A 40,861-nucleotide genomic window follows, 5' to 3' on the forward strand; every position below is an offset into this window, starting at 1 on the left:
ACCGCAGCCGCAGGTGGGACGGCCTCGAACGACCCGTCCGTAGCACGCCCCGTTCGCTGTGGCGAGCGGGGCGTCGGCCTGTCAAGCGCCGGTTCGGCCAAGAACCCGGTGTCATCCGCCCGGTCGTTCGTTGCCCGTGGCCCGGCGGATCCGCAGACTGTGCGGACCGCACCGCAAACCGTGACGCATCGCACAGGACTGTCAACCCCACCCCACCTGCAGTTCCCCCGTAAGGATGGTGGATACTGATGCTTGTGAACGTGTTCACGTTCACAAGCGGACAAGCCTGCGTGGTCCGGCAACGGTCCACGGCTGGAGAAGAAGTCTGTCCGGAATGCGCCCGTCATCACACGGGCAGGTTGGGAGAGAGGGCGACGTGGAACTGGCAATCGCTCACGAGACCATCGCGCGATGGCAATTCGGCATCACCACCGTCTACCACTTCCTCTTCGTTCCGCTCACGATCAGCCTGGCCGCGGTCGTGGCCGGCCTGGAGACCGCCTGGGTGCGGACGAAGAAGGAGAAGTACTTCCACGCGACGAAGTTCTGGGGAAAGCTCTTCCTCATCAACATCGCGATGGGCGTGGTCACCGGAATCGTCCAGGAATTCCAGTTCGGGATGAACTGGTCCGACTACTCCCGCTTCGTCGGAGACGTCTTCGGCGCCCCGCTCGCGATGGAGGCGCTGATCGCCTTCTTCTTCGAGTCCACCTTCATCGGCCTGTGGATCTTCGGCTGGGACAAGCTGCCGAGGAAGATCCACTGCGCCTGCATGTGGATGGTCGCGCTGGGCACCGTGCTCTCCTCCTACTTCATCCTGGCCGCCAACTCCTGGATGCAGCACCCGGTCGGCTACGCGATCGACCCGGCCACCGGCAAGGCCCAGCTGACCGACATCACCAAGGTGCTGTTCCAGAACACCACCCTCACGGTCGTCGCCCACACCCTGACCGCCGCCTTCCTCACCGGCGCCGCCTTCATGGTCGGCATCTCCTCCTTCCACCTCTGGAAGGCCAAGCGCAGGCCGGAGACCGCCGACGCCAAGAAGACCGCCACGATGCGCACCTCGCTGCGGCTCGGCCTGGTGCTCGCGGTCGTCTTCGGCGCCGGCACCGCGCTCAGTGGCGACGAGCTGGGCAAGGTCATGTTCGAGCAGCAGCCGATGAAGATGGCTGCCGCCGAGGCGCTGTGGGACACCCAGTCGCCCGCGCCGTTCTCGATCTTCGCGGTCGGCGACGTCAGCAAGGGCCACAACTCGGTGGCGCTCGAAGTCCCCGGGGTGCTGTCCTTCCTCGCCCACAGCGACTTCAGCTCCTCCGTCCCCGGCATCAACGACACCGCCGCCGCCGAGGCCGCCCAGCACGGCGGCAACCCCAAGGACTACATCCCGAGCATCTTCGTCACCTACTGGGGCTTCCGCCTCATGATCGGCTTCGGGATGACCTCCTTCCTGGCCGGCCTGATCGGCCTCTGGACCACCCGGAAGAAGCTGTTCCTGCGCCCCGAGTTCCGCACCGGCGAGACCGAGGTGCCCCGGCTGATGCTCACCCCCAAGCGCGAGCTCAGCCCGCAGCTGACCAAGTGGAGCTGGCGGATCGGCATCCTGACCATGGGCTTCCCGCTGATCGCCAACAGCTTCGGCTGGGTCTTCACCGAGATGGGCCGTCAGCCCTGGGCCGTCTTCGGCCTGATGACCACCTCCAGCGCGGTCTCCCCCAACGTCGGCCTCGGCACCCAGATCGGCGCGCTGGCCACCTTCACCACGCTGTACGCGATCCTCGCGGTCGTCGAGGTCCGGCTGCTGGTCAAGTACGCCAAGGCCGGCCCGGTGGTGACCGAGCAGCCGCCCACCAAGGACCCCTCGCTGCGCGGACCGTCCTCGGACGAGGACGCCGACAAGCCGCTCGCCTTCGCGTACTGAGGCACCGGACGACCGAGGACCACTGCGGAACTGAGGATCTGACATGCAACTCCACGACGTCTGGTTCGTGCTGATCGCGGTCCTGTGGATCGGCTACTTCTTCCTGGAGGGCTTCGACTTCGGGATCGGCATCCTGACCAAGCCGCTGGCCCGCGACACCGCCGAGCGGCGGGTGCTGATCAACACCATCGGCCCGGTCTGGGACGGCAACGAGGTCTGGCTGCTCACCGCCGCCGGCGCCACCTTCGCCGCCTTCCCGGACTGGTACGCGACGCTCTTCAGCGGCTTCTACATCCCGCTGCTGGTGATCCTGGTCTGCCTGATCATCCGCGGCGTGGCCTTCGAGTACCGGGCCAAGCGCGACGGCGCCCGCTGGCAGCGGAACTGGGAGGAGGCCATCTTCTGGACCTCGCTCCTCCCGGCCTTCCTCTGGGGCGTGGTCTTCGCCGACATCGTGCGCGGCGTGGACATCGACGCGCAGAAGAACTACGTCGGCGGCCTCGCGGACCTGCTGAACCCGTACGCGCTGCTCGGCGGGCTGGTGACGCTCGCCCTGTTCACCTTCCACGGCTCGGTGTTCGCCGCGCTCAAGACCGTCGGCGAGATCCGCGAGCGGGCCCGCAGGGCCGCCCTGCGGGCCGGACTGGCCACCGCCGTCCTGGCCCTGGTCTTCCTGGTCTGGACCCAGCAGGACAGCGGCAACGGCCGCAGCCTCGCCGCCCTGGTGATCGCCGTGGCCACCCTGGCCGCCGCCCTGGTCGCCAACCAGCTCGGCCGCGAGGGATGGGCGTTCGTCTTCTCCGGGGCGACCGTCGTGGCCGCCGTCGCGATGCTCTTCCTGGCGCTCTTCCCGAACGTCATGCCGTCCACCCTGAACGACGGCTGGAGCCTGACCGTCAGCAACGCGGCCTCCTCGCCGTACACGCTGAAGCTGATGACCATCGTGGCGGCGGTGTTCACCCCGCTGGTGCTGCTCTACCAGGGCTGGACGTACTGGGTGTTCCGCAAGCGGATCGGCGTCCAGCACATCCCCGGGCACGCCCCCGCCGCCCCGGCCGCCCCGCTCGACCGGGCCTGACGCGATGAAGCCGGTCGACCCCCGCCTCCTCGGGTACGCCCGCACCACCCGGGTCTTCCTCGCCGGATCCGTGCTCCTCGGCGCGGCCGGCGCGGCCCTGGTGGTCGCCCAGGCGAGTCTGATCGCCGAGATCGTCGTCCGCGCCTTCCAGCGCGGGGCGACGCTCGGCGAGCTGACCACGCCGCTGCTGCTGCTCGCCCTGACCGCCGTCGGGCGGGGGCTGGTCGGCTGGCTCACCGAACTCACCGCGCACCGGTCCGTCGCCCGGGTGAAGTCCACCCTGCGGCGCCGGCTGCTCGACCACGCCACCGCGCTCGGCCCGACCTACCTGGCGGGCCGGCGCACCGGCGAACTCACCACCCTCGCCACCCGCGGCGTCGACGCGCTGGACGACTACTTCGCCCGGTACCTGCCGCAGCTGGCGCTGGCCGTGGTCGTCCCGGTGATCGTGCTGCTGCGGATCGTCGGCACGGACTTCACCTCGGCCGCGATCATCGCCGGGACGCTGCCGCTGATCCCGCTGTTCATGGCGCTGGTCGGGATGGCCACCCAGACCCGGATGGACCGGCAGTGGGACACCCTGGCCCGGCTCTCGCACCACTTCCTCGACGTGGTCGCCGGCCTGCCCACCCTCAAGGTGTTCAACCGGGCGCGCGCCCAGGCCGCCACCATCGCCCGGATCACCGCCGACTACCGCCGGGCCACCCTGCGCACCCTGCGGATCGCCTTCGTCTCCTCCTTCACCCTGGAACTGCTCTCCACCCTCTCCGTCGCGCTGGTCGCGGTCACCGTCGGCTTCCGGCTGGTGGACGGCACCCTCGACCTGGAGACCGGGCTGCTGATCCTGGTCCTCGCCCCCGAGGTGTACGCCCCGATCCGCCAGGTCGGCGCGCTCTACCACTCCAGCGTCGAGGGACTGACCGCCGCCGACGAACTCTTCCGGGTACTGGAGACCCCGCTGCCCGCCGCCGGGACCGTCCCCGCCCCTGCCCTGACCGGCGCCGTGATCTCCGTCGAGGGCCTGACCGTACGGCACCCCGGGCGCGCCGTACCCGCGCTGGACGACGCCGCGCTGACCCTGCGCCCGGGCACCACCACCGCCCTCACCGGCCCGAGCGGCGCCGGGAAGTCCACCCTGCTGGCCGTCCTGCTCGGCCTCACCACCCCCGAGACCGGCACCGTCCGGATCACCGCCGCCGACGGCCGGTCGTACGACCCGGCCGAGCTGGAGCCGGCGAGCCTGCGGCGGCAGATCGCCTGGGTGCCGCAGCACCCGCACCTGTTCGCCGGGACGGTCGCCGACAACCTGCGGCTCTACCGGCCCGACGCCACCGACGAGCAGCTGTGGACGGCCCTGCGGGCCGCGCACGCGCTCGACTTCGTCACCGACCTGGCCGTGCTGCTCGGCGAGGACGGTGCCGGGCTCTCCGCCGGACAGCGCCAGCGCCTCGCGCTCGCCCGGGTGCTGCTCACCGACGACCGGCCGCTGGTGCTGTTGGACGAGCCGACCGCGAACCTGGACGGCGCCTCCGAGGCCGCCGTCGTGGACGCCGTGCGGACGCTCGCCGAGGACCCGGCGCGCACCGTGCTGATCGTCGCGCACCGGCCCGCGCTGCTCGCCGTCGCGGACCAGCGGGTCCGGCTCGCCCCGCCCCTTTCCGTCGTGGCCACCGGCCCGGTGGCTCCGCTCGCCCACAGCGGCAAGCCGACGCCCGCCCCCGCCCCGGCCGTGTCCCAGGAGGCCGAGGAGCCCGGGGCCGAGACCGGCAGCACGCCCCGGCTGGCCCTGTCCATCCTGCTCGGCGCCCTCGCCCTGGGCTGCGCCGTCGCGCTGATGGCCACCTCCGGCTACCTCATCTCCCGGGCCTCCCAGATGCCGCCGGTGCTCTACCTGATGATGGCCGTCACCTCGGTGCGGGCCTTCGGCATCGGCCGCAGCGTCTTCCGCTACGCCGAACGGCTGGTCTCGCACGACGCGGTGCTGCGCACCCTCGGCACCCTGCGGGCCGCCGTCTACCGGCGGCTGAGCGTGCTCGCCCCGGCCGGACTGCCCGCCTTCCGGCGCGGCGACCTGCTCTCCCGGCTGGTCGCCGACGTGGACGCGATCCAGGACCACTACCTGCGCTGGCGGCTGCCCGCCGCCGTCGCGGGCGTGGTCGCGCTGGCCTCGACGGTGGCACTGGGCGCCTTCCTGCCCGCCGCCGGCGTGGTGCTCGGCCTCGGGCTGCTGCTCGCGGGCGCGGTGGTGCCCGCGCTGGCCGCCCGCTGGTCGGCCGGGGCCGAGCGGCGGCAGGCCCCGGCGCGCGGACGCCTGGCCACCGCCGTGGTGGACGCCTTCACCGGCACCGCCGAACTCACCGTGGCCGGCGCGCTGCCCGGCCGGCTGGCCGCCGTCCGCGCCGCCGACGCCGCGCTGACCCGCCTGGCCGCCCGTTCGGCGGCCACCACGGCGCTCGGCACCGGGCTGATCGCGCTGCTCACCGGGCTGACCGTGACAGCGGCGGCGGCCGTCGGCGTCCAGGGGGTGCGCGCCGGGGTGCTGGCGCCGGTCTGCCTGGCCGTCGTGGTGCTGACCCCGCTGGCCGCCTTCGAGGCCGTCACCGGGATGCCGCTCGCCGTCCAGGCCCGCCAGCGCAGCCGCGCCGCGCAGGCCCGGCTGGACGAGGTGCTGAACGCCCCGGCGCCCGTCGCCGAGCCCGCGGAACCGGTGGAGCTGCCCGAGCAGCCGCTGCCCGTCGCCGTGCGCGGGCTGACCGTACGGCACCCCGGGCAGGCGGTGGACGCGCTCGCCGGGGTGGACCTCGACCTCGCCCCCGGGCGCCGGATCGCGGTGGTCGGCCCGTCCGGTTCCGGCAAGACCACCCTCGCCCAGGCGCTGCTGCGCTTCCTGGAGCCGAGCGCCGGCACCGTCACCTTCGCCGACGGCCGTCCACAGGCTGTGGACAGCCGCGCGCTCGCGGGCGAGGACGTCCGCCGGGTGATCGGGCTCTGCGCGCAGGACGCGCACGTCTTCGACAGCTCGCTGCGGGAGAACCTGCGCCTCGCCCGGCCCGGCGCGGCGGAGGACGAACTGCGCGCCGCACTGGCCGCCGCCCGGCTGCTGGACTGGACCGAGGGCCTGCCGGACGGCCTGGACACCATGGTCGGCGAGCACGGCGCCCGGCTCTCCGGCGGCCAGCGCCGGCGGCTCGCGCTCGCCCGGGCGCTGCTCGCGGACTTCCCCGTCCTGGTCCTGGACGAGCCCGCCGAACACCTCGACCTGCCCACCGCCGACGCCCTCACCGCCGACCTGCTGGCCGCCACCGAGGGCCGCACCACCGTGCTGATCACCCACCGGCTGGCCGGGCTGGACGACGCCACGGTGGACGAGGTGCTGGTGCTGGACGGCGGCCGGGTGGCCGAGCGGGGCCGCTGGTCGGAGCTGGTCGCCGACCCGGACGGGCGGCTGCACGCGATGTGGCGGCGGGAGCGGGAGGCGGACGGGCTGCTGGAGCCGGTGGGGCGCTGAGCGGCGTGCCGGTGCCCGTCGTACTGGCACCCGACGTACTGGCACCCGACGTGCCGGTGCCCGACGTGCTGGTGCCCGTGGTGCCGGTGCCCGACGTGCCGGTCCCGTCACGTCGCCGGTCGTGCCGCCCTTCGTCCGAAAACCGTACAAACTAGGCTTTCTTCATGGACCCCACGCCGGACTTCCCCGAGGCCGCCTCCGAGCCGACACCCCATCGGGTGCCCGAGATCGCCTCGCTCGGCCTGGACACCCTGGTCACCGAGGTCGCCGAGCGCCTGCAGTCGGCCGCCGCCGTCACCGACCGGATGCAGCGGCTGCTGGAGGCGGTGGTCTCCATCGGCGCCGGACTGGACCTGCACGCCACCCTGCACCGGATCGCCACCGGCGCCGCCGAACTGGTCGACGCCCGCTACGCGGCGCTCGGCGTGATCGCCCCCGGCGGCACCGGCCTGGCCGACTTCATCCACGTCGGCGTCGACGACGGGACCGCCGCCGCGATCGGCGAACTGCCCGCCGGGCGCGGCATCCTCGGCGCACTCATCGACCGGCCCGAACCACTGCGGCTCGCCGACCTCGGCGCGGACCCGCGCTCCTCCGGCTTCCCGTCGCACCACCCGCAGATGAAGACCTTCCTGGGCGTGCCGATCCGGGTCCGCGAAGAGGTGTTCGGCAACCTCTACCTCACCGAGAAGAAGGGCGGCGGCGCCTTCACCCCCGAGGACGAACAGGTCGTGCACGCGCTCGCCGCGGCGGCCGGCGTGGCGATCGAGAACTCCCGGCTGTACGAGGAGGGCCGCCGCCGCGAACGCTGGATCGCCGGCGCCGCCGCCGTCACCACCGCGCTGCTCTCCGCCGAGCAGGCCGAGACGGCGCTGACCGTCGCGGCCGAGCAGGTAAGGGAGTTGGCGAACGCCGCGCTCGGCATGATCCTGCTGCCGACCGGTCCGGAGGGCGAGGGGGACGGGCAGATGCGGGTCGCCCACGCCTCCGGCGAGGTGGCCGAGTTCGTCCGCGGCGAGCTGCTGCCCAAGGAGAGCTTCGCGGCCCGGCTGCTGGCGGGGGAGAGCGTCTACCTGGACGACATGTCCAGCGACCCGACCGTGGTGATGCGCCTCGCCCGCCGCTTCGGCCCGTCCATGGCCGTGCCGATGGTCGCCGCCGGGCGGGTGCTCGGCGGGCTCTGCGTCTGGCGGCCGTGCGGCGCGCTGCCGTTCACCGACAGCGAGAAGCAGCTTGCCGAGACCTTCGCCTCGCAGGCCGCCCTCGCCCTGCGGCTCGCCGAGGGCCAGCGCGACCAGCAGCGGCTGGCCGTCTTCCAGGACCGCGACCGGATCGCCCGCGACCTCCACGACCTGGTGATCCAACGGCTGTTCGCCACCGGGATGATGCTGGAGAGCGCGGCCCGCCGGGCGGTCGTCCCCGAGGTGAGGACCGGCATCGGCAAGGCGGTCGACGAACTGGACGCCACCATCCAGGAGGTCCGCACCACCATCTACGCCCTGCAGCACGACAACCACGGCGACGCGCCCGACACCCTGCGCACCCGGGTGCTGCGGGAGGCCAGCCAGGCCGCGGCGGCACTCGGCTTCAAGCCCTCGGTGAGCTTCGTCGGGCCGGTGGAGAGCCTGGTCGGCGAGCAGACCGGCCGTCAACTGCTGGCGGCACTGCGAGAGATGCTCTCCAACACGGCGCGGCACGCCCGGGCCTCCCGGGTCGGCGTCGAGGTCGAGGCGACCGTCCACCTGGGCGACGACGGCCGGCCGGTCGGCGGCGACCCGGAGTCGCTGGACCGGACCGGACGGCCCGGCGTGCTGCTCACCGTGACCGACGACGGCGTGGGCATCCCCAGGGGCGGCCGGCGCAGCGGACTGCTCAACCTCACCCGGCGCGCCGAGGCGCTCGGCGGCGACGCCTGGCACGAGAGCGGGCCCCACCGGAAGGGCGCCAGGGTGCGCTGGACGGCCCGGCTCTGAACGCGCCCTCCGGGCCGTTCGGCAAAGACAAGTGAAAGTTAAACGAGAGAGAACTTCCCGACCAACAGCGCAAGTTGTGAACGTTCTGGGCTTTCGGCGGCTCTGTGTGCACACATAGCTTTGCTCCGTCTCGGAGGGGAAACCGGAAGGTAACCGGACGGAGGGGCAGTGGACGCTTCCGGCCGCGGTCACACCGCAGCAGGGGCAATTCGAGGGGGGTTCCGCGCCGAACGGGCCGCGGACGGGCGCTACCGCTGGCAACTGAAGGCGCCCAACGGCCGGGTGGTCGCGATCACCCCTGCCGCGTTCGAGACGGCCGGCGAGGCCGAGCGCGGGTTCGACGGCCTGCGGGTCGGGGCGGCCGAACTGACCGCCCGCATCACCCACGTCCGGGACGGCATCGGCTGGGTCTGGGTCATCCCCGGGTCGCGCAACCTCCCCGAGGTGCGTTCCAGCCGCGCGTACGAACGGTACGCGACCTGCCAGAACGCCTTCCGGCGGTTCGTGGTGCTGCTCGCCAAGCAGCCACCGCGCGACCTTCCCGAGCGCGCAGTGCCGCCGAGACGCACCGATGGCCGCTGAGCGGCGCGGTCCGCGGCTGCTGATCGTGCCGGCGGCCGACCGCTGCGTCGGCTGGGTGCTGCGCGCCGCCAACGGCAGACCGCTCGGCGTCGGCGTGCGGACGGCGTTACCGCGTGGGGCTGCTCGGCCGGCCGAGTCCGAGCAGCTCCTCCAGCACCGCCGCGACGCCGTCCTGCTCGTTGCTCACCGTGTGCAGCGGCACCGCCGCCAGCACCTGCGGGTGGGCGTTGGCGACGGCGTACGCGGTGCCGGCCCAGGCCAGCATCTCCAGGTCGTTCGGCATGTCGCCGAAGGCCACCACCTCGCTCCGGTCGATCCCGTGTCCGGCGCACCAACGGGCCAGCGTGCTGGCCTTGGTGACGCCGGGTGCGCTGATCTCCAGCAGCGGGATCGGCGCCGAGCGGGTGATCTCGGCCAGGTGCCCGGCCGCCGACCGGGCCTGGGTGAGGAAGGTGTCCGGGTCGAGTTCCGGGTGCTTGGCGAGCAGCTTGAACAGGCCCCGGACCGGCCCGTCGGCCCCCAGCAGCTCCTCCGCCGAGCCGACCGCCTGCCCCAGGTCGTCGCCCCACATCGGCACCGCGTAGTCGGCCTCGCGGGCCCAGCCGCCCGGGTACTCGAAGGCGAACGCGGTGCCGGGCAGCTTGGCCCGCAGCACCTCGACCACCGCCAGCGTGGTCTCCACCGGCAGCGGGAAGGACTCCAGCAGCTCGCCGCGCCGCACGTCCACCACCGCGCCGCCGTTCGAGCAGATCGCCACCCCGTGGCCGCCGATGTGCGGGCTCACCTGCTGCATCCAGCGCGGCGGCCGCCCGGTCACGAACACCACCTGCACCCCGGCCGCCTCGGCCGCCGCCAGCGCCGCGGCGGTGCGGTCGGTGACGGTGCCGCCGGAGCAGAGCAGCGTGCCGTCCAGGTCGGTGGCGATGAGGCGCGGAGCGCTACGGGGTTCGGTCACCGGTCCATCTTCGCCCATCGGCGCCGCCCGGTCACCGCCGCGGTCGGGGCCGGGGCCCGAGGTGCCCAGGGGGCCGGGCGCGGCCCGATCCGGCCCTTCGTACGCCGTTTCCGGCCGATCCGCCCCCGCCCGGGGTGTCCCGGCACCGTACGGCGGGCAGGCACTGCCCACGGCCACCCCGTCGGCAGGAAGAGCCATGCCCACTCGCCAGCTCCGTGACCAGCCGCCCCCGACCGTCCGTCCCGGCCCCTGCGGCCCGGACGCGCCCGACACCTCGCGCGACCCGGTCCTGCTCGGTGACGTCCTCTTCCACACCCTCGCGGACCTCGCCCGCCGCACCGAGGCCCCCAGCCTCCCGGCGCAGCGCACCCGCCCGCACCCGTAGGGCCCCTTCGTCTTCGTCGGGGCGCGCCGGTGCCCGGAAACGCCGGAGGCCTCCCGGCCGCTCGCGGTGCGAGCGGCCGGGAGGCCCCTTTCACGGGTTCCTGAGCGCGTCGTCCTAGTGGAGCGCCAGCGACAGGGCCGTCACGTTAGTGCTGTTGACCGGCAGCAGGCCGTCGAACCAGTTGCCGTCGGCGCTGTGCACCTCGTGCAGCTTGCCGTCCTCGATGGCCTGGATCACGCGGTCACCGCCCGGGGCGATCTTGCCCGAGAGGGCGGTGATGTTGCCGCCGACACCGGGGATCACGCCGTCGTGCCAGCCGTCGGAGGCGCTGTACACCTCGTGCAGCTGGTTGTTCTTGATGGCCTCGATCACGCGGACACCGGCGGAGTTGTAGTTGAAGCTCAGCGTGGTGATGCCGGACAGGCCCGGGATCACGCCGTCGTGCCAGCCGTCGGAGGCGCTGTAGATCTCGTGCAGCTCGCCGCCCTTGATGGCCTCGATGACGCGGTCGCCCGAGGGGCTGTAGCTGAAGCTCATCGCGGTGATGCCGGACAGGCCCGGGATCACGCCGTCGTGCCAGCCGTCGGAGGCGCTGTAGATCTCGTGCAGCTCGCCGCCCTTGATGGCCTCGATCACGCGGTCGCCCGAGGGGCTGAAGCCGAAGCTCATCGCGGTGATGCCGGACAGGCCCGGGATCACGCCGTCGTGCCAGCCGGTGGCGTCGGTGTAGATCTCGTGCAGCTCACCGTTCTCGATGGCCTCGATCACCCGGTTGCCGTTGGCGTTATAGGTGAAGCTCAGCGCGGAGAGGCCGGTGACGCCGGGGACGGCGCCGTCGTGCCAGCCGGTCACGTCGGTGTAGACCTCGTGCAGCTGGCCGTTCTCCACGACCTCGATCGTCCGGTCGTAGCCGGCGTTCGGGTTGCAGACCAGCTTCATCACCTTGTCGGCGTCAGGGGTGCCCAGGCCGGTGGCCATGTCGTAGCCCTGCCCGGCCCAGTACAGGCCGCCCTGGATGCCGATGTCGTTGTTGCCGGAGGTGACGTCCCGCAGCGCGTTGATGCCGTTCTTCGCGGCCCAGTAGAACGCCGGGGCGATGAAGCCCACCCGGCCGCTGCAGCCCGGGTTGTTCTGGTGCGCCGTGATGGCGGCCCAGAGCGGAGCGGAGCCGCTGGTGCCGCCGATGATCATCCAGGAGCCGGCGCCGGTGGCGACCACGTAGCCGGTCGACGGGTCGGCGTTGGCGGCCACGTCGGGGACCTGGCGGCAGGTCGTGCCGGCCGCGCCCTGGCACCGGTTGGTGTAGCCCGGGCCGTAGTAGCCGGCCTGGTAGGAGGTGCTGAGGGCCCAGCGGGAGACGCCGCCGCCGCTCGCGCCGCCGTTGTGGTTCCACACCGACTCGGAGACGGCGCCGCCGTTGCTGCTCAGGGTGGTGCCGCCGACACCGGTGACGAGCGGCTGGCTCGCCGGGTCGGAGGTGCTCAGCAGGTTGGTGACGGAAGCCGGCGCGCCGGCGTTCGCCAGGTAGTTGCAGCCGCTGGAGCCGTCGTCACCCGAGGCCGCCACCACGGTCTGGCCCTGCAGCGCGGCCTGGAGGAAGATGTCGCGCTCGGCCGACAGGTCGCTGCCCGACATCACCTGGTCGCAGACGCCCCAGCTGGTGGTGACCACCTGGGCGTGGTTGTCCGAGACGATCTGGCGGTAGGTGTTCTGGATGTCCACCTGGGTGGCGCGCGAGGCGTCCGGACCCTGGTAGACCAGCACGTTCGCGCGGGGCGCGAGACCGATGACGGTGTCGATGTCCAGCGCGGTCTCGACGCCGACGCCGTTGTTGGTCGGCGGGGCCTGGTAACCCGAGTTGACCTTGACCCGCTGCACCGAGGCGTTGGTGCCGTAGCAGGACTGGAAGGTGCTCAGACCGGCGTCCGAGTAGTCCTCCAGCGCGAAGACGGCGACGGTCGTGCCGAAGCCGCCGTCGGTCATGCCGTTCAGGCCGTAGGCCGAGGCGAGCGCGGACGGGCTGAAGTAGTCCTTGCCGTCCGTCTTGCCCGGGAACTGCGAGGCCGCGCCGGTGCACATCGCCGGGTAGCCGCCGGTCGCGGCGGGCGTCGCGGCCGGGTGCGCGAGCCCCGCGCCGCCCTGGCCGGTGGCCCCGATCACGTGGCTGCTGTGCGCCTGGGCCAGCGTGTTCAGGCCGACGACGCCGGTGATCGCCCCGGCCACGTCGGAACGCACGGCGGGGGCGGCGGTGTTGAGGAAGCCGGTCCGGCCGTCGGGCGTCGTGTAGCCGGCCAGGTCCACGTCGAAGGACTTCTTGGCCTCGGCGACGGTGGTGGCGACCGGGATGGTCAGGCCGTCGGCCGCGAGCGCGCCGGGCTTCAGGCCCTGGGCCTTGAGGGCCTGGCTGACCTTGGCGACGGTGGCCGGGTCGGCGCCGAAGCGCTGCGCGAACTCACCGGTCTGCAGGAAGTGGTGGTACTGCGGCGATGCCTGGTCGCTCACCGCCGCGGCGAGCGCGTTGGCGCCGGCCTCGTTGCGGGACTTCAGGTGCACGCTGAGCTGCACCGGCGTGTCGTCCGCAGGTGCGGCGGTCTTGGTGGCGTTCCCCGGGGCGGTCGGCACGGTGCCGACGCGCTGCGTCGTCGGAGCGTCGGCGTGGGCGGCCGGCAGGCCCGCGTAGGTGACCAGGGCCGCGGTGGCTATGGCCAGGACGGCCGTGCGGGACAGTGGTCTCGCGGTCCACACCGGCCGGGCGTGTGGCGTCGGATGGGACATCCGCGCTCCCCCCATTTTGATGATTCGATGGACTCTCGAACGAAGGTCCGACCGGAGTTCTATCAGGCCGTGCGGACACCTCCGCAACCGAATACCCCCCTCGCCGCGCGCGGAGGCCCCCGGCTCGCCTCCCGTGGGGTCGTCGGCATGCGACTGAGCACGGTGGTCCTCCCCGACCACCGGTGGAGCGAGGGGCAGAAGATCCGGCGTCGGGCCGAAGAACTCGGCTTCCACGCTGCGTACACCTACGACCACATGTCCTGACGGACCTTCCGGGACGCGCCCTGGTGCGGCTCGGTCCCGACCCTGACCGCCGCCGCCACGGCGACCGAGTTCGGGGCCCGCTCCGCCCGGCGGCGCGGGCGGAGCGGCCCTGCCGTTCAGGAGGAGAGGCGGTTCAGTGCTGCGGTGGCGATGCCTTCGACGTGGGCCGGGGCGTCGGTGGGCCGGCCGGTGAGCTCGACGACGGCGACCTTGGTGCCGCTGCGCAGGACCGCGACCCCGCCGCTGACGGTGCCGTCGCCGTTGTAGGCCGGGTACCAGTGGGCGGTGCCGCCGGTGACGGTCAGGGTGTGGGCCGCGCCGTAGTGCCAGTGGCCGGCGGGCTCGTCCTGGCAGTCCTGAACGAGCGCGACGAGCTGCTTCTCCCAGGTGGCGGCCGCGGTCTCGGTGGGGGCGCTCGCGGCCGACTCGAACAGCCGGCCATCGGTGTCGAAGGTCCAGGTCACGGACGCGTACGCGGTGGCCTTGTCCTTGGTCAGGTCGCGCATCGTCTCCTCGCCGGAGCACGCGGACAGCGCCTGGCGTCCGGTCAGCGCAACGGTCGCGCCAACCGGGTTCAGGCCCTGCTGGAAGTCCTCGCTCTGGACGAGGTCGGCGGAGCCGAGTCCGGGCGCGGCGACCGCAGCCGGGTGGGCGGCGACCGCGGTGCGGTGCGGTGCGTTGTGCGCGGCCCCGTCGGCGGCGGCCGACTGGGTGCCGACGACGCTGGCCGTGATCAGTGCGGCGGCGAAGCAGGCCGCGGCGGCGATCCGGTTGCGGCGAACGGACTTCTGCTGGACGGTCTGGTTCTCGGTCATCTGGTCCCCCTGCTGGTCGGGACGCCTGCTGCGTCCTCGTACAACCGGGGAGATGCCGCCGGGGGAGGGAAAGTTGGAGCCCTGACCGGCTGTTTCACAGCTGTGACAGAGCGGTCCTGACGACGCGATCCATCGCGGCCGTGCCCAGGCAGGCATCGACCTCCAGCACCCCGTAGTGGTTGCCGCTGCGCAGCACGGCGATGCCGCCGCAGGGCTCCTTGCCCTCGGGCGCTCTGCCGGTGGTGTTGAGCGATCCCTGGTAGGTGCCCATCCAGCTCGCGGTGACGTCCGGGGCGAGTTGCACCGTCGTGGTCCTTCCGTAGATCCAGTGCCCTGGCTGTTCCTCCTGGCAGGGCACCTCCTCCAGCAGCAGGCGCTCGGTGAAGTTCTGCGCCCGGGAAGGGCTCGGGGCATCGGCGGCGACCTCGCGGGCGACCTGGTCGACGCCGGCGGCGGCCAGCGTGGGGTCGTCCGGGTTGGTGCGGGGGCTGGTCATCAGCCCGCGGAAGTGGGCGCCGGGCCCGCCCAGGGTCTGAGTGAGGGTCTTCTCGCCGGAGCAGGCCGCGTTGGCGTAAGACCCGTCGCCGTACCGGTCGGTGACGTGGATCTGCCCGATGCCGAGGTCCGGGCCGAACGCCGCGGGTCCCAGAAGGTTCGCGGTCGTCACCGGCCCGGTCGCACCGGTCGCACCGGTCGCACCGGTCGGCGAGGCGGAGCCGGAGCCGGAGCCGGAGGCCGAGGACTCGGGCGTCGGGACGGACCCGCCGGGCGTCGCGAGAGCGGACGCGCCCTGGGATGCCCCGCCGACCGCGGCACCCGACCGTGCTGCCGGGTGCGCGGTGGCGCCGGGGGGCGGTGGCAGGACGAATCGGCCGGCCGCCAGCCCGAGCGCGGCGGCTGCCGCCAGGGCGGCGACGGCGGACCGGAGCCGGACGACGGCGTGGCCGCCGCCCGCCGCGGGACCGCCGTTCACAGACCCGGGACCAGGCGCTCGCGCATGAAGCGGCGGGCCTGGTGGATACGGTCCTTGACCGTGCCCAACGGGGCGTCCAGCGCCTCGGCCACCTGGACGTAGGTCAGGTCGCCCAGGTCGCGCAGCACCAAGGCCTCCACCAGGGCGGGGTGTTGCTGCTCCAGCGCGGCCAGCGCCTCCATCAGGTCGAGCCGGGTCCCGGCGATGACGCTGGTGGTGCGCGGGTCGACGGACTCGGGGAGGTCGGCGTGGCTGTCCTCGGCGCGCCGGCGCATCGAGCGGTAGGTGGACCGGGCGGCGTTCGAGGCGATCACCGTCACCCAGCCCAGGAAGGAGCCGCGGCCGCCGTACTCGCCCAGGTGCGTGCTGATGGACAGCAGCGCGTCCTGCGCGGCCTCCTCCGCGTCGGCGTGGTGGGGCAGGAAGCGCGAGCAGCGGCGCAGCAGCACCGGCCGCAGCTTGGCCAGCAGGTGCTCCATCGACCCCGGGTCCCCTGCCTGAGCAGCCGCCACGAGCCGTTCCAGCTCGCCGTCCTCGAACATCCGGATCCCCCCGTTTCGTCCCGCCTGGCATGCCACCCGACGAACGGGAGTTCCGCGCTCCCCCCGACTCCGGCAGAATGCTGCCACATGCGCAAGCTCGGCCGTTACCTCCTCCTGGACCGGCTCGGAGCCGGCTCCTTCGCGACGGTCTGGAAGGCCTACGATCCGGAGCTCGACACCGAGGTCGCGGTGAAGGTGCTGGCCGAGAACTGGGCCGCCAACGCCGATGTGCGCGAGCGGTTCCTGGCGGAGGCGAGGCTGCTGCGCCGGATCGCCAGCCCGCGGGTGGTCCGGGTGCACGACGTCGGGGTGCAGGAGGACCGGCCCTACTTCGTCATGGACTACGTACGCGGCGGCACCCTGGCGGACCGGGTCGGGCAGTGCGACCCGCAGGAGGCGCTGCGGCTGGCCGCGGAGGCGAGCTACGCGGTCCAGGTCCTGCACGAGGCGGGCGTGGTGCACCGCGACGTCAAGCCGTCCAACCTGCTGCTCGCCGCCGGCCCTGCGCCCGCCGCGGTGCTGGTGGCGGATCTGGGCAGCGCCAAGCAACTGGCCGACGCATCCGGGCTTACGGTGACCACGGGCACGCCCGCGTACATGGCACCGGAACAGGCCTTCCAGACCGGCGGGTTCGACGGGAGGGCCGACGTGTACGCGTTGGCCGTCGTGGCCTACGAGCTGCTGACCGGGCAGAAGCCGTTCGGCCCGGGCGGACGCGCCACAGCCCTGATGACCGACCGGCAGTCCGCCTCGACGCTGCCGGCGCTCCCAGCCGGAGCGGAGCTCCCACCGAACGTCGCCGTGCTGCTACGGGCCGCGACGTCCGTCGAGCCGGCGGACCGACCGCAGACCGCCCAGGCCTTCGCAGACGCGCTGCTGGCGCCGGTCCCGCAGTCCCAGCCCCTGGAAGGCCCCGGGTGGCTGACCCCGCGCGCGGTCTGGCTGGCGTCGGGCACGGTGTTCACGGCGACGACCCTGCTGAGCTGGCTGCAGCGTTGAATCCGCGTCGCCCTGACTGTTGCGAATCCCGCAGGCCAGGGCTCCGTACCGGCTTCATCACGGGGCAAAGAGGTCGTCCGGTCAGAGGGCGTCGGCCGCTGACGGCTGCCGTAGGGTCGTTGCCATGCGACTGAGCACGGTGATCCTCCCCATCCACCGGTGGAGCGAGGGGCAGAAGATCTGGCGTCGGGCCGAGGACCTCGGCTTCCATGCCGCGTACACCTACGACCATCTGTCCTGGCGGTCCTTCCGCGACGAGCCGTGGTTCGGGTCGGTCCCGACCCTGACGGCAGCGGCCACCGCCACCGAGCGGCTGCGGCTCGGGACCCTCGTCACCTCGCCGAACTTCCGGCACCCGGTGACGCTGGCGAAGGAACTGGTCACGCTGGACGACGTGTCCGGCGGACGGCTCACCCTGGGGATCGGGGCCGGCGGCACGGGATTCGACGCGACGGCGATGGGCCAGGAGGCGTGGTCGCCGAAGGAGCGGGCGGCCCGGTTCGGCGAGTTCCTGCCGCTGCTGGACGAGTTGCTGCGCGAGGACGCCACCACCCGCGAGGGCACCTACTACTCGGCGGTCGAGGCGCGGAACATCCCCGGCTGCGTGCAGACGCCGCGGGTGCCGTTCTACGTCGCCGCGACCGGCCCGCGCGGCCTGAAGCTGGCCGCCGAGTACGGGCAGGGCTGGGTCACGTACGGCGACCCGAAGGGCCCGGCGGACGTGCCGGTCGAGCAGGCGCCCGGGGTGATCGCGCAGCAGATCGGGAAGCTCACGGCGGCCTGCGAGGAGACCGGCCGGGACGTGGCCACGCTGGAGAAGGTGCTGCTCCAGGGCTCGACGGCGGAGAAGCCGCTGGCGTCCGTGGACGCCTTCGTCGACTGGGCGGGCACCTACCGGGAGTTGGGCATCACCGAGCTGGTGGTCCACTGGCCGGTCCCCGACTCGATCTTCGAGAACGACCTCGCCGTCTTCGAGCGGATCGCCACCGAGGGTCTGGCGCAGCTGGGTTGACCCCTCCCGCCGGAGCGCCCGACGCCCCGGGCGCTCCGGCGGGACGGACGGGGCCCTTCGGCGGGCCGGGTGGGGCGCTTCGGCGGGCGGGACGGGGAGGGAGGGCCCCGGAGGGCGGCGGGGCGAGGCGCTAGTCTGTCCGCCGCACCTTCAATCTGATCATGCGTTACAACGGGGGTTCCTTCTTCATGTCTGCATCCAGGAGACTGCTCGCCACCGCTCTGGTCGCCACCGCCGCGTTCGGCCTGGCCGCCTGCGGACCGGACAACTCGTCGGACCAGGGCGCGGGAAGCGGGTCGAACACCGCGTCCGCCGCCCCGACCGCCGCGGCTCCCGCCTCGCCCACCGCCGCCCCGGCCGGCACCGGGAAGCCCGCGCCGTCCGGCACCCCGGGCAGTGAGGAGGGCTTCTGCACCCACGACCCGCTGCCGGCCGGCCAGAAGTGGATCTACCCGGTGAAGGGCACCACCGCGACCAACCTGGTCTACAAGGAGACCAAGGACGTCTGCGGCGTCGACGACGTCGGCTTCGACCCGGTGGGCGCCGACAAGACCGCCGCGTTCGCGCCCGCCGCCAAGGGCCACCTCCGGTCGGTGATCGCCGCGCCGAAGGACGTCAACGTGGCCGACCTGGTCAAGCACATCACCGAGTGCCTCGCGACCCCGCACAACGAGAAGGGCTCGTACCCCTGCTCGGCCGGCGACTACAAGCTGGCGCTCGACGCCTCCGGCAAGGTCACCGAGCTGTGGGAGCGCCCGCACTCCTGATCCGGCACTCCTGATCCGGCGGTCCTGACCCCGCACGCCTGACCCCGCCCGCCTGACCTGCACCCCTGACGGCGGGCTGCTGACCCCGGGCCGATCCCCCCTACCCCTAGGGGAGATCGGCCCCCGCGTCATACCGCAGCAGCAGACGGGCTCGTCATTCCAGCTCATGACCCCTGCCGCGCAGGGCCATTACGTTGAAGGCGTGTCCACAGCTGTCATCAAGACGGACGGCCTCACCAAGAGGTTCCCCCGGGTCACCGCCCTCGACCAGCTCACCGTCGAGGTGCAGCCGGGGGTGGTCGGGCTGGTCGGGTCCAACGGGGCGGGCAAGTCCACACTGATCAAGATCCTGCTCGGGCTCGCCCCGGCGACCTCCGGCCGCGGCGAGGTCCTCGGCCTGGACATCGCCACCCGGGGCTCCGAGATCCGCGAGCGGGTCGGCTACATGCCCGAGAACGACTGCCTGCCACCGGACGTCTCCGCCACCGAGTTCGTCGTGCACATGGCCCGGATGGCGGGCCTGCCCGCCACCGCCGCCCGTGAGCGCACCGCGGACACCCTGCGGCACGTCGGCCTCCACGAGGAGCGGTACCGGCCGATGGGCGGGTACTCGACCGGCATGAAGCAGCGGGTCAAGCTCGCCCAGGCCCTGGTCCACGACCCCAAGCTGGTGCTGCTGGACGAGCCGACCAACGGCCTCGACCCGGCCGGCCGGGACGAGATGCTGGCGCTGATCCGCCGCGTGCACACCGACTTCGGCATCTCGGTGCTGGTCACCACCCACCTGCTCGGCGAGCTGGAACGCACCTGCGACCACCTGGTCGTCATCGACGGCGGCAAGCTGCTGCGCTCCTCCTCCACCGCCTCCTTCACCGAGGCGACGGCGGTCCTCGCGGTCGAGGTCACCGACCACCCGCAGGACCACGCCCTCGAACCCGGCACGGCGCTCCGCGAACGCCTCGCCGCCGCCGGCATCGACGTCCAACCGGAGGGCTCGCACCTGGTGCTGGTCCGGCTGGCCGACGAGTCGACGTACGACACCATCCGCGACACCGTCGCCGACCTGGGCCTCGGCCTGGTCCGGCTGGAACAGCGCCGGCACCGGGTCGCCGAACTCTTCACCTCCCCGGCCGACGGCACCCGGGCCACCGACTCCCGGGCCGACGGCACCCGGGCCACCGAGCAGAGCAAGGGAGGGACGGACGATGTCGCTGCCTCCTGAGACCAGGCCCGCCGACACCGGCGTCATCCACGACATCGGCTACCGCGGCTACACCGGCCCCCGGCTCGGCCGCGGCTACGCCACCCGTTCGCTCTTCACCCAGAGCCTGCGCGCCGCGTACGGCCTCGGCCGCTCCGGCAAGTCCAAGGTGCTGCCGATGCTGGTGCTGGGCGTGGTCACGGTGCCCGCCGTGATCATCGTGGCGCTCGCGATCACCTTGAAGCGCGACCAACTGCCGGTCGAGTACGCGGGCTACCTCGCCAGCCTCAACCTGGTGGTCTCGGTCTTCCTCGCCTCCCAGGCGCCGGTGCTGCTCTCCCGGGACCTGCGGTACCAGACCGTCCCGCTCTACTTCTCCCGCCCGATCACCCGCACCGACTACGTCCGGGCCAAGTTCGCGGCCATGGTCTGCGCCCAACTGCTGCTGATGGCAGCCCCGTTGCTGGTTCTGTACCTGGGCGCGCTGCTCGGCGGGATGGACTTCTCGTACAACACCGGGCACTTCCTCTACGGCCTGGCCGCGGCGGTGCTGTACGCCCTGGTGCCGACCTCGGTGGCACTGGTGATCGCGGCCGCCACCCCGCGCCGGGGCTTCGGGGTCGCCGCCATCATGGGCTACCTGGCGATCAGCGCCGCGGTGGCCGGGATCGCGGTCGGCATCAGCAACCCGGGCACGACCGGCTCCGACGCCGCGCAGTGGACGTCGCTGATCTCGCCCACCAACCTGGTGGAGTCGCTGGTCAACGAGGTGTTCGACCTCGGCACCGGCCTCGACCGCCGGTACGCCCCGGGCGGGCTCGGCACGGCGGTGTTCGCACTCGTGGCCGCGGCCCTGGTGGTCGGCTCCTACCGGCTGCTGCTGAGCCGCTACAAGAAGGTTTGAGAGGGCGGCATGGCCACCATCAGCATCGACAAGGTCTCCCGCTGGTTCGGGAACGTGGTCGCGGTCAACGACATCACCATGGTCATCGGCCCCGGCATCACCGGCCTGCTCGGGCCCAACGGCGCGGGCAAGTCCACCCTCATCCACATGATGAGCGGCTTCCTCGCGCCCTCCAGCGGCGCGGTCACCCTGGACGGCGTGCCGATCTGGCGCAACCAGCAGGTGTACCGGCAGATCGGCCTGGTTCCCGAGCGGGAGTCGATGTACGACTACCTGACCGGCTGGGAGTTCGTCCTCGCCAACGCCGAACTGCACGGCCTGCCCCAGCCGGGCGCCGCCGCCCGCCGGGCCCTGGACCTGGTGGAGATGGCGTACGCCAAGGACCGTCGCACCGGGACGTACTCCAAGGGCATGAAGCAGCGGGTCAAGATGGCCTCCGCGCTGGTCCACGACCCGGCCGTGCTGCTGCTCGACGAGCCCTTCAACGGCATGGACCCGCGCCAGCGGCTCCAGCTGATGGAACTGCTGCGCCGCTTCGGCGCGGACGGCCGCACCGTGCTGTTCTCCTCGCACATCCTGGAGGAGGTCGAACAACTGGCCCGGCACATCGAGGTCGTGGTGGCCGGACGGCACGCGGCCTCCGGCGACTTCCGCAAGATCCGCCGACTGATGACCGACCGCCCCCACCGCTACCTGGTCCGCTCCAGCGACGACCGCCGGCTCGCCGCCGCGCTGATCGCCGACGGCTCCACCACCGGCATCGAGGTGGACGAGCGGGAGCGGGCCCTGCGGATCGAGGCGGTCAACTTCCAGGGCTTCACCACCCTGCTGCCCAGGGTCGCCCGGGAGGCCGGCATCCGGCTGTACACCGTCTCCCCGGCCGACGAGTCGCTGGAGAGCGTCTTCTCGTACCTGGTCTCCGCGTGAGCGCCGCCGTGACCCCGGGGACCGCCGCCCTGACCGCCCTGACCGCCGTTGTGACCGCCGTTGCCCAGGAAGGGGCCGACCGACCATGAACCCCACCGTCGCCAGGCTCACCCTGCGCGGGCTGCTGGGCCGCCGCCGCGGCCTCCTGCTGCTGGCGGTCCCCGCGCTGCTGCTGCTCATCTCCGCCATCGCGAGCGGGTCGAGCGCCGACGCACACGGCCTGACCGTCAAGATCCTCGGCCAGCTCGGCCTCGGCACCCTGGTCCCGATCCTCGGCCTGGTGGTCGGCACCGGGGCCATCGCCACCGAGATCGACGACGGCTCGATCGTCTACCTGCTCGCCAAGCCGCTGCCCCGCTGGCGGATCATCACCACCAAGCTGGCCGTCGCGACCGGCGTCACCTGGCTGTTCTCGGTCGTCCCGACCCTGCTGTCCGGGCTGCTGCTGTACGGCACCCGGGACGGCATGGTGCTCGGCTACACCGTGGCGGTCCTGGTCGCCGGCGCCGCGTACAGCGCCCTGTTCCTGCTGCTCGGCGTGGTCACCCGGCACGCGGTGGTCGCCGGACTGGCCTACGCCCTGATCTGGGAGTCGGTGGTCGGCAACTACGTCGAGGGCGCCCGGACGCTGAGCGTCCAGCAGTGGGGCCGGGCGGTGGCCGAGGCGGTCGCCGGGGACACCGCGATCGGCGCCGACGTCTCCCTCGGGGCGGCCGTCCCGCTGCTGCTGGTGGTCACCGTCGGGGCGACGGTGCTGGCCTCGGTGAAGCTGGCCGGACTGACCCTGGCCGGCGAGGAGTGAGCCGCGAGCCGTAGGGCCGCGAGCCGTAGAGCCACGAGCCGTAGGGCGGCACGCGGCCCGGCCGTGAACCGTACGGCAGAAGCCGAACGGCGCCCCGGTCCACCGTCGGGTGGTCCGGAGCGCCGTGCGGAGAGCCTCAGAGCGTACGGTTGCGGCCCGCGCCCCAGCCGGCCGCGCCGACCACCGCGACCAGCACCAGCATCAGCACCAGGGTGGTCTCCCAGCCGCCGGTGAGCTGGTGCAGCGCGCCCGCGCCGACCGGGCCGATTGCCGCGACCAGGTAGCCGATCGCCTGCGACATCCCGCCCAGCTGGGCGGCACCGGCCGCGTTGCCGGTGCGCAGAACGATGAACGCCAGGCCCAGGCCCAGCGAACCGCCCTGGGCCACGCCGAGGACCGTCGCCGACAGCCACGCCGCGGAGACCGGCGCGACCAGCAGCATCGCGATGCCCAGCCCGTTCAGCGCGGCCATGGTCACCGCCAGGGCGCGCTGGTTGGTCATCCGGCCGGCCATCAGCGGCACCAGGAAGGCACCGGCCACCTGCACCAGGTTGGAGAAGGCGAAGACCAGGCCGGCCTGGCCGCGGTCCATGCCGTGGTCGGCCAGGATGGTCGGCATCCAGGCCACCAGGGTGTAGACCAGCAGCGACGAGATGCCCATGAACAGGCTGATCTGCCAGGCCAGCGGGGACTTCCAGATGCCCTCGATCGGCTTGCCCGGCACCGCCGCCGCGTCCACCGCGCCCCGCTCCTGACGGCTGCGCAGCACCTGCGGCAGCCACGCCACCGCCGCGACCAGCGCGAGCAGCGACCACGCGCCGAGCGAGGCCCGCCAGCCGCCGCCGAGCACGTGCTCCAGCGGGACGGAGGTGCCGGCGGCGAGGGTCGCGCCGACCAGCATGGTGGTCGAGTAGACGCCGGTCATGGTCGCCGCGCGGTCCGGGAACTCCCGCTTGACCAGGCCCGGCATCGACACGTTCAGCACCGCGATGGCCACGCCGATCACCACGCAGCCCGCGTACAGCGCCGCCACCGAGGGCAGCACCCGCAGCAGCACGCCCGCGCCCAGCACCAGCACCGCGCCCAGCACCACCCGCTCGGCGCCGAACCGGCGGGTGAGCCGGGGGGTGAGCGGGGCGCCGACGCCCTGGAACAGCACCGGCACGGTGGTGATCAGGCCGCTCGCGGTCGCGGAGAGTCCGAAGGTCCGCTGGATCTCGTTGACCATCGGGGAGATCGCGGCCAGGCAGGCCCGCATGTTCAGCGCGACCAGCAGGATGCCGGTCAGCAGCAGGAGCGGATGGGCCAGCCGGGCGCGGACGGGGAGCGGGGCAGGGGTGGTGGCAACCGGCTGCTGGGCACGGGTGACGGCCATGGGTGTGCTGTTCTCTCTCGGATGTGCGTGGATGCGGGCGGGAAGGGGGAGGAGGCTCGCGCCGTCCTACTTCCGGGCCGCGATGGCCGCGAGCAGCTGCTCGACGGCCGCGGTCGGGCCGGCGAGCAGCGCACGACACGCCGCCTCGGCCCGGTCCGGGTCACCGCTCTCGATCGCGTCGACCAGCGCCTCGTGGGTCGCCACGACCGCCTCGGGCATGTCGTGGTCGCCGAAGGCGGAGGTCATCGCCTCGCGTACGGAGGCGCCGAAGTAGCGGTACACCTCGGCCAGCGCGGGGTTGTGCGCGGCCTCGACGACGGCGGTGTGGAACTCCAGGTCGTGCTCGACGGTGGCCTCGCGGCTCGCCCGCTCGGGGTGCGCCGCGAACACCTCGGCCTCACGGGCCAGCGCGGCCCGCATCCGCCGGATGTCCTCGGGGGTGTGCCGCAGCGCGGCCAGCCGGGCGCCCTCGGCCTCCAGCGCCGCGCGGACCTCCAGGACGTCCCGGATGCCCGAACGCTGGACGCCGCGCAGGACGGCCGCCGGGTCGCTGGTCGAGCGGACGAACGTCCCCTCGCCCTGCCGGGAGACCAGCATCCCGGCGTGCACCAGCACCCGGATCGCCTCCCGCACGGTGTTCCGCCCGACCTGCAGCCGTTCGGCCAGCTCGTGCTCGGTGGGAATCCGCGACCCCACCGGCCAGACCCCGCCGGCCAGTTGCTCGCGCAGCTGGTCGATCGCGGTGTCCACCAGGGATCGCCGTCCGGCTGCCTGCAGGCCACTGCCGTCGCCGCTCATTCCGGACCTCCCTTCGCCACCGCAACACGCGCCTTCACCAGTCGTGGGTCATCCTACAACTGCTTGCCCGGTCATCCTACAACTAGTGGGGAACAGTGCGTGAACGCCCGACCGGCGACACGCCGCACCCTCTCCGGCGCCCGGTCAGCGGGCGGGGTCAGCGGGCCGGCTCGGCGGGCGCCCGGCTCGGCGGGCGGGGTCAGCGGGCCGGGTAGAGGCGCTCCAGGACGGCCGCGACGCCGTCCTCGTCGTTGCTGGTGGTGACGGCGTCGGCGACGGCGAGGAGCTCTTCGTGGGCGTTGGCCATGGCCACGCCGTAGGCGGCCCAGCCGAACATCGGGACGTCGTTGGGCATGTCGCCGAAGGCGATGGTGTCGGCGGCGCGCAGGCCCAGGCGGCGGGCGGCGACGGCCAGGCCGGTGGCCTTGGACAGGCCCAGCGGGAGCAGTTCGACCACGCCGGGGCCGGCCATCACGACGCCGACCAGGTCGCCGGCGGCGCGGCGGGCGGCTTCGGCGAGGGCGTCGTCGGTGAGCGCGTGGTGCTGGATGTAGAGCTTGCTGACCGGGGAGGCGAGCAGTCCGTCGCGGTCGACCCGGACGACGGGCAGGTCGGAGCCGATCAGCAGTTCGTAGCCGGGGCCGGCCAGCACCTGGCCGTCGAGGCCGTCCTGGTTGGCGGCGACGGCGAGCGGGCCGGTCTCGGCCTCGATCTTCTCGATGGCGAGCGCGGCGAGCCGGCGGTCCAGGGTGAGCGAGGTGAGCAGCTTGTGCGCGCCGGCGTCGTAGACCTGGGCGCCCTGGCCGCAGACGGCTATCCCGGTGTAGCCGATCTCGTCGAAGACCGGACGGGCCCAGACGGCCGAGCGGCCGGTGACGACGATGTGCAGCGCGCCCGCGCCGGTGGCCGTGGCCAGGGCGGCGCGGGTGCGCTCGGAGACGGTTTCCTCGCTGGTCAGCAGGGTGCCGTCGAGGTCGGTGGCGACCAGCCGGTAGGGCAGGCCGCCACCGTCCCGGGTGCCTGCCAGGGAGACGGGGCTGGGGCTGGTGGTGCTCATGGGCCGGTCGTCTCCCGGGAGTTGCGGGTGGAGCGGATGCTGCGCGGTGGTGCGGGTGATGCGAGTGGTTACTTGACCGGCTCGAGGACGGTCCGCCCGCCGAGGAACGGCCGCAGCGCCTCGGGCACGACGACGGATCCGTCGGCCTGCTGGTGGTTCTCGAGGATCGCCACGATGGTGCGCGGGATCGCGACCAGGGTGCCGTTCAGGGTGGCGAGCGGGCGGGTCTTGCCCTCTTCGCGCATCCGGATCGACAGGCGGCGGGCCTGGTACTCGGTGGTGTTGGAGGTCGAGGTGACCTCGCGGTACTTGCCCTGGGTGGGGATCCAGGCCTCGATGTCGAACTTGCGCGCGGCCGAGGCTCCGAGGTCGCCGGAGGCGACGTCGATGACCCGGTACGGCAGCTCCAGCGCGTTGAGGAAGTCCTTCTCCCACTGGAGCAGGCGGCGGTGCTCGTTCTCCGCGTCCTCCGGCGTGGTGTAGACGAACATCTCCACCTTCTCGAACTGGTGGACGCGGATGATGCCGCGGGTGTCCTTGCCGTAGGTGCCGGCCTCGCGGCGGAAGCAGGACGAGTAGCCGGCGTAGCGCAGCGGCAGCTTCTCGGCGTCGAGGATCTCGTCCATGTGGTACGCCGCGAGCGGGACCTCGCTGGTGCCGACCAGGTACCGGTCGTCCTCGGCGAGGTGGTACACGTTCTCGGCGGCCTGGCCGAGGAAGCCGGTGCCGTCCATGGCGGCCGGGCGGACCAGGGTCGGGGTGATCATCGGGGTGAAGCCGGCCGCGGTGGCCTGGGCGATCGCCATGTTGACCAGGGCGAGCTCCAGCAGCGCGCCGACGCCGGTCAGGTAGTAGGAGCGGGCGCCGGCGACCTTGGCGCCGCGCTCGGTGTCGATCGCGCCCAGGATCTGGCCGAGTTCGACGTGGTCGCGCGGCTCGAAGCCCTCGGCGGCGAAGTCGCGCGGGGTGCCGATCTCCTCGAGGGTGACGAAGTCCTCCTCGCCGCCGACCGGAGCGGCCGGGTCGATGAGGTTCGCCAGCGAGCGGAGCAGGCGGTCGGCCTCCTCCTTGGCGGCACTCTGCTCGGCGTCCGCGGCCTTGACCGCGGCGGCCAGGTCCTTGGTGCGCTGCAGCAGGGCGGTCTTCTCGTCGCCCTTGGCCTGGGCGACCTGCTTGCCGAGCACTCGCTGCTCGCTGCGCAGTTCGTCGAAGCGGCTGCCCGAGGACCGGCGCCGTTCGTCGGCGGAGAGGAGGGCGTCGACCAGGTCGACGTCCTCGCCACGGACGCGCTGCGAGGCGCGCACTCGGTCAGGGTCCTCACGGAGCAGGCGAAGGTCAATCACAGGCCCAAGCGTACCGGGCGGGCGTTCCTCCACCGGTACCGGTTTTTCCCTGGGGATAACCGGCCCGATCCTGTGGATAACTTCTGTGGGGAACTCGCCGTAGGCGGGTTATCCACAGGGCTGGGGCCGAGGCTGTGGATCGAAGAGGAAGATCACCCTCCGCGCGGTCGAACCAGGGAATTGATGTTTCAAACCTCATTCGACCTTCTCGAGTGAGGGAATTGAAGCACTCAGACGGGTGATTTGCTGGCAACCAGGTGACTCTGGTCCGATTAGTCATCTCTGTGGCGCAAACCGATGATCCGACCAGTTCTGGGCAATGGCTATACCGGTTTGTCGACTCATCCCCAGGCCTGTGGATAACTTCCGGCTGTGGACAGCGGAGAGGCCTGTGGACAGTGGCCCCCGGTGCCGGACCGCCCTGTGGATGACGGGGACGGTCGCCCGCCCCGCCTGATCGGCCCGATCCAAAACAGTCGGAAAAGGTCAGAAAGACAACAGGTGTCGCTCAGATGTCTCAGATGTCCCCGCGCCCGTCGAGCGCACGGGAGAGCCAGTCCGCTGCCGAGGTGAAATCCTCGTCCGAGGTCCCCGGCCGCCGGTGGGTGGAGACCTGCCGGTCGGCGCGCGGATAGGAGCCGAGGTACCGCACCTGCGGGCAGATCCGCTTGAGCCCCATGATCGCCTCGCCCACCCGGCGCTCGGACAGGTGGCCCTCGCAGTCGATCAGGAAGCAGTAGTTGCCCAGGCCCTCGCCGGTCGGCCGGGACTCGATCCGCATCAGGTTGACCCCGCGCACCGCGAACTCCTGCAGCAGCTCCAGCAGCGCGCCCGGGTGGTCGTCCGGCAGCCAGACCACCATCGAGGTCTTGTCCGCGCCGGTCGGCGAGGAGACCCGGCCCGGGCGGCCCACCAGGACGAACCGGGTGGCCGCGCTCTTGGCGTCCGCGATGTCCTTGACCAGCGGGTCCAGCCCGTAGATCGGCGCCGCGAACTCGCCCGCGAACGCCCCGTCGTAGCGGCCCTCGGAGACCAGCCGGGCGCCGTCCGCGTTGGAGGCGGCCGACTCCCAGGTCGCCTCCGGCAGGTTGGCCGCCAGCCAGCGGCGCACCTGCGGCTGGGCCACCGGGTGGCTGGTCACCGTCTTGACCCCGGACAGCTCGGTGCCCGGCCGCACCAGCAGCGCGAAGGAGATCGGCAGCAGCACCTCGCGGTAGATCATCAGCGGTGCGCCGGAAGCCAGTTCGTCGTTGGTCGCGGTGACCGCGCCCTCCACCGAGTTCTCGATCGGCACGAACGCCCCCGCGGCCTCCCCGACGCGCACCGCGTCCAGCGCCAGCGCTACCGAGGACAGCGGCACCAGCTCCCGCGTCCCCGCCTCGGGCAGGGTGTGCAGCGCCGCCTCGGTGAAGGTGCCGGCCGGGCCGAGGTAGGTGTAGCGGGTGGCCGACATGACGCCTCCGTGGGACTCGGTGCTGCAGGGTGGTGCCGAAACAGTCACCCTAACGATTCCGCGGTCCCGGCAGGAAAGCGTTCCAATGGCCGGGACCGCCTGTGCTAAGGGCCTCGGGCGCCTGGGCCGGGTGCCCCGGGCAGCGGCCTGCGGCTACCCCTCTTCCAGCAGCTGCTGACCGAGGTAGCCCCCGTCCGGCGCGGCCGGCGGCACCGCGTACAGGCCGCTCGCCTCGTGCCGCAGGAAGCGGGAGAGGCCGTCGCCCCGGGAGAGCTTGCGCTGCACCGGGGTGAAGCCCTGGCGCGGGTCGGCCTGGAAGGCGAGGAAGAGCAGCCCGGCGTCCGGCGAGCCGTCCGGCAGCAGCCCGTCGTGGTACGAGAAGCCGCGCCGCAGCATGGCCGCCCCGCCGTTGGCCGCCGGGGCGGCGACCCGGATGTGCGCGTCGGCGGGGATCGACAGGGCGCCGTCCGGGCCCTGCGCGGACAGGTCGACCGGGGTGTGCTCGCCGGCTCCGGCGGGCGAGCCGAGCGGGGCGCCGTCCGCCTTGCGCCGGCCGATCACCCGCTCCTGCCGGTCCACCGGGAGCGCCTCCCAGTGGTCCAGCAGCATCCGGATCCGCCGGAACACCAGGTACGAGCCGCCGGCCGACCAGCCCGGCCGGTCGCCGTCGGCGGTGCAGAACACCTTGGCGGCGAAGCCGTCCTCGCCCGGCTTCGGGTTGTTGGTGCCGTCGACCAGGCCCATCAGGTTGCGGCCGGTCACCGGCCGCGCGGCGGCCCCGGGGGTCCGGGCGAAGCCGGCCGACTGCCAGCGCAGCGCCGCCGTACCGGCCGCCAGCCGCTGCAGCACCCGCAGCGCGTGCACCGCCACCAGCGCGTCGTCGGCGCCGATCTGGACGAACAGGTCGCCGTCGCCGCGGGCCGGGTCGAGCGCGTCGCCGGGGAAGGCGGGCAGCGGTTCGAGCCCGGGCGGTCGGCGGTCGGCGAGCCCGGCCTTGTCGAAGAGCGCCGCGCCGAAGCCGACGGTGAGGGTGAGCGAGCAGGGCCCGGCGTCCAGGGCGATCTGGTTGTCGAACTCCTCGGCCGGCTCCCCGGCGGTCAGCCGCTCGGCCGCCTTCGTCCAGCGCTGCAGCAGGGCGCGCAGCCCGTCCCGGCCCGCCCCCTCGGCCAGGTCGAACGCGGCTAGCTGGACCCGGGCCTGCTGCGGTTCGAGGATCCCGGCCTGGTGCTCGCCGCGGAACGGCACCCGGGCCGCGCCGAGCGCGCCGCCCGCGGGTGCCGCACCCGCGGGGTGGTCGGTGCCCTCCAGGGCGACCGCCCCGGCGACGCCCGTGCCCGCGCCGACCAGCAGCCCGGCGCCGGCGGTGCCGAGCAGCGCCCGCCGGGTGAAACCCGTACGGCTCGCCGGGTCCTGCCCTGCCGAGGCCTGCTCCGCCGGGTCCTGCCCTGCCGAGGCCTGCTCCGTCGTCGTCACGTCGTCCATCGCCGTCAGCCGATCTTGAACTGCTGGGTCGGCGTGGTCTGGTCGATGTCGGAGGAGCGGATCTGCACCGACACCACCCAGGTGCCCGCCAGCGGCAGCTGCGCGGTACCGCTCCAGCGGCCGGTGCCTTCCGGGGTGAGCGCGACCGGCAGTGGGCCGAGGTCGCGGTCCGGCAGGGTGAAGGCGAGCTGCACCTCGGGGACGTCCACCGGCTGCCCGTCCGCGCCGTCCAGCGCGAGCTTCACCTCGTTCGGGCCGGTCCGGGCCGGGTTGAGGGTGACGGTCGCGGTGCCCTTGGCGTTCGGCGTCCGGCCCTTGGTGTCGTACGGGAGCTTGAGCTCGACGGTGCGGCCCGGCTCGGTCTGCGGCGCGGCCACGGCCCCGCCGGCGGCCGGCGCGGCGGTTCCGGCCGTGACCTCGCTCGCGACCCGTCCGGGCGGCGAGTTGGTGAGCATGGTGGTGACCACCAGCACCGCGACCGCGACCAGGGCCTCGACCAGCACCGAGCGGCGCAGTCCGGCCCGGGTCGGGGTCAGTCCGCGTTCGCGTCCGGCGTTCTGGCGGGCGGCCTGCTGGCGGGCCAGCTGGGCCCGGCGGACCGGGTCCTCGCCGTGCGCCATGGCGCCGACCGGCTCCGGCACCTCGGCCTGTTCGACCTCGGCCGCCTCGGCCGGGGCCGACCGCAGCCGGGCCAGCCAGGAACGGGACATCCAGGCGACGCCGATCATCACGACCACGCAGCCGCTCTTCACCAGCAGCAGCCGCCCGTACGCGGTGCCGGTCAGCGCGCCCCAGCTGCCGAGTCCCCGCCAGGACTGGTAGATCCCGGTCGCGGCGAGGACGGCCACCGAGCCGAAGGCGATCCTGGAGAAGCGGTCGACCACCTCCGCGCCCACGCCCTCGCGCAGCGCGACCAGCAGCGCGGCCAGCCCGCCCAGCCAGAGCGCCATCGCGATCAGGTGCAGGATGCCGAGCGGCAGCGCCAGCCAGACCTGGATGCCCACCGAGGCGTGGTCGGCGCCGACCCAGGTCGCCGAGAGGGCGACCGCCAGCAGCAGCCCGGCCACGCCGAGGCCGAGCCGGGTCTCCCGCTGCGGCCGTTCGGCGGCCCGCTGCTCCAGCTCGCGCAGTTCGGCGGCCTCGGCGTCCTCGCCCTCGTCGCCGCCGCTGTCCTTGGCGGGCTTCGCGGGGAGCGGCCGTGGCGGCTGCCCCAGCTGGCCGACCAGCAGCGACAGGAACACCCCGCCCGCCGCGAGCAGCAGCAGCCGGGCGGCCAGCGCGGTGCCGATCCGCTCGTCGAGCGTGGCGCGCACCAGCGACAGGTCGAAGGCCTGCCCGACGCCCGAGCCGCGCTCGTACGGGCCGCGCAGCATCAGCACCGCGACGGTGGAGACCAGCAGTGTCGTCCAGCCGGTCATCAGCAGCCGCTGCACCGGGCGCCGGGCGGTGCCGGCCGGCCAGCAGATCAGCACGAAGGCGGCGACGCCGGCCAGGAGCGCGAACGCGGCGTACGCGACCGTGCGCCCGGTGCCGTAGAGGGCGGCGACCACGTCGTCGGCCTTGGCGCCCTGCAGCGCGGTGGCCGACACCGAGGTGTCCGAGGGGGCGCCGATGGAGAAGGTGAACGCCCCGCCGACCGGGTGCGAGTCCTCCGAGACCGCCCGCCAGGCCACCGTGTACGTGCCGTTGGCGAGCCCGCCCTTCAGCCCGACCCGGGCGGTGTTGCCCCTGCCGTCGGCGTGCGCGGGGTTGCCGGTGTCCACGGCCTTGCCGGCAGGGTCGAGCACCCGGACGGAGTCGGAGGAGAGCGACACGGACTCGCTGAAGGTCAGGGTGACCTCCGGCGGGGCGGTGGCGACCACCGAGTTCTGCCGGGGGTCGGTGGAATCCAGGGTGGCGTGCGCGGAGGCCGGTCCGGCGCCCGCGAGCATCAGCGCGAGCAACGCGCCGAGCACTCCGAGCACCCCGGCGGTCCGGCGGTGCGAGGCCTTCTCCAGGCCGGCCGACTGCATGGTGGCGGTCCCCTTAACTCTGGCCGGGGCGGTAGGTGAGCTCCTTGACCGGCACCTTGACCGAGATGGTGCCGGACTTGGCGAAGGTGAGGTCGAGTTCGACCTCGTCGCCCAGGGTGGGGGCCTTCTGCCAGCCCATGATCATGAGGTGGGTGCCGCCGCGGGCGAACTGCAGCGCGCCGTGGGCGGGCACGTCCAGGGTGTCGACCTGTTCCATGCTCGACGGGGTCGAGCGGTGCATGGTGACCGACTCGGCGCCCGGGCTGGTCACCTTGACCAGCTGGTCCTGCCCGCCGTCGTTGCGGACGGTCAGGTAGCCGGCCGCCATGCCGCCGGCCGGCGGCAGCGGGATGTAGGAGTCGGCGACGCTGAGCCTGGCCGGCCCGCCGCCGGCCCCGTCCTGGCCGTCCGTCCCGCAGGCGGCCAGGATGGCGCCGCCGCCGAGGGCGGTCGCGACGACGGCGCCCAGCAGGGCGGTCCGGCGGAAGCGGCGGGTGCCCGTCGTCACGCCGCGACCCCCTTGGCGAGCAGCGGCAGGTCGTGCTCGTAGGTCTTCTCCTCGGTGCCGCTCATGTAGAGCACGTGCGCCTTGTCGTCCGAGGGGAGGAAGGCCAGCACCTGCGCGCCGTGGGTGGAGGTGACCGTGCCGTCCGCGTTGACCACCGGGTCCTCGATCATGATGCCGAGCGACTTGGCGGCGGTCTTCACCTTGGCCAGGTCGCCGGTGAGGCCTATGAAGTCGCTGCCCATCGAGTCCAGCCAGGTGCGCAGCACCTTGGGGGTGTCGCGCTGCGGGTCGGTGGAGACGAAGACGACGTTGACCTTCTGCCGGTCCTCCGGGGAGAGCGCCTTCATCGCGACGCCGATGTCGCCCATGGTGGTCGGGCAGACGTCCGGGCAACTGGTGTAGCCGAAGAACAGCAGGGTGGCCTTGCCGTTGGTCTGCTGCCGCAGGTCGTACGGCCGGCCGGAGGTGTCGGTCAGCTGGAGGTCCGGCTTCTCGAAGTTCTTCGCCAGCTTGGTGCCCTGGTACGGGGTGTCCTCCTTCTGCTGGGTGACCTTCGCGGCGGTGGAGTCACCGCCGGAGGAGCCGCAGGCGGACAGCGTCAGGGCGGCGGCCAGCGCGAGGGCGGCCGCGCCGGCCAGGCGGGTGGTGCGGGCGGTACGGGGCATGCGTGCGTGATCCGATCGTGCGCGGTGGACCGCCGACGGGGCCGGACCCGGGGTGCGGGTACGGCGGGAGTGCGGCCGTACGGCCTGGGTACGGCCCCGTCGGCGCGGGGGTCAGGAGGCGGAGCCGCCGTTCTTGCGGCGCAGGCCGAGCACGCCGACGGCGGTGCCGATCACGCCGACCACGATGCCGACCACACCGAGGGTGCGGGCGGTGGAGTCGCTGCTCTTGCTGCCGCCGTCGGAGGCGGCGGCGTGGTCCGAGCTGCCGCCGTGGGCGTCGGCGGCCGGGGAGGCGGTGACGCCGTGGTCGTCCCCGCCCGCGGCGGCCTTGGTGAGCTTCAGGACCGGGGCCGGGTGGGCCGGCTCGGGCTGGCCGTCCTTGGACTCGTCGATCCAGCGGACGACATCGCCGTTGTCGTAGGTCTGCAGGGCCTTGAAGACCATGCTGTCGGCGTCGGTCGGCAGCGGGCCGAGCGAGACCCGGAACTCCTGGAACTGCCCGGGGGAGACCTTGGTGCCGGCGTCGGCGGTCCAGGTGATCTTGGAGACGGCCTCGTTGACGTCGCTGCCGTGCACCTTGATCGGCTTGTCGAGCTTGGACTTCTCCAGGGTGGCGGTCCAGCCCGGCAGCGGCAGGGTCCGGACCGACGCCAGCGGGTGGTCCAGCGGGAGGTTGACCTCCAGCTTCACGGTGCTCGCGGTGTCGCTCTCGTTCGGCACCCGGAAGTCGACGGCCGTGTAGCCACCCTGGGCGGCCGAACCCGGGTTCACGGTGACGTGCGCGAAGGCCGGACCGGCCAGCGCCACCACGGAGGCGGCGGCGGTCAGGGCGACGGCGGCGAGACGACGGGCGGGAAGGGAACGCATGATGCGGGTCTCCGATCGGAGCTGGGCGGCAGGCCGGGACCGGGCGACGGACTGAACCGCGCCTCGGCGGTACCTCGGTGGTGCCGCGCGTGGGGACGTGTGGGGCAGAGCCTCGGGGCCGGACCCGGTGGTCGGGAAACGGCCCGGACGGTGCGCACACCGCGACCCGGCACGGCCCGCAGGCCGCCGGAAGACGCGGATCAGTACGCGAAGGCCCCGCACGGCGGTCCACGTCGCACCACGCTGTGCCGCAGCACGGCACCCGCCGGAAGCGGACGCTCCCCGCCCCGGACCCCGAACCGGCGGACCGGACCGGCCACCCCGAACAGACCCCGCAGCACCGCGGCCACCAGCGCGAACACCGACCGCAGCGGCGCCGCCCAGTGCTCCCGCGCCGCCGACGCGGCCACCCGCAGCAACCGCCACAGCGCCGCCTCGCCCCGCCGCAGCCACCAGCCCGCCACCAGCGCGGCGACCAGGTGCCCGGCCAGCATCGACGGCGTCATGCCGAACACGCCGCCCTGCCACCACGGCGCGGCGGCGAACGCGTGCGGGTCCAGGCCCGCCGAGGAGACCAGCTGCTCCGGGGACGGGCCGCCGGGCAGGCCGAGCAGCGTGCCCGGGTGGGCCTCGTTGCAGATCAGCCGGCCGGCCACCTGCGGAACGGTCAGCGGACCGGAGCCGCCGTGGTGCATGCCGGACATACCGGACATGGCGGTGAAGCCGTGGCCACCGAGGCTGTGGAAGAGGAAGTGCAGTCCGAGCTGCCCCGCGGCCAGCGCCCCGGCGATGCCGGCCAGCGAACGCTCCCGTCCACCGCAGGCCACCGCGAGCGCCAGCACCGCGACGAAACCCGCCGCCAGCGCGGTCGGCGGAACGTTCCCGCCACCGGCCACGGCGTGCCCGGCGGCCGCTATCAGCGTGCAGAAAAGCGCGAACGGGACGGCCCGGGCAAGCCGCAGGTCCCAGGCGGCGGACCCCGCCGGCTGGGCCGGTCCGGGGGCGCCCGGGAACGGGGCGGCAGCGAGGGCAGGCATGGCCGGGCCATCCTCTCATTGCGTACGCCGGCGACACGGGCAGGGTGGGAAATCCCTACGAATGCCCCTTTCGGCGGCGGCGTGCAGGCCCCCGTGTGCGCCGCGGCGCACAGACCCCGTCCCCCAGTCCATCCGCCGAACGGGCGGTAGCGGCCCCCGTGCACGGTTCACCGCCGAATCGCCCGGAGATACCTAGTTGTATGTGGAGCCGCAGCCAGGAGGGACCTCCCGTGGACATCTGGTGGACTCTGCACCTCAAGCGCGACCCGGCCAGCGTCCCGCTGGCCCGGCGCATCCTGCTCGGTGCCATGGCGACGGCGGGCGTCGACCCGCAGATCGCCGACGACCTCGGCGTCGCCCTCAGCGAGGCCTGCGCCAACGCCGTCGAGCACGGCGCCACCGGGCGGCCCGACGACGGCTTCCAGGTCACCGCCTCGATCAGCGGCGACCGACTGCGGATCGAGGTCACCGACTCCGGCCCCGGCCTGCCCGCCCCCGCCGCCCCGCCGGTCCGGCGCCCCGCTGCCGCCGCCCCGACCCGCCCGGCCGCCACCGGCCGCGGGCCCCACCGCTCCCGCCGCGGCCGCGCCACCGTCCCGGCCCGCGTCCTCACCGGCCACCGCCCCCGCCGCGACTACCACCCGTACGACACCCACGTCCTCCCCTGCGGCCCCACGCCCCCCACCCTCCGCCCGGTCGACCTCGACACCCTCCCCGACCTCACCGCCGAATCCGGCCGCGGCCTCTTCCTCATCCACGCCCTCACCGACCACGTACAACTCCGCAACCACCCCCTGCGGGGGGCGATCGTGAGCTTCGACAAGATCCTCAAGTGGCAGGACGGCGCGCTGCTGCGGGCGTCCTGAGGGTGCGGCCGGGGAGACGCCGAGGGGCGCGGACCTGGGTGGCTGCGCCCCTCGGGGGTGAGTCGGGGTGGGATCAGCCGTGGGCGCCGGCCTTGCGGCGGCGCAGGACGAACAGGGTGCCGGCGCCGGCGGCGAGGACGGCCGCGCCGCCGAGGGCGATCGGCAGGGTGTCGGAGCCGGCGCCGGTCTCGGCCAGGTGCGGGCCGCCCGCCGAGGGCGAGGCGGAGACGGCGACGGCCGGGGTGGTGGCGGCCGTGGTGGCGCCGCCGGTCGCGGCGACGCGGAACTCGCCCAGGTAGTCGTCGAGGAACTGCGTGCAGGCCTGCGGCTTGTTGTTGGCCGGGGTGGGCACCTTGTCGTTGTCGAAGGCGTCCGAGCCGGCCTCGTAGTTCGCGCCGTACTTTCCGACCGGGGCCTTGGCGGTCGCGGCTATCCGGACCTTGTAGGTGACCTTCTCGCCCTTGGCCAGTTTGAAGTCGGCCACCCGGAGGGCCCGGTCGTCGAGCTTGGCGGGCTTCCAGCCGGAGCCGGTGTCCAGCTGGACGTCGAAGAACTCGGTGCTCCACTGGACCGGAGCGGCCCCGTCGAACTCGTCGGTGACGTAGAGGCTGTTGTGGATGACCGGCAGGTCGACGCCGCTCTTGTTCTCCCAGGTCATGGTCATCTCGGCGGCCGGGCCGCCCTTGACCAGGGTGGTGCCGTACAGGCCGGTGCCGGTGACCTTGAGCAGGGAGCTCTGGTAGACGCCGCCGTGGCAGCGGTTGTCGGCGGTCGGCGTGGGGGCCGGCAGGGTCGGGAGGTTCGTCGGCTTGCCGGTGGCCGGTGGGGCCGGCGGGGCCGGGGTGGTCGCGGCGGTGCTCGGCGGGCCCGAGGGGGTGGCCGGGGCGGTCGCGGCGGCGCTCGGGGTCGGGGCGACTCCGACGGCGCCGGCGGTGGCGGCGCCGATCGTGGCGCCGAGCGAGAGCGCCACCAGCGTGGACGTGGCCAGAAGGCGGGAAGAGCGCACGGTGAGGGCTTCCAGTTCGGTGAAATATGGCTGAAATCAGGCGACTTCGGGCTTCGGCAGGGCCATCGGCGCTGGTCGCGCCCGCGCACCTTATCCGGCCATGGTGGCCGGATTTCGCCCAGGGGCCGGACGGTCCTGCGGCAGGCGGCGGAGAACCTCGGCGGGTTCCCCGGTGGCGGCGCGAAAGGCCTGGCGGAGGCTCCGGTTGCCGGGGCTGGGAGGGGGTCGGACGATGGGGGGCATGATGCACCAGATGCGAGCCGAGTACGGCGCCGGCGGCGCGGCCGAGGGCGTGCGGCTGTGGCACGTGGTCCGGGGCGAGGAGAGCGTGGCCATGTGCGGCCGGGAGCTCGATCCGCAGGCGCCGGTGCGGGAGGCGGTGGACTGGGGGAGGACCCCGGAGCTGTGCTGCCACACCTGCGGGGCGTACTTCCTGCGCGAGGCGCCGTACCTGGCGGCCGAGCACCCGTAGACCCGGTCTACTGTGCCCGGTATGGATGAACCCCCCGTCCGGCCGCGGTCGTTGACCCGCGAGGTCGCCGCGCTGCGTGCCGGGGAGCCGGGGCTGCCCGAGTACGTCGACCGCTTCTGCACGCTGCTCGAGCGGGTGGACCCGCTGATCCACGCGTTCGTGCCGGAGCCCGGGCGGCACGACCGGTTGCGGGCGCAGGCGCGGGAGCTGGCGGCGCGGTACCCGGTGCCGGACGGGCGGCCGCCGCTGTACGGGGTGGCGGTGGGGGTCAAGGACATCGTGCACGTGGACGGGCTGCCCACGCACGGGGGGTCGGCGCTGCCGCCCGGGGTGCTGGCCGGGCCGCAGGCCGCGGTGGTGGACCGGCTGCGCGCGGCGGGGGCGCTGGTCGCGGGCAAGACGGTGACCGCCGAGTTCGCCGCGAGCGCCCCGGGCCCGACCCGCAACCCGCACCACCCGGGGCACACCCCGGGCGGCTCCAGCAGCGGTTCGGCGGCGGCGGTCGCGGCGGGGCTGGTGGCGCTCGCGGTCGGCACCCAGACCGTCGGCTCGGTGATCCGCCCGGCCGCGTACTGCGGGGTGGTGGGGTTCCGGCCGACGTACGGGCGGATCCCGATCGACGGCGTGCTCCCGAACGCGCCGAGCTTCGACACCCTGGGGGTGTTCACGGCCGACCTGGCGGGCGCGGAGCTGGCGGCCGCGGTGCTCTGTGACGACTGGCGGCCGGTGGCGGGGGGCCCGGGGCCGGAGCCGGTGCTCGGGGTGCCGGACGGGACGTACCTGGAGCACGCCGAGCCGGCCGCGCTGCGCGCCTTCGAGGAGCAGCTGGAGCGGCTGGCGCGGGCCGGGTTGAGGGTGCGCCGGGTCGAGCTGTTCCCGGACTTCGCCGAGGTGAGGCGGCAGTTGCAGGCCGTCAACCGGTTCGAGCTGGCCCGCAGCCACGCCGACTGGTTCGCCCGGTTCGGCGGCCTCTACCGGCCGGAGACGGTGGCGAGCATCCGGGTCGGCCAGGGCGTCGCGCCCGAGGACCGGGCGGCCGCGCTGCGGTTCCGGGAGCGGCTGCGCGAGCGGGTGGACGGGGCGGGAGCGGCGGCCGGGGTGGACCTGTGGCTGGCGCCCTCGGCGACCGGCGGGGCGCCGGAGGGGCTGCACAGCACCGGGGACGCGGTGATGTCGCTGCCGTGGAGCTTCCTCGGGCGGCCGGCGCTGAGCCTGCCGGCCGGACGGACCCGGGACGGGCTGCCGCTGGGCCTCCAGGTGGTCGGCGCGGCCGGTGAGGACGAGCGCCTCCTGCTCCGATCCGCCCTGCTGGAGCGGGTGTTGGCGGAGGGTTAGGCGAGCGCCGGGTCGGCCGGATCGGCGGCCTCGGCGCACAGCAGGCGCAGCAGGAGGCGGTCGGCCCGCTCGTACGGCGGCTCGACCTGGTGGTCACCCGCGGGCTCGGCCACCGCCGGATTATCGCGGAACCGGCCGTCGTTGATCAGGTGATCGGATTCCTGTCCGCCGACCTGGAGGTCACCGTCGTATGAAGCTCGTCGAATTACACGCACAGTCCATGGAGTTGGCCGCCGACGTGGTGGACGCGGTACGGCCCGAGCACCTGGACCTGCCCACCCCGTGCGCGGACTGGACGCTGCGTCAGCTGCTGGAGCACTGCGTCGGCCAGCACCAGGGGTTCGCGGCGGCCGCCCGCGGCGCCGGGCCCGACCTCGCCCTGTTCGCGGACGCCCCGCTCGGCGCCGACCCGGCGGGCGCCTTCCGCCGGACCGGCCTCGACCTCGGCGCCGCCTTCCGCGAGGCGGCCGCCGCCGACCGGGCGCTCTGGCTCCCGGAAATCCGCGACGGCGGCCCGTTCCCGCTCGCGCAGGCGGTCGGCTTCCACCTGCTCGACACCCTCGTGCACGGCTGGGACGTCGCGGCCACGCTCGGCACCGGGGCGGGCCTCGTCGCGGCGGTGGACGGCGACGAGGCGCTGATCGCTGCGCTGCTGGCGGTGACCGAGGCCGTTCCGGACACCCCGGAGGCCCGGGCGCCCGGCCGGGCCTTCCGCCCGGGCCTGCGACCGGGAACCGGGCCGGGCCGGTTCGAGCGCGCCCTGGCGCTGCTCGGCCGCGATCCGGCCTGGAACGGGCAACTCGGGAACGGGTAGCCCGGCAGCGGGTGGCTCGGCAGCGGGTGACTCAGGAACGGGTGGCTCGGGAACGGGCGGCTGGGGGGCTTTCGTCGCGCTGCTCGTCGGGGAAGCGCGGTCCGCCGATCAGGAAGAGCAGTGCGGCGGTCGGAAAGCCGAGCGAGGCGGCCAGCAACACGATGAACTGCCAGAACATCTTCCGCTCCTCGTCAGTCACGGGCCGCCCGGGCACCCGAAGGTGATCCCAAACCTGACCCGCCCCGATTGGCCGAATTGTCCGGTCACTTCCCGACGGTATGGCCGAATCGCCCCGGCTGCCACCGGACGTCGCGCCCGGGCCCGCGCCGCACCGGCGCACGGGTCTGGGCGCGGGCCGGGGGCGGCGTCCACACTGTCGGGATGCAGCTACAGCTCGCAGGGGAAGCACGGCGGCCCGACCGCGAGAGTGAGGACTTCGCGGCGGCCTCGCCGGAGGCGCTGGTCCTGCTGGACGGCGCGAGTTCGCCGGCCGGCCTGGAGTCCGGGTGCCGGCACGGGACGGCCTGGTACGTGCGTCGGTTGGGTGTGCACCTGCTCGCCCGGCTCACCGACCGGGCGGACCGCTCGATCACCGAGTGCCTGGCCGACGCCATCGTGGAGACGGCCGCGCTGCACGGCGGCCGTTGCGACCTGGCGCATCCCAACACGCCCGCCGCGATGGTGGTCGCGGCCCGCAGACACGGCGAGACGCTGGAGTACCTGGTGCTCGGCGACTCGCTGCTGGTCCTGGAGTTCAAGGACGGCCCGCCGAAGGTGATCGGGGACAACCAGCGCTTCCCCGGCGGGGAGGGGCTGCGCCGCCAGGTCTGGTCGACCGTCCCCGGCTCGGCCGAGCGGGCCGCGCTGCACCTGGAGTACGCGCTGGCCGTCCGTGCCGCCCGCAACCGGGGCAACGGCCCGTGGATCGCGGCCGCCAGCCCGCGCGCCGCCGAGCACGCCGAGACCGGCTTCGTCCGGCTCGACCGGCTGCACGCGCTGGCCGCCCTCACCGACGGCGCCTCCCGCTTCACCGAGCGCTTCGGGCTGGGCAGTTGGGGCGACGCCCTGCGGTTGCTCGCCGAGTCGGGCCCGGGCGAGCTGATCGCCCAGGTCCGCGCGGTGGAGCGGGCGGACGCCGCCTGCGAGCGCTGGCCGCGCGGCAAGACGCACGACGACGCCTCGGCCGTGTACGCGCTGCTGTAGACCCCGCACACAGCCAGCCGGGCCGCGAGAACGGCGGGAACGGCCGGGACAGCAGAACGGCAGAACGGCGGGGACAGCAGAACGGCAGAATGGCGGGGACAGCAGAACGGCAGAACGGCGGGGGGGGGGCCCGGGGGGGGGGGGGCCCCCCCCCCCCCCGCGGGGGGCCGCCCCCGGCCCCCGAA

The 40,861-nt window shown here is 73.6% G+C and carries 36 protein-coding genes and 1 pseudogene; 19 read left to right on the plus strand and 18 right to left on the minus strand.

Annotation, left to right across the window (positions count from 1 at the left end; translation table 11 throughout):
- Window positions 1-376 precede the first annotated feature (376 nt).
- The 5 genes from ACZ51D_RS08530 to ACZ51D_RS08550 all read left to right on the plus strand — a co-directional run bounded on the left by ACZ51D_RS08530 (window position 377) and on the right by ACZ51D_RS08550 (window position 9,062).
- Entirely contained in the window at window positions 377-1,921 is a 1,545-nt protein-coding gene (locus ACZ51D_RS08530) for a cytochrome ubiquinol oxidase subunit I (protein ID WP_465615567.1), read from the plus strand.
- 43 nt (window positions 1,922-1,964) lie between these two features.
- Entirely contained in the window at window positions 1,965-2,999 is a 1,035-nt protein-coding gene (gene cydB / locus ACZ51D_RS08535; protein ID WP_465661650.1) for a cytochrome d ubiquinol oxidase subunit II, read from the plus strand.
- A 4-nt stretch (window positions 3,000-3,003) separates the two neighbouring features.
- A complete protein-coding gene (gene cydD / locus ACZ51D_RS08540) occupies window positions 3,004-6,507 on the plus strand; it encodes a thiol reductant ABC exporter subunit CydD (RefSeq protein WP_465661652.1) in 3,504 nt (1,167 codons plus the stop codon).
- 164 nt (window positions 6,508-6,671) lie between these two features.
- On the plus strand, window positions 6,672-8,480 hold the full coding sequence (locus ACZ51D_RS08545) for a sensor histidine kinase (protein ID WP_465615573.1): 1,809 nt from the start codon (window positions 6,672-6,674) through the stop codon (window positions 8,478-8,480).
- 168 nt (window positions 8,481-8,648) lie between these two features.
- Window positions 8,649-9,062 carry a YegP family protein gene (locus tag ACZ51D_RS08550; RefSeq protein WP_360498017.1) on the plus strand — a complete coding sequence of 138 codons (414 nt, stop codon included), beginning with the start codon at window positions 8,649-8,651 and terminating at the stop codon, window positions 9,060-9,062.
- Between the two features lie 106 nt (window positions 9,063-9,168).
- Here the strand turns inward: ACZ51D_RS08550 and ACZ51D_RS08555 are convergent, their stop codons facing one another.
- On the minus strand, window positions 9,169-10,035 hold the full coding sequence (locus ACZ51D_RS08555) for an HAD family hydrolase (RefSeq protein WP_396288980.1): 867 nt from the start codon (window positions 10,033-10,035) through the stop codon (window positions 9,169-9,171).
- A 178-nt stretch (window positions 10,036-10,213) separates the two neighbouring features.
- Here ACZ51D_RS08555 and ACZ51D_RS08560 point away from each other — a divergent pair, with 178 nt between their 5' ends.
- Window positions 10,214-10,402, plus strand: a complete 189-nt coding sequence (locus ACZ51D_RS08560; protein ID WP_465615576.1) for a hypothetical protein — start codon at window positions 10,214-10,216, stop codon at window positions 10,400-10,402.
- Window positions 10,403-10,516: 114 nt separating this feature from the next.
- On the opposite strand, the gene ACZ51D_RS08565 is transcribed toward ACZ51D_RS08560, so the two are convergent.
- Window positions 10,517-13,177, minus strand: coding sequence for a S53 family peptidase (locus ACZ51D_RS08565; RefSeq protein ID WP_465661655.1), 2,661 nt, complete (start codon window positions 13,175-13,177; stop codon window positions 10,517-10,519).
- A 27-nt stretch (window positions 13,178-13,204) separates the two neighbouring features.
- Between ACZ51D_RS08565 and ACZ51D_RS08570 the strand changes: the two are divergent.
- Window positions 13,205-13,510: pseudogene (locus ACZ51D_RS08570) on the plus strand (hypothetical protein); the annotation flags it as partial.
- Window positions 13,511-13,557: 47 nt separating this feature from the next.
- Here the strand turns inward: ACZ51D_RS08570 and ACZ51D_RS08575 are convergent.
- The 3 genes from ACZ51D_RS08575 to ACZ51D_RS08585 form a co-directional block, all read right to left on the minus strand.
- Window positions 13,558-14,256, minus strand: a complete 699-nt coding sequence (locus ACZ51D_RS08575) for a hypothetical protein (protein WP_465615582.1) — start codon at window positions 14,254-14,256, stop codon at window positions 13,558-13,560.
- Window positions 14,257-14,350: 94 nt separating this feature from the next.
- Window positions 14,351-15,229 (minus strand): hypothetical protein, encoded by an 879-nt coding sequence (locus tag ACZ51D_RS08580; protein ID WP_465615584.1) that lies wholly within the window; start codon window positions 15,227-15,229, stop codon window positions 14,351-14,353.
- The gene (locus ACZ51D_RS08585) at window positions 15,226-15,771 is read right to left on the minus strand and encodes an RNA polymerase sigma factor (RefSeq protein WP_465615586.1); all 546 of its coding nucleotides are present in this window, start codon (window positions 15,769-15,771) and stop codon (window positions 15,226-15,228) included. Before ACZ51D_RS08585 ends, ACZ51D_RS08580 begins: the two co-directional genes overlap by 4 nt.
- Window positions 15,772-15,858: 87 nt before the next feature.
- Here ACZ51D_RS08585 and ACZ51D_RS08590 point away from each other — a divergent pair, with 87 nt between their 5' ends.
- From ACZ51D_RS08590 to ACZ51D_RS08620, 7 genes are all read left to right on the plus strand, one after another.
- On the plus strand, window positions 15,859-16,770 hold the full coding sequence (locus ACZ51D_RS08590) for a serine/threonine-protein kinase (RefSeq protein ID WP_465661657.1): 912 nt from the start codon (window positions 15,859-15,861) through the stop codon (window positions 16,768-16,770).
- A gap of 124 nt (window positions 16,771-16,894) precedes the next feature.
- Window positions 16,895-17,782: an LLM class flavin-dependent oxidoreductase gene (locus ACZ51D_RS08595; RefSeq protein ID WP_360497984.1), complete on the plus strand. Its 888-nt coding sequence runs from the start codon at window positions 16,895-16,897 to the stop codon at window positions 17,780-17,782.
- A gap of 161 nt (window positions 17,783-17,943) precedes the next feature.
- Window positions 17,944-18,549 (plus strand): hypothetical protein, encoded by a 606-nt coding sequence (locus ACZ51D_RS08600; RefSeq protein ID WP_465615590.1) that lies wholly within the window; start codon window positions 17,944-17,946, stop codon window positions 18,547-18,549.
- 166 nt (window positions 18,550-18,715) lie between these two features.
- Window positions 18,716-19,771: an ABC transporter ATP-binding protein gene (locus tag ACZ51D_RS08605; RefSeq protein ID WP_465615592.1), complete on the plus strand. Its 1,056-nt coding sequence runs from the start codon at window positions 18,716-18,718 to the stop codon at window positions 19,769-19,771.
- Window positions 19,755-20,654 (plus strand): ABC transporter permease, encoded by a 900-nt coding sequence (locus ACZ51D_RS08610; RefSeq protein WP_465615594.1) that lies wholly within the window; start codon window positions 19,755-19,757, stop codon window positions 20,652-20,654. Before ACZ51D_RS08605 ends, ACZ51D_RS08610 begins: the two co-directional genes overlap by 17 nt.
- Before the next feature lie 9 nt (window positions 20,655-20,663).
- On the plus strand, window positions 20,664-21,581 hold the full coding sequence (locus ACZ51D_RS08615; RefSeq protein ID WP_360497976.1) for an ABC transporter ATP-binding protein: 918 nt from the start codon (window positions 20,664-20,666) through the stop codon (window positions 21,579-21,581).
- An 85-nt stretch (window positions 21,582-21,666) separates the two neighbouring features.
- A complete protein-coding gene (locus tag ACZ51D_RS08620; protein ID WP_465615596.1) occupies window positions 21,667-22,383 on the plus strand; it encodes an ABC transporter permease in 717 nt (238 codons plus the stop codon).
- 136 nt (window positions 22,384-22,519) lie between these two features.
- Here the strand turns inward: ACZ51D_RS08620 and ACZ51D_RS08625 are convergent, their stop codons facing one another.
- From ACZ51D_RS08625 to ACZ51D_RS08675, 11 genes are all read right to left on the minus strand, one after another.
- Entirely contained in the window at window positions 22,520-23,758 is a 1,239-nt protein-coding gene (locus ACZ51D_RS08625) for a CynX/NimT family MFS transporter (protein WP_465661659.1), read from the minus strand.
- A 66-nt stretch (window positions 23,759-23,824) separates the two neighbouring features.
- Window positions 23,825-24,556 (minus strand): FadR/GntR family transcriptional regulator, encoded by a 732-nt coding sequence (locus tag ACZ51D_RS08630; protein ID WP_360497970.1) that lies wholly within the window; start codon window positions 24,554-24,556, stop codon window positions 23,825-23,827.
- A gap of 199 nt (window positions 24,557-24,755) precedes the next feature.
- Window positions 24,756-25,613 carry an HAD family hydrolase gene (locus tag ACZ51D_RS08635; RefSeq protein WP_465661661.1) on the minus strand — a complete coding sequence of 286 codons (858 nt, stop codon included), beginning with the start codon at window positions 25,611-25,613 and terminating at the stop codon, window positions 24,756-24,758.
- A 68-nt stretch (window positions 25,614-25,681) separates the two neighbouring features.
- The gene (serS, locus tag ACZ51D_RS08640; RefSeq protein ID WP_360497966.1) at window positions 25,682-26,956 is read right to left on the minus strand and encodes a serine--tRNA ligase; all 1,275 of its coding nucleotides are present in this window, start codon (window positions 26,954-26,956) and stop codon (window positions 25,682-25,684) included.
- 517 nt (window positions 26,957-27,473) lie between these two features.
- The gene (gene pheA, locus ACZ51D_RS08645; protein ID WP_360497964.1) at window positions 27,474-28,409 is read right to left on the minus strand and encodes a prephenate dehydratase; all 936 of its coding nucleotides are present in this window, start codon (window positions 28,407-28,409) and stop codon (window positions 27,474-27,476) included.
- A 153-nt stretch (window positions 28,410-28,562) separates the two neighbouring features.
- Window positions 28,563-29,891, minus strand: coding sequence for an iron uptake transporter deferrochelatase/peroxidase subunit (efeB, locus tag ACZ51D_RS08650; protein WP_465661664.1), 1,329 nt, complete (start codon window positions 29,889-29,891; stop codon window positions 28,563-28,565).
- Between the two features lie 5 nt (window positions 29,892-29,896).
- Window positions 29,897-31,903 (minus strand): copper resistance CopC/CopD family protein, encoded by a 2,007-nt coding sequence (locus ACZ51D_RS08655; RefSeq protein WP_465661666.1) that lies wholly within the window; start codon window positions 31,901-31,903, stop codon window positions 29,897-29,899.
- A 13-nt stretch (window positions 31,904-31,916) separates the two neighbouring features.
- A complete protein-coding gene (locus ACZ51D_RS08660) occupies window positions 31,917-32,411 on the minus strand; it encodes a copper chaperone PCu(A)C (RefSeq protein ID WP_360497958.1) in 495 nt (164 codons plus the stop codon).
- Window positions 32,408-33,076 carry an SCO family protein gene (locus tag ACZ51D_RS08665; RefSeq protein ID WP_465661668.1) on the minus strand — a complete coding sequence of 223 codons (669 nt, stop codon included), beginning with the start codon at window positions 33,074-33,076 and terminating at the stop codon, window positions 32,408-32,410. The genes ACZ51D_RS08660 and ACZ51D_RS08665 overlap by 4 nt, the downstream gene beginning before the upstream one ends.
- 111 nt (window positions 33,077-33,187) lie before the next feature.
- Entirely contained in the window at window positions 33,188-33,943 is a 756-nt protein-coding gene (locus ACZ51D_RS08670) for a YcnI family copper-binding membrane protein (RefSeq protein WP_465615610.1), read from the minus strand.
- Window positions 33,944-34,143: 200 nt separating this feature from the next.
- Window positions 34,144-34,980, minus strand: coding sequence for a hypothetical protein (locus tag ACZ51D_RS08675; protein ID WP_465661669.1), 837 nt, complete (start codon window positions 34,978-34,980; stop codon window positions 34,144-34,146).
- 230 nt (window positions 34,981-35,210) lie between these two features.
- Here ACZ51D_RS08675 and ACZ51D_RS08680 point away from each other — a divergent pair, with 230 nt between their 5' ends.
- Window positions 35,211-35,846, plus strand: a complete 636-nt coding sequence (locus ACZ51D_RS08680) for an ATP-binding protein (protein ID WP_465615614.1) — start codon at window positions 35,211-35,213, stop codon at window positions 35,844-35,846.
- 73 nt (window positions 35,847-35,919) lie between these two features.
- Here the strand turns inward: ACZ51D_RS08680 and ACZ51D_RS08685 are convergent, their stop codons facing one another.
- Window positions 35,920-36,852 (minus strand): LAETG motif-containing sortase-dependent surface protein, encoded by a 933-nt coding sequence (locus ACZ51D_RS08685; protein ID WP_465661671.1) that lies wholly within the window; start codon window positions 36,850-36,852, stop codon window positions 35,920-35,922.
- Window positions 36,853-37,093: 241 nt separating this feature from the next.
- Here ACZ51D_RS08685 and ACZ51D_RS08690 point away from each other — a divergent pair, with 241 nt between their 5' ends.
- From ACZ51D_RS08690 to ACZ51D_RS08700, 3 genes are all read left to right on the plus strand, one after another.
- Complete coding sequence (locus tag ACZ51D_RS08690; protein ID WP_360497947.1) at window positions 37,094-37,324, plus strand: hypothetical protein; 231 nt, start codon at window positions 37,094-37,096, stop codon at window positions 37,322-37,324.
- Between the two features lie 21 nt (window positions 37,325-37,345).
- Window positions 37,346-38,659, plus strand: a complete 1,314-nt coding sequence (locus tag ACZ51D_RS08695; RefSeq protein WP_465661673.1) for an amidase — start codon at window positions 37,346-37,348, stop codon at window positions 38,657-38,659.
- Window positions 38,660-38,849: 190 nt separating this feature from the next.
- Window positions 38,850-39,473, plus strand: coding sequence for a TIGR03086 family metal-binding protein (locus ACZ51D_RS08700; protein ID WP_465661675.1), 624 nt, complete (start codon window positions 38,850-38,852; stop codon window positions 39,471-39,473).
- A 31-nt stretch (window positions 39,474-39,504) separates the two neighbouring features.
- Here ACZ51D_RS08700 and ACZ51D_RS08705 read toward each other — a convergent pair whose 3' ends face one another.
- Window positions 39,505-39,651, minus strand: coding sequence for a hypothetical protein (locus tag ACZ51D_RS08705; RefSeq protein ID WP_465615622.1), 147 nt, complete (start codon window positions 39,649-39,651; stop codon window positions 39,505-39,507).
- A 203-nt stretch (window positions 39,652-39,854) separates the two neighbouring features.
- Here ACZ51D_RS08705 and ACZ51D_RS08710 point away from each other — a divergent pair, with 203 nt between their 5' ends.
- On the plus strand, window positions 39,855-40,676 hold the full coding sequence (locus tag ACZ51D_RS08710; RefSeq protein WP_465615624.1) for a protein phosphatase 2C domain-containing protein: 822 nt from the start codon (window positions 39,855-39,857) through the stop codon (window positions 40,674-40,676).
- The last annotated feature ends 185 nt before the right edge of the window (window positions 40,677-40,861 follow it).

The sequence above is a fragment of the Kitasatospora sp. NPDC033851 genome (assembly GCF_055576085.1).

Coding starts and splice junctions, on each gene's coding strand:
- cydB (WP_465661650.1), top strand. CDS start 1,965: ATGCAACTCCACGACGTCTGGTTCGTGCTGATCGCGGTCCTGTGGATC.
- cydD (WP_465661652.1), top strand. CDS start 3,004: ATGAAGCCGGTCGACCCCCGCCTCCTCGGGTACGCCCGCACCACCCGG.
- ACZ51D_RS08545 (WP_465615573.1), top strand. CDS start 6,672: ATGGACCCCACGCCGGACTTCCCCGAGGCCGCCTCCGAGCCGACACCC.
- ACZ51D_RS08555 (WP_396288980.1), bottom strand. CDS start 10,035: ATGGGCGAAGATGGACCGGTGACCGAACCCCGTAGCGCTCCGCGCCTC.
- ACZ51D_RS08560 (WP_465615576.1), top strand. CDS start 10,214: ATGCCCACTCGCCAGCTCCGTGACCAGCCGCCCCCGACCGTCCGTCCC.
- ACZ51D_RS08565 (WP_465661655.1), bottom strand. CDS start 13,177: ATGTCCCATCCGACGCCACACGCCCGGCCGGTGTGGACCGCGAGACCA.
- ACZ51D_RS08575 (WP_465615582.1), bottom strand. CDS start 14,256: ATGACCGAGAACCAGACCGTCCAGCAGAAGTCCGTTCGCCGCAACCGG.
- ACZ51D_RS08585 (WP_465615586.1), bottom strand. CDS start 15,771: ATGTTCGAGGACGGCGAGCTGGAACGGCTCGTGGCGGCTGCTCAGGCA.
- ACZ51D_RS08590 (WP_465661657.1), top strand. CDS start 15,859: ATGCGCAAGCTCGGCCGTTACCTCCTCCTGGACCGGCTCGGAGCCGGC.
- ACZ51D_RS08595 (WP_360497984.1), top strand. CDS start 16,895: ATGCGACTGAGCACGGTGATCCTCCCCATCCACCGGTGGAGCGAGGGG.
- ACZ51D_RS08600 (WP_465615590.1), top strand. CDS start 17,944: ATGCGTTACAACGGGGGTTCCTTCTTCATGTCTGCATCCAGGAGACTG.
- ACZ51D_RS08605 (WP_465615592.1), top strand. CDS start 18,716: ATGACCCCTGCCGCGCAGGGCCATTACGTTGAAGGCGTGTCCACAGCT.
- ACZ51D_RS08610 (WP_465615594.1), top strand. CDS start 19,755: ATGTCGCTGCCTCCTGAGACCAGGCCCGCCGACACCGGCGTCATCCAC.
- ACZ51D_RS08615 (WP_360497976.1), top strand. CDS start 20,664: ATGGCCACCATCAGCATCGACAAGGTCTCCCGCTGGTTCGGGAACGTG.
- ACZ51D_RS08620 (WP_465615596.1), top strand. CDS start 21,667: ATGAACCCCACCGTCGCCAGGCTCACCCTGCGCGGGCTGCTGGGCCGC.
- ACZ51D_RS08625 (WP_465661659.1), bottom strand. CDS start 23,758: ATGGCCGTCACCCGTGCCCAGCAGCCGGTTGCCACCACCCCTGCCCCG.
- ACZ51D_RS08630 (WP_360497970.1), bottom strand. CDS start 24,556: ATGAGCGGCGACGGCAGTGGCCTGCAGGCAGCCGGACGGCGATCCCTG.
- ACZ51D_RS08635 (WP_465661661.1), bottom strand. CDS start 25,613: ATGAGCACCACCAGCCCCAGCCCCGTCTCCCTGGCAGGCACCCGGGAC.
- pheA (WP_360497964.1), bottom strand. CDS start 28,409: ATGTCGGCCACCCGCTACACCTACCTCGGCCCGGCCGGCACCTTCACC.
- efeB (WP_465661664.1), bottom strand. CDS start 29,891: ATGGACGACGTGACGACGACGGAGCAGGCCTCGGCAGGGCAGGACCCG.
- ACZ51D_RS08655 (WP_465661666.1), bottom strand. CDS start 31,903: ATGCAGTCGGCCGGCCTGGAGAAGGCCTCGCACCGCCGGACCGCCGGG.
- ACZ51D_RS08665 (WP_465661668.1), bottom strand. CDS start 33,076: ATGCCCCGTACCGCCCGCACCACCCGCCTGGCCGGCGCGGCCGCCCTC.
- ACZ51D_RS08670 (WP_465615610.1), bottom strand. CDS start 33,943: ATGCGTTCCCTTCCCGCCCGTCGTCTCGCCGCCGTCGCCCTGACCGCC.
- ACZ51D_RS08675 (WP_465661669.1), bottom strand. CDS start 34,980: ATGCCTGCCCTCGCTGCCGCCCCGTTCCCGGGCGCCCCCGGACCGGCC.
- ACZ51D_RS08690 (WP_360497947.1), top strand. CDS start 37,094: ATGATGCACCAGATGCGAGCCGAGTACGGCGCCGGCGGCGCGGCCGAG.
- ACZ51D_RS08695 (WP_465661673.1), top strand. CDS start 37,346: ATGGATGAACCCCCCGTCCGGCCGCGGTCGTTGACCCGCGAGGTCGCC.
- ACZ51D_RS08700 (WP_465661675.1), top strand. CDS start 38,850: ATGAAGCTCGTCGAATTACACGCACAGTCCATGGAGTTGGCCGCCGAC.
- ACZ51D_RS08705 (WP_465615622.1), bottom strand. CDS start 39,651: ATGTTCTGGCAGTTCATCGTGTTGCTGGCCGCCTCGCTCGGCTTTCCG.
- ACZ51D_RS08710 (WP_465615624.1), top strand. CDS start 39,855: ATGCAGCTACAGCTCGCAGGGGAAGCACGGCGGCCCGACCGCGAGAGT.